Origin of the sequence: Corynebacterium sp. ACRPS (assembly GCF_022346005.1) — a bacterium.
GTDB lineage: Bacteria > Actinomycetota > Actinomycetes > Mycobacteriales > Mycobacteriaceae > Corynebacterium.
The window spans coordinates 114,500-166,095 of sequence record NZ_JAKRMY010000003.1 but is presented as its reverse complement, the minus strand read 5'-3'; the positions used below and the strand labels follow the sequence as shown (position 1 = coordinate 166,095).

General features: G+C 61.4%; 46 protein-coding genes (1 of these 46 cut by a window edge). 22 read left to right on the top strand and 24 right to left on the bottom strand.

The window, feature by feature from the left end; all coding sequences use genetic code 11:
• The 3 genes from MHX65_RS03030 to purT form a co-directional block, all read left to right on the top strand.
• The coding region (locus MHX65_RS03030; protein ID WP_239268540.1) for a VaFE repeat-containing surface-anchored protein at nucleotides 1–1,025 on the top strand (1,025 nt) is incomplete at its 5' end.
• Between the two features lie 136 nt (nucleotides 1,026–1,161).
• On the top strand, nucleotides 1,162–1,899 hold the full coding sequence (locus MHX65_RS03025; protein ID WP_239268538.1) for a class F sortase: 738 nt from the start codon (nucleotides 1,162–1,164) through the stop codon (nucleotides 1,897–1,899).
• A 165-nt stretch (nucleotides 1,900–2,064) separates the two neighbouring features.
• Complete coding sequence (purT, locus tag MHX65_RS03020) at nucleotides 2,065–3,417, top strand: formate-dependent phosphoribosylglycinamide formyltransferase (protein WP_239268536.1); 1,353 nt, start codon at nucleotides 2,065–2,067, stop codon at nucleotides 3,415–3,417.
• Between the two features lie 77 nt (nucleotides 3,418–3,494).
• Here purT and MHX65_RS03015 read toward each other — a convergent pair whose 3' ends face one another.
• On the bottom strand, nucleotides 3,495–4,856 hold the full coding sequence (locus MHX65_RS03015) for an FAD-dependent oxidoreductase (protein ID WP_239268534.1): 1,362 nt from the start codon (nucleotides 4,854–4,856) through the stop codon (nucleotides 3,495–3,497).
• A 235-nt stretch (nucleotides 4,857–5,091) separates the two neighbouring features.
• Between MHX65_RS03015 and pta the strand changes: the two genes are divergently transcribed.
• Nucleotides 5,092–6,459, top strand: a complete 1,368-nt coding sequence (pta, locus tag MHX65_RS03010; RefSeq protein WP_239268532.1) for a phosphate acetyltransferase — start codon at nucleotides 5,092–5,094, stop codon at nucleotides 6,457–6,459.
• Nucleotides 6,460–7,683 (top strand): acetate kinase, encoded by a 1,224-nt coding sequence (locus MHX65_RS03005; protein WP_239268530.1) that lies wholly within the window; start codon nucleotides 6,460–6,462, stop codon nucleotides 7,681–7,683. It abuts the gene before it with no gap.
• A 16-nt stretch (nucleotides 7,684–7,699) separates the two neighbouring features.
• Here MHX65_RS03005 and MHX65_RS03000 read toward each other — a convergent pair whose 3' ends face one another.
• From MHX65_RS03000 to MHX65_RS02990, 3 genes are read right to left on the bottom strand one after another with little or no spacing between them, the layout of a single operon-like run.
• Nucleotides 7,700–10,618 (bottom strand): serine/threonine protein kinase, encoded by a 2,919-nt coding sequence (locus tag MHX65_RS03000; RefSeq protein WP_239268528.1) that lies wholly within the window; start codon nucleotides 10,616–10,618, stop codon nucleotides 7,700–7,702.
• Nucleotides 10,615–11,634, bottom strand: coding sequence for a glutamate ABC transporter substrate-binding protein (locus tag MHX65_RS02995; RefSeq protein WP_239268526.1), 1,020 nt, complete (start codon nucleotides 11,632–11,634; stop codon nucleotides 10,615–10,617). The genes MHX65_RS03000 and MHX65_RS02995 overlap by 4 nt, the downstream gene beginning before the upstream one ends.
• Nucleotides 11,634–13,079, bottom strand: a complete 1,446-nt coding sequence (locus tag MHX65_RS02990) for a hypothetical protein (protein ID WP_239268523.1) — start codon at nucleotides 13,077–13,079, stop codon at nucleotides 11,634–11,636. Before MHX65_RS02990 ends, MHX65_RS02995 begins: the two co-directional genes overlap by 1 nt.
• Nucleotides 13,080–13,149: 70 nt before the next feature.
• Between MHX65_RS02990 and MHX65_RS02985 the strand changes: the two genes are divergently transcribed.
• The 4 genes from MHX65_RS02985 to MHX65_RS02970 all read left to right on the top strand — a co-directional run bounded on the left by MHX65_RS02985 (nucleotide 13,150) and on the right by MHX65_RS02970 (nucleotide 16,310).
• Nucleotides 13,150–13,644, top strand: a complete 495-nt coding sequence (locus MHX65_RS02985) for an NUDIX domain-containing protein (RefSeq protein WP_023024031.1) — start codon at nucleotides 13,150–13,152, stop codon at nucleotides 13,642–13,644.
• 30 nt (nucleotides 13,645–13,674) lie between these two features.
• On the top strand, nucleotides 13,675–14,685 hold the full coding sequence (locus MHX65_RS02980) for an ABC transporter ATP-binding protein (RefSeq protein ID WP_239268520.1): 1,011 nt from the start codon (nucleotides 13,675–13,677) through the stop codon (nucleotides 14,683–14,685).
• Between the two features lie 6 nt (nucleotides 14,686–14,691).
• Nucleotides 14,692–15,468 carry an ABC transporter permease gene (locus MHX65_RS02975; RefSeq protein WP_239268518.1) on the top strand — a complete coding sequence of 259 codons (777 nt, stop codon included), beginning with the start codon at nucleotides 14,692–14,694 and terminating at the stop codon, nucleotides 15,466–15,468.
• A 314-nt stretch (nucleotides 15,469–15,782) separates the two neighbouring features.
• The gene (locus tag MHX65_RS02970; RefSeq protein WP_239268516.1) at nucleotides 15,783–16,310 is read left to right on the top strand and encodes a CAP domain-containing protein; all 528 of its coding nucleotides are present in this window, start codon (nucleotides 15,783–15,785) and stop codon (nucleotides 16,308–16,310) included.
• 343 nt (nucleotides 16,311–16,653) lie between these two features.
• Here MHX65_RS02970 and MHX65_RS02965 read toward each other — a convergent pair whose 3' ends face one another.
• The 4 genes from MHX65_RS02965 to MHX65_RS02950 all read right to left on the bottom strand — a co-directional run bounded on the left by MHX65_RS02965 (nucleotide 16,654) and on the right by MHX65_RS02950 (nucleotide 20,628).
• Entirely contained in the window at nucleotides 16,654–18,117 is a 1,464-nt protein-coding gene (locus tag MHX65_RS02965; RefSeq protein WP_239268513.1) for a phospholipase D-like domain-containing protein, read from the bottom strand.
• The gene (locus tag MHX65_RS02960) at nucleotides 18,118–18,927 is read right to left on the bottom strand and encodes an exodeoxyribonuclease III (RefSeq protein ID WP_239268511.1); all 810 of its coding nucleotides are present in this window, start codon (nucleotides 18,925–18,927) and stop codon (nucleotides 18,118–18,120) included.
• A gap of 73 nt (nucleotides 18,928–19,000) precedes the next feature.
• On the bottom strand, nucleotides 19,001–20,002 hold the full coding sequence (locus tag MHX65_RS02955) for an N-acetylglutamate synthase, CG3035 family (protein WP_239268509.1): 1,002 nt from the start codon (nucleotides 20,000–20,002) through the stop codon (nucleotides 19,001–19,003).
• Between the two features lie 2 nt (nucleotides 20,003–20,004).
• Nucleotides 20,005–20,628 carry a peptide deformylase gene (locus MHX65_RS02950; RefSeq protein WP_239268507.1) on the bottom strand — a complete coding sequence of 208 codons (624 nt, stop codon included), beginning with the start codon at nucleotides 20,626–20,628 and terminating at the stop codon, nucleotides 20,005–20,007.
• Between MHX65_RS02950 and MHX65_RS02945 the strand changes: the two genes are divergently transcribed.
• Genes MHX65_RS02945 through MHX65_RS02935 form a run of 3 tightly spaced genes read left to right on the top strand, consistent with a single transcriptional unit; the run spans nucleotide 20,627 to nucleotide 23,042 of the window.
• Nucleotides 20,627–20,902 (top strand): DUF3263 domain-containing protein, encoded by a 276-nt coding sequence (locus MHX65_RS02945; protein WP_239268504.1) that lies wholly within the window; start codon nucleotides 20,627–20,629, stop codon nucleotides 20,900–20,902. The two genes, MHX65_RS02950 and MHX65_RS02945, sit on opposite strands and share 2 nt — an antisense overlap.
• A 23-nt stretch (nucleotides 20,903–20,925) precedes the next feature.
• Entirely contained in the window at nucleotides 20,926–21,858 is a 933-nt protein-coding gene (locus tag MHX65_RS02940; protein WP_239268502.1) for a LytR C-terminal domain-containing protein, read from the top strand.
• 44 nt (nucleotides 21,859–21,902) lie between these two features.
• Nucleotides 21,903–23,042, top strand: coding sequence for a glutamate--cysteine ligase (locus MHX65_RS02935; protein ID WP_239268499.1), 1,140 nt, complete (start codon nucleotides 21,903–21,905; stop codon nucleotides 23,040–23,042).
• Nucleotides 23,043–23,168: 126 nt separating this feature from the next.
• On the opposite strand, the gene MHX65_RS02930 is transcribed toward MHX65_RS02935, so the two are convergent.
• From MHX65_RS02930 to MHX65_RS02890, 9 genes are all read right to left on the bottom strand, one after another.
• Entirely contained in the window at nucleotides 23,169–24,659 is a 1,491-nt protein-coding gene (locus MHX65_RS02930) for a glycosyltransferase 87 family protein (RefSeq protein ID WP_239268496.1), read from the bottom strand.
• A gap of 15 nt (nucleotides 24,660–24,674) precedes the next feature.
• Nucleotides 24,675–25,055 (bottom strand): monovalent cation/H(+) antiporter subunit G, encoded by a 381-nt coding sequence (locus tag MHX65_RS02925; RefSeq protein ID WP_005279458.1) that lies wholly within the window; start codon nucleotides 25,053–25,055, stop codon nucleotides 24,675–24,677.
• Nucleotides 25,052–25,327, bottom strand: a complete 276-nt coding sequence (locus tag MHX65_RS02920) for a monovalent cation/H+ antiporter complex subunit F (protein ID WP_239268494.1) — start codon at nucleotides 25,325–25,327, stop codon at nucleotides 25,052–25,054. Before MHX65_RS02920 ends, MHX65_RS02925 begins: the two co-directional genes overlap by 4 nt.
• On the bottom strand, nucleotides 25,327–25,854 hold the full coding sequence (locus tag MHX65_RS02915) for a Na+/H+ antiporter subunit E (protein WP_239268492.1): 528 nt from the start codon (nucleotides 25,852–25,854) through the stop codon (nucleotides 25,327–25,329). The genes MHX65_RS02920 and MHX65_RS02915 overlap by 1 nt, the downstream gene beginning before the upstream one ends.
• On the bottom strand, nucleotides 25,847–27,682 hold the full coding sequence (locus tag MHX65_RS02910; RefSeq protein ID WP_239268490.1) for a Na+/H+ antiporter subunit D: 1,836 nt from the start codon (nucleotides 27,680–27,682) through the stop codon (nucleotides 25,847–25,849). The genes MHX65_RS02915 and MHX65_RS02910 overlap by 8 nt, the downstream gene beginning before the upstream one ends.
• Nucleotides 27,675–28,175, bottom strand: coding sequence for a Na(+)/H(+) antiporter subunit C (locus MHX65_RS02905; protein WP_023024001.1), 501 nt, complete (start codon nucleotides 28,173–28,175; stop codon nucleotides 27,675–27,677). Before MHX65_RS02905 ends, MHX65_RS02910 begins: the two co-directional genes overlap by 8 nt.
• On the bottom strand, nucleotides 28,176–31,184 hold the full coding sequence (locus MHX65_RS02900) for a Na+/H+ antiporter subunit A (protein WP_239268487.1): 3,009 nt from the start codon (nucleotides 31,182–31,184) through the stop codon (nucleotides 28,176–28,178).
• Between the two features lie 244 nt (nucleotides 31,185–31,428).
• The gene (locus MHX65_RS02895; RefSeq protein ID WP_239268485.1) at nucleotides 31,429–32,796 is read right to left on the bottom strand and encodes a dipeptidase; all 1,368 of its coding nucleotides are present in this window, start codon (nucleotides 32,794–32,796) and stop codon (nucleotides 31,429–31,431) included.
• Nucleotides 32,797–33,027: 231 nt separating this feature from the next.
• Nucleotides 33,028–33,171, bottom strand: a complete 144-nt coding sequence (locus tag MHX65_RS02890) for a hypothetical protein (RefSeq protein ID WP_156904629.1) — start codon at nucleotides 33,169–33,171, stop codon at nucleotides 33,028–33,030.
• A gap of 1 nt (nucleotide 33,172) precedes the next feature.
• Between MHX65_RS02890 and groL the strand changes: the two genes are divergently transcribed.
• From groL to MHX65_RS02865, 6 genes are all read left to right on the top strand, one after another.
• The gene (gene groL, locus MHX65_RS02885; protein WP_239268483.1) at nucleotides 33,173–34,816 is read left to right on the top strand and encodes a chaperonin GroEL; all 1,644 of its coding nucleotides are present in this window, start codon (nucleotides 33,173–33,175) and stop codon (nucleotides 34,814–34,816) included.
• A gap of 631 nt (nucleotides 34,817–35,447) precedes the next feature.
• Nucleotides 35,448–35,627, top strand: a complete 180-nt coding sequence (locus tag MHX65_RS02880) for a hypothetical protein (RefSeq protein WP_023023993.1) — start codon at nucleotides 35,448–35,450, stop codon at nucleotides 35,625–35,627.
• Between the two features lie 45 nt (nucleotides 35,628–35,672).
• On the top strand, nucleotides 35,673–35,804 hold the full coding sequence (locus MHX65_RS11530; protein ID WP_023023991.1) for a hypothetical protein: 132 nt from the start codon (nucleotides 35,673–35,675) through the stop codon (nucleotides 35,802–35,804).
• Nucleotides 35,805–35,954: 150 nt separating this feature from the next.
• Complete coding sequence (gene ppk2 / locus MHX65_RS02875; protein ID WP_023023989.1) at nucleotides 35,955–36,854, top strand: polyphosphate kinase 2; 900 nt, start codon at nucleotides 35,955–35,957, stop codon at nucleotides 36,852–36,854.
• A 264-nt stretch (nucleotides 36,855–37,118) separates the two neighbouring features.
• Complete coding sequence (locus MHX65_RS02870) at nucleotides 37,119–38,267, top strand: alpha/beta hydrolase (RefSeq protein WP_239268481.1); 1,149 nt, start codon at nucleotides 37,119–37,121, stop codon at nucleotides 38,265–38,267.
• 247 nt (nucleotides 38,268–38,514) lie between these two features.
• On the top strand, nucleotides 38,515–40,035 hold the full coding sequence (locus MHX65_RS02865) for a metallophosphoesterase (RefSeq protein ID WP_239268478.1): 1,521 nt from the start codon (nucleotides 38,515–38,517) through the stop codon (nucleotides 40,033–40,035).
• A 1-nt stretch (nucleotide 40,036) separates the two neighbouring features.
• Here the strand turns inward: MHX65_RS02865 and MHX65_RS02860 are convergent, their stop codons facing one another.
• Genes MHX65_RS02860 through MHX65_RS02840 form a run of 5 tightly spaced genes read right to left on the bottom strand, consistent with a single transcriptional unit; the run spans nucleotide 40,037 to nucleotide 46,254 of the window.
• Entirely contained in the window at nucleotides 40,037–43,960 is a 3,924-nt protein-coding gene (locus MHX65_RS02860; protein ID WP_239268476.1) for a Pls/PosA family non-ribosomal peptide synthetase, read from the bottom strand.
• A 2-nt stretch (nucleotides 43,961–43,962) separates the two neighbouring features.
• Nucleotides 43,963–44,421: a MarR family winged helix-turn-helix transcriptional regulator gene (locus MHX65_RS02855; protein ID WP_239268474.1), complete on the bottom strand. Its 459-nt coding sequence runs from the start codon at nucleotides 44,419–44,421 to the stop codon at nucleotides 43,963–43,965.
• Between the two features lie 37 nt (nucleotides 44,422–44,458).
• Nucleotides 44,459–44,755, bottom strand: coding sequence for a rhodanese-like domain-containing protein (locus tag MHX65_RS02850; RefSeq protein WP_239268472.1), 297 nt, complete (start codon nucleotides 44,753–44,755; stop codon nucleotides 44,459–44,461).
• A 24-nt stretch (nucleotides 44,756–44,779) separates the two neighbouring features.
• Nucleotides 44,780–45,448: a response regulator transcription factor gene (locus MHX65_RS02845; protein ID WP_239268469.1), complete on the bottom strand. Its 669-nt coding sequence runs from the start codon at nucleotides 45,446–45,448 to the stop codon at nucleotides 44,780–44,782.
• Nucleotides 45,445–46,254, bottom strand: a complete 810-nt coding sequence (locus MHX65_RS02840; protein WP_239268467.1) for a sensor histidine kinase — start codon at nucleotides 46,252–46,254, stop codon at nucleotides 45,445–45,447. The genes MHX65_RS02845 and MHX65_RS02840 overlap by 4 nt, the downstream gene beginning before the upstream one ends.
• Between MHX65_RS02840 and MHX65_RS02835 the strand changes: the two genes are divergently transcribed.
• Nucleotides 46,253–46,939 carry an ABC transporter ATP-binding protein gene (locus MHX65_RS02835; RefSeq protein WP_239268465.1) on the top strand — a complete coding sequence of 229 codons (687 nt, stop codon included), beginning with the start codon at nucleotides 46,253–46,255 and terminating at the stop codon, nucleotides 46,937–46,939. The two genes, MHX65_RS02840 and MHX65_RS02835, sit on opposite strands and share 2 nt — an antisense overlap.
• A complete protein-coding gene (locus tag MHX65_RS02830; protein WP_239268463.1) occupies nucleotides 46,936–48,336 on the top strand; it encodes an FtsX-like permease family protein in 1,401 nt (466 codons plus the stop codon). The genes MHX65_RS02835 and MHX65_RS02830 overlap by 4 nt, the downstream gene beginning before the upstream one ends.
• Nucleotides 48,337–48,407: 71 nt before the next feature.
• On the opposite strand, the gene MHX65_RS02825 is transcribed toward MHX65_RS02830, so the two are convergent.
• On the bottom strand, nucleotides 48,408–49,121 hold the full coding sequence (locus MHX65_RS02825) for a DUF559 domain-containing protein (protein WP_239268460.1): 714 nt from the start codon (nucleotides 49,119–49,121) through the stop codon (nucleotides 48,408–48,410).
• Between the two features lie 412 nt (nucleotides 49,122–49,533).
• A complete protein-coding gene (locus MHX65_RS02820; protein WP_239268458.1) occupies nucleotides 49,534–50,007 on the bottom strand; it encodes an inorganic diphosphatase in 474 nt (157 codons plus the stop codon).
• A gap of 82 nt (nucleotides 50,008–50,089) precedes the next feature.
• Between MHX65_RS02820 and dacB the strand changes: the two genes are divergently transcribed.
• Both dacB and MHX65_RS02810 read left to right on the top strand, forming a co-directional pair.
• Nucleotides 50,090–51,376 (top strand): D-alanyl-D-alanine carboxypeptidase/D-alanyl-D-alanine endopeptidase, encoded by a 1,287-nt coding sequence (gene dacB / locus MHX65_RS02815; RefSeq protein WP_239268456.1) that lies wholly within the window; start codon nucleotides 50,090–50,092, stop codon nucleotides 51,374–51,376.
• On the top strand, nucleotides 51,377–51,596 hold the beginning of the coding sequence (locus MHX65_RS02810) for a tRNA lysidine(34) synthetase (protein WP_239268453.1). Its footprint extends 863 nt past the window's final position; only the first 220 of its 1,083 coding nucleotides appear in the window; it begins with the start codon at nucleotides 51,377–51,379; its stop codon lies beyond the right edge, outside the window.

The window sequence follows — 51,596 nt, the reverse complement described above, 5'->3', positions numbered from 1 at the left end:
CTGCGGTGACGGAGCCGGTTGAGGCTGCGGTTGCCTTTGAGGAGTTGACTTCTACTGAGGTTGACGCTGAGGGTGAGGACACTCCGGATGCTGAGAAGCCGAATAAGGTTGCTGAGCACAAGGACATCAATGATGAGGATCAGACGGTAATCTCTGAGGATTCTAAGAAGGTTCTGAAGCCGGAGATTTCGACGAATGCTGATTTTGCTCAGGGTTCGCATGAGGTTGTTGCTGGTGCTGAGATTGTTGATGAGGTCAGCTATGAGGGCTTGGTTCCTGGTAAGGAATACACGCTGCAGGCTGAGTTGATTAGCAAGGCCGATAAAGAGACTGTTTTGGGTAAGGGTGAGACGACCTTTACTCCGGAGAAGTCTGCTGGCAAGGTTGATGTGAAGATCACTGTTGATAGTGATGTGACGGAGCCGGTTGAGGCTGCGGTTGCCTTTGAGGAGTTGACTTCTACTGAGGTTGACGCTGAGGGTGAGGACACTCCGGATGCTGAGAAGCCGAATAAGGTTGCTGAGCACAAGGACATCAATGATGAGGATCAGACGGTAACCTCTGATGACTCCGATGTCCCAGGCAAGCCGTCCAAGGTCAAGATTCCTAAGTGGGCCATCCTGATTCCGGGCATTGGCTTGGGAATCGGCTTGGGCAAGATTATCTTCGGCCACCACGATCACGACCACGGCCACCATGATCACGACAAGCCGAAGGATCGTCCTGAGAAGGACACCGAGGGCCACGGTGAGCACCCAAGCACCGAGGTGAAGGGCCAGGATACGCCGGATAAGGTTGACCAGAACTCCAGCGAAGAGCCTCGCCCCACCGAGGTGAAGGGTCAGGATACGCCGGATAAGGTTGACCAGGGTACCGACAAGGACGATCGTCCGGTCGAGGTTATGGGCCAGGAGCCTGGAAAGACTGGTAAACCGCTACCGTCCGACGCAGGACGTACGAAGATCAAGTCCGTACCGTCCGGTGCGACCGAGCTTGACCCAGGTATGCAGGACTACATTAAGTAGTGTGAGCGTACTGGTCAGGTAACAGGCGATAGCGCCTGGGCACAACATGTCCCCCTTCAGGGTGTCACCGCACACGCTGGAGGGGGGCAACCCATCTGATAAACCATCGAGAAGACCACAATGAGGAGATTGGGCAATGTCTGAGGAGACAGGCCGCGAGGAACCCGTAAGCCGGGGTAAGAAGATCGGCTTTATCGTGCTGGTAGTGGCCGTAATTCTGATGTTGATCCAGCTGGCTCTCTACCTCACCACCGGTGGGGAAGATGATGAGGCTAGTGAGGGGGCATCGGAAAGCGTCTCGGCCGTTGACCCCCCGGACGATAAGGGCGATGCCTACGTCGATGATTCCGGTGCGCAGGAGCACGAATTCGAGCCGGCCCCGGGCCAATTCGAAGGCTTCGAAGGCATGTCCGTGGGCATCGACGGCGAGTACGCCGCCGTGGACCCAGTGCAGGTAACTGACCAGGGCGTGTTGCTGCCGCCACACGATGTCTCCCGCTTGGGCTGGTATTCCGCCTCGGCCGTGCCTGGCGATGCCGGCAATGTTGGCTCCAGCGTGATCACCGGCCACGTGAATTACCAGGGCCAGGGCACCGGCTATGCGGAGAAATTCACCCGGCTGCAGGAAAACCAGGAATTCACCGTGGTCATCGATGGTGAGGAGCGCACCTTCCGTGTGACGGAAAAGCCGTACCGCCTGCCCAAGGGCGGGGATTTCCCGGACGTGGTTAATGACACGGACGGTACCAACCGCCTGGTCCTTATCACCTGCGGCGGCAAGTTCGTCGGCGGTGCGCTGGGGTATGAGGACAACATTATTACCGTGGCAGAGCCAGTCGATGCCCCGGTTCCACCAGAGGCACCCCAGGCCTAGTAGCACGCTCTAGAGTCCAACGAGCGCCCGGTTCGAGGATGAAAATCCTTGGCCGGGCGCTTGCGTTTATGCACTTCACGCATGTGCGCCCGGGGTGCGCCGGGCATCTATGAAATAATTTGGGGAAGTATCTGCTGCTCGGAGCGGAATCAAAGGAGCAAAGTCATGGATATTCCAGGCAAAATCGCCGGTCATATCGGCACGCCGCTGACGGGCAATGCCACGAAGGTATTGCTGCTCGGCGCGGGCGAGTTGGGAAAGCAGCTGGCTATTTCCTTCCAGTCCCTGGGCCTTGAGGTCCACGCGGTGGATAAGTACCAGGGGGCGCCGGCGCATCAAGTGGCGCACTATAGCTATATCGCGGATATTACTGACTCCGCGCAGGTATCAGAATTGGTGCAGCAGATTCAGCCGCACTACGTGGTGCCGGAGGTGGAAATCGTTGCGGTGGAGGCCCTGGAGCAGGTTGAGCAGTCCACCGATGCCGTCGTCGTGCCCACGGCGCGTGCCTGCGCCCTTACCCAAGACCGCGAACGGGTGCGCGCGGTGGCAGAAGATATTGGGCTGCCGACCTCGGCCTACCGCTTTGCCTCTTCGGTGGAGGAGCTGGAGGAAGCGGCGACGGAGCTGGGGTTTCCGTGCATTGTGAAGCCGGACGTGTCCACCTCGGGCAAGGGCCACATGCTGGCACGGGACGTAGAAGACGTGCGCGAGGCGTGGGAGACGGTGCGCCGCGTTTCTTCGGATTCGCAGCGCGTGGTGGCGGAGCGCTTCGTGGACTTTGACCTTGAGGTCACGCTGCTGGCCATCCGGTCCATCGATCCGGCCACGGGCAAGCTGGCCACGTGGTTTAGCGAGCCCATTGGTCACCGCCACGAGAAGGGCGATCTGATTGAGGAGTGGCAGCCTACCGGCATGAGCGAGATTGCGCTGGAGAACGCGCGATCGGTTGCGGCGCGCATCTCCAATGAGCTAGGCGGGCGCGGCGTGTACGGCGTGGAGCTTTTCGTCGCCGGCGATGATGTTTACTTTTCTTCGGTCTCCCCGCGGCCTTCGGATACGGCGATGCTTACCGCCTATACGCAGCGCTTTTCCCAGTTTGATCTGCACGCCCGCGCCATTTTGGGCTATCCCATCGACGCCACGTTGATAACCCCGGGCGCCAGCATGTTCTTGCACGCGCAGGAGCCGCTTGCCGATGTCGCCTTTACCGGCATTGCCTCCGCCCTCCACTACGCCGAGACGGACGTGAAGCTCTTTGGCAAGCCCGATGCCTATAAGGGCCGGCGCATGGGGCTTGTGACCACGACGGCGGAAACGGTAGAAGAGGCCCGCGATCGCGCCGCACTGGCGGCGCATAAGGTGAGCGTGACCTCGACTCCTGGCCTGCTCGCGCAGGGCGGTGCGCGCGGCATCGACCCGCAAGCGGACAATGTGCCCGATATCGAGGTTGTTGAATACGAGGGTGGGGTCGAGCTCGACCCCAAGCTGACCTCAGGGGTGGACGATACCGACTAGCGCAGCGCTGGTTAGCGCTGCGGGGCACTGCCGACCGTGCCAGTCGGTGCCTAGTCAGGCCCGCAGTGCAGCGCTGGTTAGCGCTGTGGGCCGGCGTGCTTGACCATCTCGTCCCACTCGACGATCTTGATGCGCTCGCGGCCGTGCGGCTCGCCGGCGGCCTGCTCGGCGGAGTTGAGGCGGTGCCAGCCGTCCCAGGTGGTGACGGCGATATCGCGGCTGCTGAGCAGATCGAGGATATCCTGCGGATCGCGCTTGGTGGCGGACTCGAGCTCGCCTGCCTTGTAATCCTCTAGCAGCATGCCGGTGGTGTCCTTGGCGTCGGATTTAGTATTGCCAATCAAGCCCACCGGGCCGCGCTTGATCCAGCCGGTGGTGTAGAGGCCGGGAAGCTTTTCGCCGTCCACATCGGTCAGGACGTGGCCGCCGTCGTTGGGCATGGTGGCCGTGTCGTCATTGAAAGGAATGCCCTCGACGGACTGCGGGTGGTAGCCCACAGCGCGGTAGACCGATTGCACGGGCCACTCGGTGAACTTGCCGGTGCCGCTTACGGAACCATCGCCATTGAGCTCGGTGCGCTCGGTTTTGATGGCGGTGACGTGGCCGGCATCGCCAAGCACTTCTACTGGGGATTCAAAGAAGTGGATGTAGAGCTTGTGCGGGGCATCGCCAGGCTCGCGCATGGCGTAGGACTCTAGGGTCTGGCAGACCAAGTCGGTGGACTTGGCGGCGCGGCGGGCCTCCTCGGAAGCCTCGTCGTAGATGATGTCTTCTGGGTCCACGATGACCTCGATGGTGGGGGACTCATCGAGCTCCTTGAGCTCCTTCGGCGTGTACTTAGCCTGCGCCGGGCCGCGGCGACCAAAGACGTGGACCTCCTTGGCGCGGTTTTCCTTCAGGGAAGCGTAGACATTATCCGGGATCTCCGTCACCAGCAGCTCGTCTGCGGTCTTGGCCAAGATGCGGGATACGTCGAGCGAAACGTTGCCCACGCCCACGACGGCGACGGACTCCGCGGATAGGTCCCAATCGCGCTCGAAGTTGGGGTTGCCGTCATAAAAGCCCACGAATTCGCCGGCGCCGTAGTTGCCCTCGAGGTCCTCGCCGGGGATGCCCATTTCCTTATCGGCGGTGGCGCCGGTGGCGAAGATGATGGCGTCGTAGTACTCGCGCATCTCTTCGACGGTGATGTCCTTGCCCACTTCGATATTGCCCAGGAAGCGGATGTCTTCCTTCTCCATGATGTTGTGCAGCGACTGCACGATGCCCTTAATGCGTGGGTGATCCGGGGCGACGCCGTAGCGAATCAAGCCAAAGGGCGCAGGCATCTTTTCAAAGAGATCGATCTGCACGTCCACATCGGACTTTACGAGGAGGTCAGAGGCGTAAATGCCGGCCGGTCCGGAGCCGACCACGGCGACACGCATGGGGCTAGTCATCTGTTTAGGGTGTCCTTTCTTTAGGTTTTTCTCACATTCTACGCGGTGGCAGTGCGATAAATGCCACACTGCTCTGAGTTATCTACCCCCAGTTTAGGAGGTTGCGGAAGGGCGGGGGAGGGGGTGATTCACGTACAGTGGAGTCGTCACCACGTGCTAGTAACTGTGATGTACGGCATAATGTTACGGCGCGTGTTCCAAGTGTTCCCGTGACGGCAAAGGAAAGGTAATCCGCATGTCTGCATCCCAGTCCACAGTGTTAAGCTCCATCGGCCGCGGCTTCGACGGCCTCGATATTCCCGCCTTGGCGGATAGCCTTGGCGCTGAACTGCTCCGCTTAGAAGATTTCGACCCCACCGTGGCGGATGTATTGGCCAACGCGCCCACCGCCACTGCCGATGCCCTCCTGGTCCAAGGCACCGGCGAAATCTCCTTCGATGCGGAGGTCGCCGCCGCGCTGGGCCTGCCGCTGGTTATCATCTCCGGCGCCCCAGAGCGCGCGGCGGAGCTGGCACAGCGCAAGGCAGAATCCCTCGGCGCCACCGTGGCAGGCGTCTTCACCGACCTGGAGGCCGTGCCAGGTGCGTTAAGCGCGGCAGAGGAGACCGCGCCCGTCATGTCCGCAGACCTCTTCCAGAAGCAGCTCATTGACCAAGCCAAGACGACTGGATCTCACATCGTCTTGCCGGAGGGCGATGATGACCGCATCCTTGAAGCCGCCGATGCCCTGCTCCGCGATGAGGTCGCCCGGCTGACCATCCTGGGCAAGGAATCCGATATTAAGGCCCGCGCCAAGGATCTGGGGCTGGATATTTCGGGAGCCGATATCATCGACCACCTGGAATCGCCGCTTGCGGAGGAATTCGCCGCCGATTTCGCGGAACTGCGCAAGAAGAAGGGCCTGACTCTGGAACAGGCCCGCGAGGCCATGCAGGACATCTCCTACTTTGGCACCATGATGGTGCACAAGGGGCTTGCTGATGGCATGGTGTCCGGCGCCGCCCACACCACCGCGCACACTATTAAGCCGTCCTTCCAGATCATCAAGACCAAGCCGAATGCCTCGGTGGTCTCTTCCATCTTCCTGATGATCATGCGCGGGCGCCTGTGGGCCTTCGGCGACTGTGCCGTAAACCCGAACCCCACCGCGGAACAGCTGGGCGAAATCGCCGTGGTGTCCGCGCAGACCGCGTCCCAGTTTGGTATCGACCCGCGCGTAGCCATGCTGTCCTACTCCACCGGCGCTTCCGGCACCGGCCCGGATGTCGAGCGCGCGATCGCGGCCGTCGAGGCCGCCAAGAAGCTGGACTCTTCGGTGAAAGTGGATGGCCCGCTGCAGTTCGACGCCGCCTGCGATCCCGGCGTTGCCGCAAAGAAGATGCCGGATTCCGATGTCGCGGGTAAGGCCAATGTCTTCGTCTTCCCCGATCTGGATGCCGGCAATATCGGCTATAAGACCGCGCAGCGCACCGGCGGCGCCTTGGCCGTGGGCCCCATCCTGCAGGGACTGAACAAGCCGGTCAACGATCTATCCCGCGGCGCTACCGTTCCGGACATCATCAATACCGTTGCCATTACCGCTATCCAGGCTGGAGAGAAATAAATGTCATACGTACTGGTCCTCAACTCGGGTTCCTCATCCATCAAGTTTCAGCTAGTGGACCCAACCGCTAGTGCCACGGATGATCCACTCGTATCTGGCCTGGTGGAACAGGTTGGTGAGCCAAGCGGCGCCATTACCCTCAAGGTCGGTGGGGAAAAGTTCACCGAAAAATTAGAAGTTCCCGATCACTCCTTTGGCCTGCAGCGCGCCTTTGAATTGATGGATGATCATCAGGTGGGCACAAAGGATGTCGATATCATCGCCGTGGGACACCGCGTGGTGCACGGCGGCCGTCTCTTTTCGCAGCCGCAGCTCATCGAGGATCAAATTGAATCGATGATCGAGGACCTCATCCCGTTGGCCCCGCTGCACAACCCGGCCAACCTGGACGGCATCCGCGTGGCGCGCAAGATCTTGCCGGATATTCCGCACGTGGCGGTCTTCGATACCGCGTTCTTTAATACCTTGCCGCCGGCAGCAGCGCTCTATGCCATCAATAGTGAGGTCGCCTCCAAATACGATATCCGCCGCTACGGCTTCCACGGCACCTCCCACGAGTTCGTCTCCCAGCAGGTGCCGAAGATTTTGGACCGCGATCCGGAGCACACCCACCAGATCACGCTGCACCTGGGCAATGGTGCCTCCGCGGCCGCCATCCGCAATGGACGTGCCATCGATACCTCGATGGGCCTGACCCCGCTGGCCGGCCTCGCCATGGGTACGCGTACCGGCGATATCGATCCAGGCATCATCTTCCACCTGGTGCGCCAGGCGGGCATGAGCATCGACGAGATCGATAAGCTGCTCAATAAGCAATCCGGTGTCAAGGGCATTGCGGGCGTCAATGACTTCCGTACGCTGCGCGAGCACATCGATAACGGCGATGAAGACGCATGGCTGGCGTATAACATCTACATCCACCAGCTGCGCCGCTTCATCGGCTCCTACATGATTGCTCTGGGCCGCGTGGACGCCATTACCTTCACCGCCGGCGTGGGTGAAAACGACACCGAGGTGCGCCAGGACGCGCTGTACAACCTGGATATGTACGGCATCGACTTTGATAAGGAGCGCAACCTCGTCCGCTCCGATGAGCCGCGGGTCATCTCCACCGACGATTCCCCGGTCAAGGTCCTAGTGGTTCCCACCAATGAGGAGCTGGCTATTGCGCAGAAGTCTGCAGACGTTGCCGCCAAGGCGCGCGAGGAAGGCCTATTTAAGTAGGCCATGTAAGTAGGCCCTAGAAGGTGGTGATGGGCCGGACCTGGTTGGCCAAGTCCACCAGCGCGTAGCGGTGGCGGCTAAACGGGGCCTGGCGGGCAAGGGCCCGCAGGGTCTCGGCCAGGCCGGTGCGCAGGCCGCGCTGGGTAAAGGCGTACTCAAAGAGATCATTCGGCGAGGACGCCCGCGCGAGATCGGCGTTGCGCAGGAAGTTCAGGCCCGCGGAGATGACGGCGATCTTGATTTGGAGAAAGCGCGGCTCGTTGGTGGGGACTTCTTCGAGGCGTCGGGCAGCGCGACGAATGCGCGATTCCGATAGATCGTGCACGATGAGCTGCAGCACGGTGGTCAGCAGCGCCATGCGGAAGTGGCGCGAGGCATTGGGGACCTTATCCAAGGTGGCTACGGATAGCTCCACTTGGCCCTCCGCGCGCAATTGGCGTGCGAGCCCAAAGGCGGAGGACACCGTCGTGGGGTTGGTGGCCCAGACGATGCCGTATAGGCGCATGGAATTAAAGCGTAGCGCGCCCGGGTCTTGGGTGACGTGGGACCAGATTTCCGGCTGGCCCTCAAAGGCAGAAGAGGGGAGATCCGCCAAGGTGGTGTAGAGGTTGGAGCAGGCGCGGGCAACGGTGGCATCAATAAGCGATGTTTCACTGTAATCAATCTGCTGCAGGATGAGCTCATTGATGGCCGCGATGGCGAGCTTCGGGGCGGCCTCGCCGGGCAATAAATCGAGGACGGTGGCGAAGTACTCCTGGGCATCGACGTAATCATCGTGCAAGAGCTCCGTAATGCCGGCATACCACTGGTAACGCCAGTCGCGGCCGAGGCGGTCCTCGATGGAGCCTAGCCACTGGCGGGCCTCGTCGGTATAGCCCAAGTCGATCATGGAACGCACCACGCCGAGGGGAATCTCGGCGGAATGTTCGTATTCAGGGGTGCGCATGGCCTGGCGCAGGGTCTCGAGGGCTTCCTGCGGCTCGGCGTAGGATGTACCTTGCAGCAGGCTGGCGCCGACGTCATCGCGGTCTACCAGGGGCGTCGGCAAGGCGGAGACCACCTCGGGGGCGGTGATTTGGATGGTGCGGTCGATGCCATCGATAAGCTGATCCGTGCGAAAGACCAGGTGTTTGGTGCCAAAGGTGGTACGTTGCGGCGAGAAGAGCGAGTGCTGGGAGGGGTACTGGCGGCCGTCGCGGATGGCGAGCACCTCGCGCAGCACGCCGTAGAGCTGGGTGCGCAGCTCCTTGATGGAGCTAAACCGGCGCTGCGGGTCGCGGTGGGTCGCGCGCAGCAGCAGGCGGTAGAGGGAGAGGAAGCGGCGCAGCTCCGGCTCCTTGGAGGGGTTGGGGATGCCGGGAAGGAAGACGCCGTCCTCGCTGGGCAGCTTGAGGCACAGCGCCGCCAGGGTGCGGCCGATGGTATAGATATCGCTGGCGATGGACGGCCCCTTGGAGGCAACCTCCGGGGCCTGAAAGCCTTGGGTGCCGTAGATAAACCCGAAGGCTCCGATGCCGGAGACCGCGCCCAAGTCAATGAGCTTGACCTGGTCCTCGGTGACGATGATGTTATCGGGCTTCAGGTCGTTATAGACCACGCCGCGCGAGTGCAGGTACTCCAGCGCCGGCAGGATTTCCAGGATATAGCCAATGGCAATGTCAACGGGAAGCAGCTCGTTGGGCTGCTTGTTCCGCCTGCTTCTTAGCGATGGCCCGCCCACGTACTCCATGACGATGAATCCACCCGGCACGCGGTCATCGTCGATGAAGTTAAAAATCTTGACGATGCCCGGGTGGGTAATGTCTGCCAGAAACTCGCGCTCGGCTTCGGCAGCGGCCGTCTCATCGGCTGACTTTTGGGCCTGCATGCCCTTGAGCACGACCACGCGCCCGGAGACGTAATGGTCATTGGCCAGGTAAATCCAGCCCATGCCGCCGTGGGCGATGACGCCGAGGATTTCGTATTGCTCCGCGACCATATCGCCCGGTTCTAGCTGCGGCGGCGGGACCTTCTTGCCCTTGATCTTCTCTGAGGGATCGATGAGGGCAGCGGTGGGATTGGCCGGGGTGATAAACGGCAGGCGCACCATGCCATCAGCAACCGGCCGCTCGGTGCGCTGCGTGCCGCGGCGCTCGCGGAAGGTATCGATCGCCTGCCGGCGCGAACGCTCCGAGGATTTTTCCTGGGCCGTTTTTTCATCGCGTTCGCTCTCGCGCTGGGCGCGGATATTCTCTAGGTCCGCGAGCAGGCTGGAGAGGTGATCCGGGTCGATGGATCCATCGTCGTCTTCATCGTCATCGGCGAAGGGATCGAAGGCCACCGCCGAGGTTCCCGGATCCTCCCGGTGCTCGATGGGCTCGCTGGCGAACGGGTCATACGCCACGGCCGCCGTGCCCACTCCGCCGGTTTCGCTGGCATCGTCGCTCTCATCGGCGTCGTTGCCATTTCGTACGCCCTGAGCCGCGGTGCCCTGGCCCTCTGCGCCCGGGCCAGTCGTGCGCTGGCCAGCAGCGTTTTGGCCAGCCGTGCTGCCGCCCGCTGTGCGCCTACCCGTGGCCTCCGTATCCGGGAAGGCAGCCGCGGGAGCCGTGCCGGAAACCTGCGCCGCGGCGGTATCAACATCAGCTTCGCTAGCGCCTTTATTGCTAGTGCCAGCGTTATGAGTGGTGGCCGCCGTATCGGCGCCGACGTTGCTGTTTGCAGAGTTGGGGCGAGCAGCGGCGGTATCCGGACCAGCGGGGTCGGCGGCGTCACCTGTGTTGGCTGCGTCAGGGGAGTCGGCAGCGCCGAGGTTGCGGTCTTGGTCAGGGTCTTGGCCGTGGTCAGCGTCGCGGTAGGAAGCCTTGGTAGGCTTTCGGAATTGGCGCTGGGTATCGAGGTTTTCGGGCTCTAGGTATTCGAGCTCGTCTTCGCTGAAATTCGGGTTATGCTTCATGACTTATCTTCCTCGATGTATGTACCCGACGGCAGGGTGGGCTCGTCCAGGTAAGCACCTAGCCACCTGTCAAAGATGTCGGACCACGTCCCGTCGCGGCGGATGCGCTCCAAGGTGGAATTGACCTGGCGCAGCAGCGGGCGGGAGTCATGATCCTTGCTAGGGCGGCGCGCGGCAACGCCGTAGTTCTCGGTCTTTAGGGGCTCGCCCACGATGGAGGTATAGGAATCCTGCGCGGCCATGCCGGAAAGCAGGGCATCATCAACCACCACGCCATCGGCCTGGTTGAGCTGCAGCGCCATGAGGCAATCGCCCCAGGAGCGAGTGATGAGGATATCGGACTTGGGGGCGCGCTCGCGGATGGTATCCAGCGCGGTGGATCCGCGCACCCCGCACAGTCTTTTGTCTTCCGCATCATCGATGGAATTCATCCCGGAGCTGGTGAGCACCAGCATGCGGGTCTGCGTGGTCATATAGGGGATGGAAAAGGCCACTTCCTTCTCGCGTTCGGGGCTAATGGTCATGGTGCGCACGATGATATCGACGGTGCCATTATCCAGCGCGGCGGTGCGGTCAGAGGATTCAACGAAGCGGAAATCCACCTTATTGGGATCGCCGAAGATATCGCGGGCAATCTCGTGAGCGATATCGACCTCGAAGCCGCGGACATCGCCGGAGGCGGCATCGCGGTAGCTCAGCAGGTTATTGGAGCGGTCCACGCCCACGATAAGGCGCCCGCGCTTGACGATGTCCGGCACCCGCTCCTTCGCCGTTTTGCCATCCGGCCGGTAGGTGCCTCTGAGTTCGGTATCGTCTTCCTTCTTGGGCGCGGTGCTACCGGCTTCTTCTATGGTGGAGCCCTCCGGCAGCGGCGGGCCGGGGCTGGCATCGAGCGCCTGCTGTTCGGGCGATTCCAGCGGCGGGGCGGAGCGAATATCGCAGCCGGCCAGCGCGAGGACACTGCAGGTGGCAACGATGGCGGTCAGCGGTGCGGTAAGCCGTGCTCGGTAGCGCATTAGAGGTACTCCTGCAGTCGGGGACGAATGCCCAGCCACACCGCGAAGATGGCGCACAGGGTGAGCAGGAAGACGGCGGAGGAGACCGCGGTCATGGCGGTCAGCCCGCGCTCTAGGTAGGTGCGCATGGCGATGCGCGCCTGGCCAATGAGCTCCGAAAGCTCGCTATCGAGCTCGTTGAAGGACTGCGCGGCGGTGGTCTCGCCATTCTCGGGATCGGTGATGGTGGCCTGGTAGACCGCCTCATCGTAGTCGCCCTCGCTCAGCGCCTCCATGAGCTTTTCGTGCGAGTCTTGCCACTTTTCGGTGGCGGCGCGGGCGCTGTGGATGAGCTCGGGATCGTTGACCTCGACGTCATCATCATGCAGCGCGCTTTCATAGTCCCCCAGCGCCTTTTCAATGGAATCTACCGAGCCGGAAAAGCGCTCGAGCGTATCTTCCTCAGACGAGCGCAGCACCAGCGCGAGGGTTTCTGAGGTGCGCGCCTGCTGCGCCTCAATGCGCGAGGCCGTTAGCGAATCCCACGGGCGCGAGGCGGTTTCAAAGCCCTGATGGCCGGTGGACCAGGTGGCCAAGTTAGACAGGGCCACCCAAAAAATGGCCAAGAAGAGCAGCACCGTTGCGGTTAAAAAGCCGCGGTTAAACCGGCGGCGCGTCTGGCGCCACAGCCACCATTGCGCGACGATGAGGAAGAAGACCGCGGCCAAAAGGCCAGAGAGCGGCACCCACTGAGGCGAGGTGAGCTTTTGCTGTTGCTGGTTGACCTTTGCGGTGGTCAGCTGGAAGAGCTCGGAGGCCGCCGGCAGGATGTGCTCGCGCATGAGCGAGGAGGCATTGGACATATAGGAGTTAGCCACGGCATTGCCGGCGCGGTGGTTCGAGCGCGCCTTTTCAATCATCGCGGTATAAATGGGCAGCTCGCGCTGGATGAAGGTGACGAGATCGCGCACGCGGGCATCGTCAGGCGTGGTGCCCAGCACGGATTCGGTCGCGGCGATGGAGGCGGCATCGATGGCATCGTTATAGCGCTCGCGATTGCCCTCTGATTCCACGCCGGCCTGCACGAACCCGGTGGTGGCGATGGTATCGGCCACCGATAGCGAGCTATAGAGGTGGTGGGCCGCATTGGACATCGGCTCGGTGGTATTAAGCAGCTCGTCGAGGTCGGAGTGGCGGGCGGCGGAAGACTGGGACATCGATAAGCCGGCGGCTCCTAATGCCACCGTGAGGATCAGGGTGACGGTAAAAAGCTTGCCCGGGGTGGTGGAAGCGAAGTAATAAAATCGCCGCAGCAGGCGCGCCGGGCCCGCAAACCATTCCATGGCCCGGTGGGTCAGCCCGCTTAGGGCCGGGCGAGAGGGCGCGGTAACCTCATCCAGCCAGTGATCGCTGGGGTGAGCGTCCTCATCGCGCTCTGACTCTACCCGCACTGCCTGCTCAGTCATTTACTTAGAATAACGCCCGCAGTGTGCTGGGCGCCACCATTTACCCGCGTGTGTGGCTAGGATAGGAAATATGCATAACCCTCACAGTGGAGACGGCTGGGCGGCGGGCCCCAGTGGCATTCGCGTATGGGGAAAATTCGGTGCCGCCGGCCTCTTCCTCGTTGCCGGGCGCGAGGTGCTGCTGCAACACCGCGCTGCGTGGACCAATAATGGCAATACCTGGGGGATTCCCGGCGGCGCGCGGGACCTACAAGAAAGCCCCACTCAGGCCGCGCTGAGGGAAACGCACGAGGAATGCGCCATCGCGCCTGCCGATGTCGAGGTGCTCGACACCCAAGTAACGGCCGGGCCCTATCCTCCGGCGGGGGATTTGCCGGGGGAGTGGACCTATACCACCGTGTTAGCGCGCACCCGCAGCGGCCTGCGCCTGCCCACCACCGCTAACGAGGAATCTCACGAGCTGCGCTGGGTGGGGCTGGATGAAGTGGAAAACCTGCCGCTTATCGCGCCATTTCGCCACGCCTTTCCCGCCCTGCGGCAGCGGGTGGAAAAACTGTACCGGTAAAGTATTCAAAATTATGGCACTGTAGTGCTCATGATTGAAGTACAGGGACTGACTAAGGATTACGGGTCTGTCCGCGCCGTTGAGGATCTCACCTTTCAGGTAAAGCCCGGTGTGGTCACCGGCTTCTTGGGGCCCAATGGTGCCGGCAAATCCACTACCATGCGGATGATCGTGGGCTTGGACGAGCCCACGGCGGGTGAGATTCGCGTTAACGGCAAGCACTACCGCGACTTGGAGCACCCGCTGCGTGAGGTGGGCGCGCTTTTGGATGCGAAGGCGGTACACCCCAACCGCACGGCCGCGAATCACTTGAAGTGGATGGCGGCGTCCAATGGTATTCCCGCCTCCCGCGTGGATGAGGTGCTAGGGCTGGTGGGGCTTTCCGATGTCGCCGGTAAGAAAGCCGGCGGCTTTTCCCTCGGTATGGGCCAGCGCTTGGGCCTTGCTGGTGCTCTATTGGGTGATCCCGGAATCCTCATCCTGGATGAGCCGGTCAATGGCCTGGATCCAGAGGGCATCCGCTGGGTGCGTCAGCTCGTGCGCGCGCTGGCTGCAGAAGGCCGCACCATTTTGATTTCTTCCCACCTCTTGTCCGAGATGGCCCAGACCGCAGACCACCTCGTGGTCATTGGCAAGGGGAAGATGGTTGCGGATAAGCCCACCCACGAGTTCGTCCGCGGCCACTCGCAGTCCTTGGTGTATGTGCGCTCGAACCACCTCCCGGAATTCGGTGAGGCCCTAAAGAAGGAGGGCGTTTCCTTTACCGAATCCAAGGATGAGGAGGGCCGCCCGCGGCTAGAGGTCATCAACCAGACCACCGAGTTCGTAGGCGAGCTGGCCTATTCTACCGGGGTGCCGCTGCACGAGCTCACCCTGAAAAGCGCTTCGCTGGAGGATGCCTTCATGGATCTCACTGGCGATGCCGTGCAGTATCACGCAGGCACGCCTGGCGTGTCGGGTGCGCAGGTAGGTCAGTCAGGCCAATCCGGCCAGCCAGGCCAATCCGGTGGGTTCGCCCGCCCCAACGAGCAGGAGGTTTAATCCGCCATGTTGAATATCTTGAAATCCGAGTGGATTAAGCTGCGCACCACCCGCTCCTTCTGGTGGACCACCGCGCTATTCCTTCTATTTTCGTGGGGGTGGGCCGGTGTCACCGCTGCGTTTACTGAGCCGCTCGATCCGGAAGCCGTTGATATGGGCTTTCAGCCTATTGGAGCCGAGTTCACCGTCGTATTCCTGGTATCCCTGGGCCTGCCGGTGCTGATGATTCAGGCCATCATGCTGGTGACCACGGAATACCGCTTCGGCACCCAAGCCATTACCTTCATGGCCTCCCCGCGGCGTTGGAGCGTGGCCGTGGCCAAGCTGGTCTTATATGCGGTCATCGCGGCCGTACTGACCTTCATCGGTGTGGTGGGCGCGTACCTGCTTACGGAACTGCTTGCCGATAGCTCCATTTCCGCCACCTTTGACCCCTGGAACGATGAAGTCGGCCGCGAGCAGCTGTGGAAGTACCCACTGGCCGCGGTCCTCGTGGTGGCCTTTGCCCAAGGCATCGGCATGCTCATTCGCCAGACTGCGGGCTCTGTGGCGCTAGGCCTTATTTTGTACTTGGGCGTGGATCAAATCGTCAGCATGATGCCCGTGGTAGGCGATAAGATCGGTAGCTTTATGCCCTTTACCGCTTTCCAGAACTGGCTATTCAATGTCCCAGTGGATAACGCACTGTGGACGGAATCCGCAGGCAGCGGCATCGTATTCTTCATCTGGGCCGCAGTGCTGTGGGCCCTTGGCGTGCTGGTGCTGCACAAGCGCGATGCTTAGGCGAGGGTAGGTCTATTGTTTGAGACATGACTGGTAACCGGCTGATTGTGATCAGCCGGTTATTTTTATTGGTGGTTAATGGCTGCCTCAGCAAACAGCCTTTCCAGATGGGAGAATATTTGAGAGCCCTATGGATGCGCGCATATCGTAAGTTAAACTCTAAACGCCTTTAAATATAATTATATTTTATCGGAAATGCAGTTTAAATATTATTTATGTACTGACAATATTTTTCTTTTGCGTTAGGGTTGGGGGTGAAGAAAAAGAAATTGTGTAGAGTAATGTAGTCAAGTTTATCCGAGGGAGTGGTAAGTGTGTCCAATGAAATGCTTCCAGATTCTGTTGAAAAGTTTGTAGCCCCGACTATCGCGGGTGCCGCATTAGTGGGAGGTGGGGTAGCCGCAACTACCCCTCCAGCTAAGGCACAAGGACCTATCGGTAACGCTGCTGAAGTAGTTAGCCACATGAAGCCCGATGGGGCCCGTGCGCACTCTATTGTTAACGAAGTCAATGCAGCAAGGGCGGATCATGGTTTAAATCCCGTGACAGAAAACCCTGCGTTAAACAATATCGCTCAAGACTGGGCCGACCATTTGGTGGGAACAGGGGATTTGCAGCATCGGCCAAATCACTGGGAAACCTATCCGGATAGTATTCCTGCCGGTGGCGAAAACGTCCTTCAAGCATGGGACGATTTCGCAGATGCGAAGCTGGTAAATATGTGGCTGAATTCACCCAGCCACAGGAAGATTTTGCTGGACCCAGAAGCGAAAACGGTTGGCACGGGCATTGCCGTTGGCGCGAACGGTGAGCTTTTTGCCGTACAGAATTTTGGGCGTTAAAGAAGCGCCTTTTAATAATCCTCTTCGGAATAGCCGCGATATGATCACTCTTGTATTCCCTAAGCTTTTGATACGCTCTCGCGCATAAGCAATATCAAAGTCAGAATCAGGGTTTATAGTAAAAGCAATAGACAAGAGAGAAATCTGCGGAGGATTCGGCGTATCTTTCGCAATTAGTTCCAATAATTAACGCCGATCCGGAGTCAATTAAGTGGACTACACACTCATCTCTGCGGTGATACCGTGCGCGGTTCAACGCGGGAAGTTCTACTCTGGTTCTGCAAAAGAAAGCTTGTGTTTAGGTAGCCTATGAGCGGGCTATTGGGGCATCGGCAAGCAATGCTTATTGTAGGGCCGAAGTTAGCCGCATGACGTTATCGACGTAGCGGCGGACAAAACCGCGCTGGTTCCACTCCTCGAGGGTGAGCTCGTGGCACACCGCGCGGTAATTGGCGGCGAGCTGGTTGAACTGGGCGAGGAGATCGCCTTTGGCCACGAGCATGGTGGTCTCATAGTTGAGGCCGAAGGAGCGCGGATCCATATTGGACGAGCCGAACATGCACAGCGGATTGAACTCCTGGTCATCTGGATCCGTGATGATGAACTTGGAGTGCAAAACGTAGGGGTAGGGGAATTGGTAGATATGCACCCCGGCCTCAAGCAGCGCCTGGTAATACGAGGACTGGGCATGGTTGACCATGAATTGGTCTGCGGTATCGGAGACATAAAGCTCCACATCCACCCCGCGGTAGCAGGCGGTGGTCACGGCCTCTAAGAGGGATTCATCCGGCACGAAATACGGCGAGCACAGCACGAGGCGCTGCTTGGCGTGGTGCACCAGGGAGTTAAACATGCGCAGGTTCGGCTCGGTGGTATAGCCGGGGCCGGAGGGAATCATCTGCAGGTAGTTGGCATCGACGGTTTGGGCATCGTCATAGGGTAGCTCATCTAGCGGGAGATTCTCGCCGGATTCGGTGTACCAATCCACCGCGAAGACCGCGTTCATGGCGGTGACAATGGGGCCGGATAACTCCACCATGTAATCGATCCAAAAGCGGTCAGTGGTTTTATATTGGCGCTTGATCAAGTTGATGGAACCGATAAAACCTACCTCGCCATCGATAATGACGAGCTTTCGGTGGTTGCGCAGATCCGGGCGGCGGAAGCGGCCCTTGTGCAGCTGGATGGGCAGCATGAGGCGCCAATCCACGCCGATTTCTGTGAGCCTATTTCCCAGCGAGGAATAGCCCTTGTACTTAAAACTGCCGATCTGATCCAACAAAAGGCGGACCTTGACGCCGCGGGCGGTGGCGCGGGCAAGGGCCTGGAAAAATACATCCGTGGTCTCGTCCCAGGATTGGATATAGACCTCGATGGAGACGTACTTTTCGGCGCGGTCCACGGCGGCGGCGATGGCGCGAATGCATTCATCGTAATCCGCATGCAGGCCCAGGTTGTGGCCAATGAGCGCCGGAAAACCGGTCAGCTCGCGGTTGAGCTTGATGACGGATTCCACCTCCGCCGACAGGATGCCCTTCGGGTGATCCGGGGTGCGGGCGGAAATATCCTCGAGGCGCTCATTAGCCTCTTGCTGGATGCGGTGGCGGCGCCGGTTGATATACGGCGAGCCCATGAGCAAAAACAGCGGCAGGCCGATGACAGGCAGCACCAGAATGGCCAGCAACCACGCGGTGGAATTGGAGGGCCGACGGCCTTCTGGCACGAAGCCGACGGCGATGATCTTGATGGAATAATCAATGATGAGGAAGAACAGCTGCCAGAAGCTGAGATCGAGCGACCAGGTCATTTAACGCACGGAATCGAAATCGGGCAGATCGAAATCTGCATGAAGCGGGCAGTGATCGGAGGTCTTTTCGCCAGCGCGTTCTTCCATGTCTACGCGCGCGCCGGTGACGTGCTTGGCCAGCGGCGCCGAGGTGAGCTGGAAATCGATGCGCATGCCCTCGTTCTTGTGAAAGCGCATCCCCTTGTAATCAAAGTAGGTATAGCGCTGATCCTCGGTAAAACGGCGCGTGACCTCTTCGAGGCCGACCTCCTCGAGCATCTGGAAGGCGGCGCGCTCGGGCTCGGTGACATGCGTTTTGCCGCGGAAGGCCTCGATATCCCAGACGTCTTCATCGCGCGGGGCGATATTGAAATCGCCGGTTAATAGCAGCTTGGATTGGGCGCGGCCGGCGGCGTGGCGGGCGAGCTGGTAGAGAAAATCCAGCTTGTAGTCATAGTGACGGTCCGTGATCTCGCGGCCGTTGGGGATATACAGCGACCAGATTTCTACCCCGCGGATGCGCGCACCAAGCGCCCGGGCCTCGCGGTCCTGGGGCTTTTCTGGGTCCTTGGCAAAGCCGGGCTGGTGGGGGAATCCGGTAAAGACTTCTTCCGGTTCCTCCTTGGAAATGATGGCCACGCCATTCCACTGGTTCAGGCCATGGCAGGTGACGTGGTAGCCGGCGTCCTCGAAGGCCTCGCGGGGGAATTTATCGTCCTTGACCTTCGTCTCTTGTAAGCACAGCACGTCGATGTCGTGCGTGTGGAGAAGGTCCAGCGCCCGCTGGGCGCGGGTGCGAACGGAGTTGATATTCCACGTGGTGATGCGCATGGATAATACAGTACCGCGCGGGTATTGGCGCGGACTAGTCCAGGCAGTGGCCGGCGGGCTAGCTTAGCGGGGGCTAGTCGCGCAGCCGGGCGTAGATTTGGCGGTGCTGCTCGATGAACCCCAGCTTTTCGTACAGGCGAATGCCGGCGGTATTAGAAGCCAGGACATCGAGGTAGGCGTGCTTCGCGCCCTGCTCGCGCCCCCAGCGCAGCATGTGCTGGCCCAAAAGCGCTCCTAAGCCCTGGCGGCGGTGCGCGGGCGCTACCTCCACGGCGGAGTATCCCAGCCAGGCGGTGCCGTCGCCGGATTCGGTGATGGTGCCGCGGGTGATGGCGACGGTCTCGCCGTCAATAACGAGCCGCCCAAAGCCCATCGTGCCCTCGATGCGGGCGCGCAGGTACTCCAGGGCCTCGGCGGGCAGCGCCTGGCCGCGGAAGTGGTACATCTGCAGCCATGCGTCATCGGGCTGGGCATCGATGCGAAACTCCGCGCCGCTGGGGTGGGACCCCGGGGCCTCGGCGGAAAGGTCTGCGAGATCGCGCAGGACCATGACGAGGATTTCGGGTTCGGTGTGCCAGGTGGCATCGGCAAGCAGGCGCTCTGCAGGCTTGCCAATGCGCTCCGGGATAAGCAGGCGCACCGGGAGATCGTGGCGGCGGTAGAACTCCGTGATTTCCTCGACGGGCACCGGATTGAAGCCCGCGGAAGGCCCGAGCGGGACGGCGGAATTGGACCGGCCCGTCACACCATCGCCGGCGCGCATGAGCCAGGAACCGTCCGCGGTCCACGTGTGCTCCTTGCCGGGAAAGGCCTGGGCGGTGGCGTATTCGACGGCGCGAATATCGGAATTGCGCACCATGCGCGGCGAAAGGCGCTTGATGATCTTCAGCTGCTCGGGCGCGATCTCCACTGCCTCGAGGTCAGAGGGATAGCCGCCGACCTGCTGTGGGCGGATGACCAGCGGCTTAAGGCTGAGGACGTGGCCAATGACATCGCTGTGCACATCGCCAAAATCGCGCCGGGCCACGACGCGATCGCCTACCTGCACGTCATCGGAACGAAAGATGCGGGACATGATTAATCGTCGTGCCCGAAGGGATCTTCGTCTTCACCCGGCATCCAGGTGTAGCCCGGCTCGGTCCAGCCATTGCGCTTAATGGCCTTCTTGGCCTGGCGCTTGTAGCGGCCGATGAGGGTATCGGTATAGACGTAGCCATCGAGGTGGCCAGTTTCGTGCTGCAGGCAGCGGGCAAAAAAGCCGTAGCCCTCTACAGTGATGTCGTTGCCGTGCTCGTCCTTGCCGGTTACGCGCGCCCAATCGGCGCGGCCGGTGGGAAAGCCCTCGCCCGGCACGGACAGGCAGCCTTCGTCGTCGGAGCCGTCATCGGCAGGCATGGTTTCTGGAATCTCGGAGGTCTCCAGCACCGGGTTGATAACACAGCCCTTGCGCATGCCGGCCTTATCGGCGGGCAGCTCGGTGCCGTCTGGGCCTTCGGTATCGGGGCAGTGGTACACGAAGAGCCGCTTGCCGATGCCCACCTGGTTCGCAGCCAGGCCCACGCCGTGGGCGACCTCCATGGTCTCGTACATGTCCGCGATGAGCTGTTGCATCTCAGGGCTGGAAATCTCGGATTCTTCCACCGGCGTGGTGGGCTGATGAAGCACGGGGTCGCCGTGGATAACGATGGGGCGAATAGTCATGCTTTACAGTTTAGGCATGAACCCCTTGTCTGACCTAGACGCCGCCATCTTAGATTTTGAGGAAACCGCTCCGCGCAGCATTGGCCGCAAGGAAGAGGCCATTCGTGCGCAGCTGGATATCTCGCCGGTGCGCTATCACCAACGCCTCAACCTGCTTCTTGATGTCCCCGCTGCCGCCGAATCCCATCCCCTCTTGGTGGCCCGGCTAAAACGCCTGCGGGAGGAGCGCGAAAACACGCGGCGCGCCGCGCGGGGAAATACCCCACCGCGTTAGAACTAGCTACTAATGTTACTGAAGTGACTAAAGGGAATCCGGATAATCTATACGACCAGCAATTCGACGACGCCGCAGACGGTGCCGCCGCGGAGGATGCCGCCGCGACCGATTATGGCGATGCTTATTATGACGACGCCTACGAGGGCGCTTATGACGATGAGATAGGCGGCGAAAATGCTGCTGCCGCTGGCGCTGCAGGTGCCGGAGCGGGAGCCGCTGCGGCTGGAACTGGCGGTGGGGGAGGCGCCCACGCCAAGAAGGGCGGTTTACCGCTGCGCGGGCTCGCCATGGTGCTTATCGCCGTGGCCGTGATGCTCGGCCTGTGGGGCCTTTATGCCATGACTTCGGAGGATGATGACTCGACCGTCGCTTCCGATTCCGAGCAGTCGAAGTCAGACGGCTCCGCAAATGGCGGCCAAGAGGGCAATGGCGCGGGCGGTCCTGCCGCGGATGGCGCGCGCGGCGATGGCTCCCGCGACGGGGCTAATAACCAGCCGCCTCGCGAAGGCGAGGGCGATAACGCGCACCCGAACGGCGGTGCCGAGGGCGAGGCTAACCGCGATGCCGACGCGCGCGATCCGCACGAGGAAGGCCGCGCCGGGGATGAAGCCCGTGCCGGTGGTAACGATGCGCCGTCCGCTGCGCGCGACCGCAATGACATTAAGGTCAGCGTGCTCAATAACTCCGGTGAATCCGATAAGGCCAAGAACGAAGCCGATGTGTTGAAGGACGGCGGCTTCAAGGTGGGCTATGTGGGCAACCTGCCAGGCGACGTCCTGACCGTGCCCAAGACCACCGTCTTCTACCCAGAAGGCGATACCTCCGCGGAGTCCTTGGCTAAGGAAGTTGCCGCGCGCTACCAGGCGGAAATCAAGCCCATGAATAAGGACCTGCCCAAGGAAGCTACCGATGACGGCGCCGTTGTGGTCGCCCTCGCCGTCCCCCAGGCCTAAATAAAATTCATGGAATATTACCTGCCACCCGTTAAGCTGGACCAGTGAAGATTCCGGCAGAAGTATTCGCCCGTTCCCCCGAGCCCACGCTCGGGGTGGAATGGGAAGTCGCGCTCGTGGACCGCGACTCGCGCGATCTTGTCCCGCGCGGGGCTGAGCTTATTGATCTCGCCGCTGCCGCCCACCCAGATATTCACGTGGAAAAGGAATTCCTCCAGAATACGGTGGAACTAGTCACGGGCATTTGCACCACGGTGCCAGAAGCCATCGCGGAGCTAGAAACCTCGTTGGCTGCCGTGGAAGAAGCAGCTGCCAAGCTCGGCATCGATGTGTGGGCCTCTGGCGGGCACCCGTTTACGGATTTCCGGGAAAACCCGCTGTCAGATAAACCCAGCTATCAAGAGATCATCGCCCGCACCCAGTATTGGGGAAAGCAGATGCTGCTGTGGGGCACCCACGTCCATGTTGGCATCAGTCACGAGGATCGCGTCTGGCCCATCATCAATGCGCTGATGACGAAGTACCCCCACCTTTTGGCTATCTCTGCGTGCTCGCCCGGGTGGGAAGGCCTCGATACGGGCTACGCCTCCAACCGCACGATGCTCTATCAACAGCTGCCTACCGCTGGCATGCCGTATCAATTCTTCACGTGGGACGAGTGGCAGTCCTATATGCGGGATCAGGCCATCTCCGGGGTTATCAATCACACCGGCTCGATGCACTTTGATATCCGCCCAGCCTCGAAGTGGGGCACCGTGGAGGTCCGCGTATCCGACGCCACCTCGAACCTGCGGGAGCTATCCGCCGTCGTCGCTCTCACGCACTGCTTGGTCGTGTACTATGACCGCATGATTGATGCGGGCGAGGAACTACCCGTCTTGCAGCCGTGGCACGTGGCGGAAAATAAGTGGCGCGGTGCGCGCTACGGCATGGATGCCCTCGTTATTACCTCGCGCGATACGGACGAGGCTTGGGTCAAAGATGAATTGGCCCAGATGATAGAAGAACTCACGCCCTTAGCCCGCGAGTTGGGCTGCGCGGAAGAGCTGGCCTTGGTGCACGAAATCATCGATGGCGGCGCCGGATACGAACGCCAACGCCGCCTTTTTCAAGAAACCGGCAGCTGGCGCGATGTCGTCGAAGAAACCTGCCGCGAGCTCCACACCTTCCGGCCGGTGCGCTAATTAGCTAACCGATCACCGACTAGGCGTGTGCTCAGTGATCGCACGCCTAGAGCCACACCGGAAGTAGCTGGGCGCGGCCGGCGCAGGGTGCGCAGATTGCTGCCGCGCCCCGCTGCTGCGTACCGCTTAGTCGTTATCTAGGGCGTGGCGGCCGCCGGGGGACGGGGGAACCGGAATATCGGTATAGCCCTCGGTGGAGGGAAACTCGCGGGTCTCAGGGTTAAATACTGGGAACTCTGCGGTTTCGTCGGTAGTGGCAGAACCCCGTGCGGTAGCGCCAGACGCGTGAGCTCCGGCTGTCTGAGTGCGTTGCGGCTGGGCGTGCTGGGGCTGCTGGGCGCGGTGCTGTTGGGCGTGCTGCGGCTGAGCAGCACGCTGTGCCGCGTGCCGGCCGCCGCGGGCGTCTTCCTCGCTGGGCTGGGTGCCGGGGATAAATCCCCAGAGGGCATAAAAGGCGATGTAGAGGATGCCGGAGGCGGTGAAAAGGAGCATGGCCCAGGGCTGGAAGTCCAACTGGTTCAAAGAGCGGTTGGAGCCTTCGAGCCAGAAGGCTGCGGAGACAAAGGGCAGCAGTACGACGCACATGGCCGCGAAGGAAATGAGTGCTGCTACTTGCGCACCGATGACGCCGTGCAGGCGCTTGCCCAGTGCCTGGTTGACGGAGATGAGGACAACGATGGCCAGCGGGAAGACCCAGACCCAGTGGTGGTACCAGGAAAAGGGAGAGACCAAGCACGCGCAAATGCCGGCAAGGGACATGGCGGCGGAGTTATTCTTGTGCTTCATCGCGGTGCGCAGGGCCAGGCAGGTCAGGACGAAGACCACCGCGACGGCGGCAAGCCACATCCAGCCGCCGTCGATGCCCCACGCGCGGACCATGAGCGAGCGGATTGACTGCGCGCCCGGGTTGGTGTGTTCACCCACGCGGGAGGAATTGAAGATGGCATCGGTCCAGAACACCCCGGCATCCGGAATGGTGACGAAACCAATCGCAACGGTCACCGCGAAGGTAAGGACGGAGATGACCGCCTGCCACCAGCGCTTCTGGAATAGGAGTACCAAGCCCATAAAGGCCGGGGTGAGCTTCAAGCCTGCGGCGAGGCCGATGCCAATTCCGGGCAGGGCCCTCTTTTTTGGAATGACGTCGAGGGCGACCAAGAACATCAAAAAGACGTTGATCTGGCCGTAGAACAAGGTGCCGTACATCGGCTCTACAGCCGGGGCGCACAGCACCAGTAGGATGGCAACAACCCAGGTCAAGGGCGAAAGTTTAAGGCCGCGCTCGTGGAAGACCATGAGGATGACGGCCAATAACGCAAGGATGGTGCCGCCTTGCCAGAGGATGATAAGGGGGTCATCGGCAAGCGAGGAAATCCACTTGAATAGCGTGCCGGCAAAGGGAGGGTAGGTAAAAGGCAGGTTGCCAATGTAGGCGTTGTCGTAGAGGTTGGCGCCATCGGCAACCTCGCCGCCGGCGAGCCAGTAAATCTTCAGATCCAACGGCACGCGCCAGATGAAGGCATTGGGGCCGTCGTATTGGCTATAGCGGGAGATGCTGAAAATAAAGAAGGCAACCAATAGAGCGGCCAGAGTAGGCAGTCCGTAGAGCTTTTTCACGGTTAAAGGTGCCTCCTATTTGCGGCGCAGCGAACGGCCGGCGGGGCGGTCATTGCGCGACATCGATTCCTCGGAACCATACAGGCCTTCACGGCGTGCAATGCGTGAGGTGCGCTGCGCGGTTACAGGGCTGGTAAACATCGCAAACAGTACCAGCAAAATAAGCATACCCAAATCACCACGCTCGGCCATGCTGAAAGATTCCGCGCCAGTAATGCGGATGAACGCACCCATGATGGTGAGGATGAGCCCGGTGGTCTGCGGCTTGCTCACGGCATGCACGCGGGACATCGTGTCCTTAAAGCGGGCTAGGCCAATGGCGGCGGCGAGGATGAGCAGGCTGCCGCTGATGACGAGGATGAGCGAGAGGATATCGGCGATTAGAGACCAACTCATTGGTTATCCCTCTTCCTAAACCTGGTAACAGACACGGTGGAGATGAAACCGAGCAGCGCGATGACCAGCATGGCCGAGACCACGGAGGTATCAAGTGACCAGCACATGTAGGTCGCCAGCGCGCATTGGAACATGGCGGTAAAACCGTCCATGCCCACCAGCCGGTCGAGGGAGTTGGGCCCGGTGATAATGCGCCAGACGGTGATTAATACGGAGATCCACAGCAGGAATGCGGGAACCAGCAGGATGGCGTGATAGATCTGCGGATCCATTATGGGTGGCTCCTTTCAAAGATCTCGATCATGGAAGATTCTAGGCGGGATACGGCATCGATTTCGCGCTGGATCTGCGCCTCATCCCGGGCATCCAGGATGTGGATGGTGATCATGCGATTGGCGATGTCAATGTCTGTCACCGTTCCTCCCGGCTGCAGGTTGTACAGTGTCACCGCGAGGGAGAGGATGAACTCATTTTCCAGGCGCATCGGCAATTCCAGGATGGCGGTTTTAGGCAGCGGCTGCGGCCGGGAGGCCAGCCAGCCCACCTTGAGGGAGGCATAAAACAGCTCCCAGAACCAGCGCAGCATGTAGCGGAAGAATTTGCCCCACGCGACCTCGACGCCGGCAATGGGCATCGCCGGCAGTGGCAGGGCAAAGACGATGACCAGGGCGACGAGGAGGCCGCCGACGACATTGCCCACCGTGATTTCGCCCATGAGCATGCACCACATGACCGTGATCCAGACGGTAAACCACGGCCGGAAGCGGTAGCGCAGACCGGCAAAGCGGCTCTTAGTCATCGCGGGCCTCCTTCTTTAGTGGGGTAGGGCTTTCTGATGCCCCCGTCTTCGCCGGTGCCTTCGAGCTTGGCGTCTCCGAGCTCGCAGTCTCCTTGGCGGCGGATTCCGGATCGTGGGCCGGGCCGGGGTCCGGCAGCAGGTGGCTGCGCTCCTTGTAGGAGTCCGCGCCGCCTTCGTAGCGCTCCTTTTGGTCAAGGTGCCGGGTGGGGTTATCGGCGTTTTCGCCCAATACGGCGTATTGATAAATGGAGGTATCCTGCGCGGATTCGGCCGCGCGGGAGGTGACACCGGAAATCGGGCCGGCCAGGAAGGTGATCGAGGTCGAGGCAATGACCAGCAGTGCGGTGGCACCCACCATGCCGAACGGCACGCGGCCGACATCCTGGCGGGAGGAGAACTCGACCTCATCGGTGATATCGGAAAGCGGGGCGGGGCGGGCCAGGGCGACGTTGCCTTCGGGGGCATCGGCGCGATCGCGTTGGAAGCCCTTGGCCCACACCAGCATCATGACGTACAGGGTCAGCAGCGAGGTCACTAGCGCGCCGCCGATAAGCACCCACGCCAGCCAGGAGCCTTCGTTGGCGCCCGCCTGAATGAGGATGATCTTGCCCAGGAAGCCAGAGAATGGCGGCACGCCGCCCAGGTTGATGGCCGGGATGAAATACAGCACGGCGATAAGCGGGGCGGAATACATCAGCGAACCCAGGCGCCGCAGCGAGGAGGTACCGGCCTGGCGCTCGATGAGGCCGACGACCAAGAAGAGCGCGGTCTGCACCAAAATGTGGTGGATGGCGTAGAAAATGGCGCCGGATAGCCCCTGGGCGGTACCCAAGGAGACGCCGAAGATCATATAGCCGATGTGGCTGACCAGGGTAAAGGACAGTAGACGCTTAATATCGGTCTGCGCGATGGCGCCCAAGATGCCCACCAGCATGGTGGCCAGCGCCACCCACATCAGCACGGTATCGAGCCCACCATTGGTAAAAATGGACGTGCGCGCGCGGATGATCGCATATACACCGACCTTGGTGAGCAGACCGGCGAATACGGCCGTGACCAGCGAAGGCGCGGTGGGGTAGGAGTCCGGCAGCCAGGCGGCCAGCGGCACCACCGCGGCCTTGATGCCAAAGGCCACGAGCAAGGTGGCGAAGATGGCGGTGCGGGTGCCCTCCGGGATGTCCTGCATGCGCTGGCCAATCTGCGCCATGTTCATGGTGCCGACGGAGGCATAGACATACGCTAGCGCCAGCAAGAAGATCATGGATGAGGCCATCGAGACCATCACATAACCCACGCCGGCGCGCACGCGGCCTGCCGATGCCCCCAAGGTCAACAGCACGTACGAGGCGACGAGGAAGACCTCGAAGCCGACGTAGAGGTTAAAGAGGTCGCCGGCCAAGAACGAGATATTCACGCCCATGGTCAGCAACATGTAGGTGGGCAAAAAGACCGCGACCGGTTCGTCCTTGGTGCCATCGCGCACACCCTGGGAAATGGCGTACCAGATGACGGAGAACAGCACCACAGACGAGGTAAAGAGGATCATCGTGGAGAGTCGATCCGCCACCAAGGTAATGCCCACCGGCGCATCCCAGCCGCCTATTTGCAGGGTCTGTATGCCATGGAAATCCACTATTATGATCAGGCTCGCGTTCACCGCAGCCGTAATCAGCAGGGAGAAAAAGGCGATCTGGCGCTGCACATTAGGCATGCGGGCAAACAGCAGCGAGAGAGCCGCGGCCACGGCCGGGATGATGACGGGCAGCGGAATGAGGGCACCGACGTACGGGTACATCGCCTCGGCCGCCTGGTGGAATGGCTCAGTCATCTTCGGCTCCCTTCACCGGCTCCTCGAAGGATTCGGGGCCGAAATTATCGCCTTCCTTAGTAGCGCGCCCGGTGGCGGGGTCATTGGAGGCATCATGATCCGCGCTCGCTGCGGCGTTGCCAGGCTTGGAGGCCTTGGCGGCAATCGCGGTATCTTCGGCGTCATCTTCAATGACGTCGGCGGTGCGGTAGCGGTACTGGCGGTAGGCCAAGGTGAGAATAAAGGCCGTCAGCGCCATGGAAATGACGATGGCGGTAAGGATCATCGCTTGGGTAAGAGGATCCGCAATATCGCTGCCATAAGGCTGGGCCTCGCGGCCATCGATGGGCGGCGAGCCCGCCGGGCCACCGGCCTGCAGCATAAAGAGGTTGGCGCCATTGCCCAGCAAAAGCAGCCCGAGCATCATCTTGGTCATGGCGCGGTCGAGCAAGAGGTAGATGCCCGCAGAAACCATTACTCCGGCGGCGAGCAGGAGGAAGAGGTTGGCTTGCATTTATTTCTCCTTTCCTGCGTTGTCCTCGGAACCTGTGCCGGAGGAGCTCGTTGCGGCTGGTATCTTTTCTTTTTTCTTCTCTTGTTTTTGCGCCCGTTGGGCCTTTTGCTTGGTGCTGCGCTCCCGGTTCTTCCGCGCCAGCGAGCGGGCGCGGTCGCGGGCGCGTTGCTTACGCATCTCTTCTTCCTCATCCAGCTTGGCGCCGAGCGAGCTGAGCACGTAGAGCGTGAGCCCCACGACGATGAGGTAGACGCCCAAGTCAAAGACCAGCGCCGAAGGCAGCGAGACCGCGCCGATAAGAGGGATCTCGGGCGAGGTATATCCGCTGGTAAGCGGTGGGTGGCCAAAGAACATCGGCACCACCACCGCCAAGGCAGAGAGGGAGAGGCCAGCGCCCATGGTGCGCCCGGCATCGATGGGCAGGGCCTCATCGAGCTCCGCGCGGCCACCGGCCAGGTAGCGCAGGATGAGCGCGAGTGCGGCCACAAGGCCACCGGCGAAGCCGCCGCCTGGCGCGTTGTGCCCGGCAAAGAAGAAATAGAAGGACAGCGCCATCATGGAGGGGAAGAGCACGCGGGTGGAGACATCGATCATCAGCGAGCGGTTGAGCGCCTGCTCTGATTCCGAGCCCGCGGCCAGCCAGCGCCGGCCCGTGACCTGCAGGGTAGGCCGGCGGCTATCCCTAGAGAAGGATTGGGTGCGATAAATCAGGGAGGCCACGCCGAGCGCGGCGATGATAATCACCGTGATCTCGCCAAAGGTATCCCAGGCGCGCAGGTCCACCAGCAAGACGTTGACGGCATTGGCGCCGTGGCCAATCTCCTTGGCCAGCTCCGGCATGTACTGCGAGATGGGCTCGGCAGACCGCGCGTTGATGGCAAACATGGCCACAATGGTGACGGTCAGGCCGGTGCCAACGGAGAGCCAGGCGCGCAGGCGGCCCATCTTCGGGTCCTGCTTCCACTCGGTAGACGCCGGGATGCGGCGCAGCACCAGCATGAATAGAACCATGATGATGGTTTCTGTCAGCAGCTGGGTCAGCGCCAAGTCCGGGGCACCGTGGATGGCAAAGACGAAGGACAAGGAATAACCGGTAATGCCGACGATGATGACGGCAGACAAGCGGTTATCGGTCACCGTGGCCGCAATGGCGGCCACCATCATGATGATGGCGGCGACGACCTGCCAGGGGTTTTCTGCAACCACCATGCGGATATCCGTGAGATCACCGGTAATCAGCATGGTCAGCGGCAGCACCATCAGGGTGGCGAAGATGACAGTCAGGTTGAGCTGCAGCGAACCGCGCTGGGTCACGGCCGTGGTGCGCAGGGAGAGCTTGCGCAGGGTGGAGATGACCTTGTCGTAGACGGCGTCGGCATCGCCAAGCGCGGGGTACGCAAACTGCCATTGCTCCAGGACCTGGCGGCGCCAGTGCACGATGATTCCGGCCACGATGATGATGGCGGAGACGCCCAAGGTCACCGACCACCCGTGCCAGAGGGCCAGGCCGTGGTGCTCGCCTGCCCCAAAGGTGGAATCGAGGTGCTGATCGATGGCCGCCGAAAGCGCCTGCGGCGCGAGGCCAAGCGCGATGGTCAGCGCGGTGAGCACGGCCGGAGCAAGCCACAGGCCCACGTTGACCTTGTGCATCGTGGCCACGGCCGCAGAAACGCCGTCCTTATCGTCCGGGAGGTTCTTGGAGGCAAAGGCGCCCCACAAAAAGCGCAGGGCATAGGCCATGGTGAGGATGGAACCTGCCACATAGGCCACCAGGATCATATTGCGCGGCATGCCAATGAGCAGTCCTTCGTGCATGGTGGATTCCAGCACGGCCTCCTTGGACACAAAACCAAAGAGCGGGGGAACGCCTGCCATGGATAGGGCGGAGATTAGGGCGATGCCGTAGAGGAAGGGCTGCCTGCGGCCGAGGCCGGATAGCTTCGTAATATCGCGCGTGCCTGAGCAGTGATCGATGGCGCCGACCACCATGAACAGTGCGGCCTTAAAGAGCGAGTGGGCAAAGGTCAGCGCCAAGCCCGCCTGCATGGCCTCCCGGGAGCCAACCGCCACGATGGAGGTAATAAAGCCCAGCTGGGAGACCGTGCCATAGGCCAAAATCAGCTTGAGGTCCTTTTGTTTCAGCGCCATCCAGCCGCCGAGCAGCATGGTAAAGACGCCTAAGGAAATGACCACGAGGTGCCAGGTGGCAACCTCGTACATATCCGGTGCCAGGCGCGCGACCAGGTAGATTCCGGCCTTGACCATGGCCGCGGAGTGCAGATATGCCGAGACCGGCGTTGGCGCTGCCATCGCGCCCGGCAGCCAGAAGTGCGCCGGCACGATGGCGGACTTGGTCAGCGCGCCGACCAAGATGAGCACGATGGCGACGGTGACGTATGGGGTTTGGGGGAAGTGATCGTAGGCGTGGATTTCACTAAACGTCCACGCCCCGGTCTGTCGGCCGAGCAGGCAGATACCCATCAGCATGGACAGGCCACCCAAGACGGTGACCATCAGAGCCTGCTGCGCGGCGCGGCGCGAGGAGGCGCGCTCGGCATAGTAGCTGACCAACAGGTACGACAAGAGGGAGGTAATTTCCCAGAAGACGTACATAAGCAGCAGGCTATCGGAGGCCACCAGCCCAAACATGGCGGTGGCAAAGCCCACCATTTGGCCGGCGAACATGGCAAGGCGGCGGCGCGTGGAATCGAAATAACCCCAGCAGTACAGCAGGACCAACGCGCCCATGCCCAGGATAATGAGGCTAAACAGCCCGCCTAGGGCATCCATGCGCAGATCCACGGCGAGGTGCGCGGCCGGCATCCACTCGATGGTGTAATTCAGCGTGCCGCCGTCGCGGAAGGTACCCCGGGCAAAGTGCGCGAGGGTCCACACGAAACCGACACCGGGAACTATTGCCAATAAACCAAAGGCTGGGCGGCCCACATTCATAATGAGCAGCGGTGCAACCACGGTGGCAACGATGAGGGCACCCAGAAGTATTAGCACGTTGGAATCTGCGCTCCTTAGGTTGTGTCAAGTTCTCAGACCCTCGGTGCCGTGGGGCGTGGCGATATGCGCCGGGAGCATATACACACCAAAACAGTTCGCACTCGGCCGAGTACGAACTGTCCCACTTGTGCAAGTAGCGTGGCCGGAAACGGGGTCAACTCGTCAAAAGTTTACCGGTTTTTCCACAACTTCGAAAGATTACTTTTCGTGCACAGTATTATATGCCGCCGTTGCGCGCTTTTTAAGCGTAGCGCTGCAAGAAAAGAGCCTCCGCGGCGGCGACGTGCTCGATCTCGGTGGGATCGACGGACTCATTGGCGGAGTGGATGGTGCACTTGGGCTCCTCCACGCCGTAGAGGGCGATTTCCGCGTTGGGGTGTGCCTCCTGCAGCTCGGTGGTCAGCGGGATAGATCCGCCCATGCCTTGCGCTGCGGTGTCCTTGCCATAGGCCTCGGAGAGGCACTGGCCCAACAGTGCCACGGCGGGCTTTTCCGGGTCGGTGGAGAAACCGGCATTGGCCTCCACGACCTCAGCCTTGACGTGCGCGCCCCACGGGGCGTGGTTCTTCACGTGCTCGCAGACGGCCTCGCCAATGGCGCGGGCATCGGTGCCGGCCGGAACGCGCAGGTTCAGCTTGGCGGCCGCGGTAGCGGGCACGGCGTTGACGGCCTCAGCCACCGGGGTAGAGGTAAAGCCGGTCACGGAAATGGCCGGGCGGGACCACACCATGTCTGCCACTGGGGTAGCACCCTCTGGGTCCTTGGAGCCCATGATCTCGGTGCCCTCGAGCAGCTGCGCATCGCCACGGAAGGCCTCGGCCGGGTATTCCTGGCCCTGCCAGTGGGCGCTGGTATCCACGCCATCGATGGTGGTGCGGCCGTATTCATCCGTCAGCGAATCCAGCGTACGCATCAGCGCCTTCACCGCATCCGGGGCCGCGCCGCCGAATTGGCCGGAGTGCACCGGCGCGGCCAGGGTATTGACCTCGACCTCAATCTGCGCGCCGCCGCGCAGGGAGGTGGTCAAGGTGGGCTGGCCCACCGCGGCATTGCCGGCATCTGCAATCAGGATGGCATCGGCAGCGAAAAGTTCCGGGCGGTCCTTGATGAGCTGGGACAGGCCCTCGCCGCCGCGCTCCTCGGAGCCTTCGATGAGGTACTTCAGGTTCACCTTGGTGCCGCCATTGGCCTCCAGTGCGCGCAGGGCCGCCAGGTGCATGGCTACATTGCCCTTGCAGTCTGCCGCGCCGCGGCCGTACCAGCGGGTGGTGCCCTCGGCATCGGCGCGCTCGGTCAGGGTGAAGGGATCGGATTCCCAGGCTGCGCGGTCTCCTGCGGGCACGACATCGTAGTGCGAGTACAACAGGACGGTCTTGGCGCCTTCTTCACCCTTGCGCTCGCCCAGAATGGCGGTGGAACCATCCGCGGTGGTGATGGTTTCTACCGTTGCCCCGGCTTCTTCCAGCGCGGCCTTCACCCACTGGCTCGCGCCCTGGGCCTGGTCCTCCAAGCCTGACTCATTGTGCACGGAGTTGAATCCAACGAGCTCGCTGAGCTGGCGGAAGATGGTGCCACGGTCGCTGCGTATGCTGTCAATTATATCTGTCATGCAATCCACGGTACCTTGAGCGCTTACACCGCAAGACAGATCCGCACGACATTTCCTTTGCATTCCTGCCCCGCGCTTGCCGATGCCCCCACCTGCCCCACCGCGCCACCTTCTGCCTCAGCCGTCCTTCCGAGGGGGAAATGTCACAGCGCGGTGTGCGGCGGGCAAAAGATCGCTATAGGCAAGCGCGTTGTTTCTTGCAGTAGGGGTAGGAGAGTGCCAGAATGGGCGTTAGCACTCGGACAGGATGAGTGCTAGATAAATCTCCATCGTTGTGGTTGAGGTTGGTCCACACTCACCAGCCATGCCGTCGCGGGCGTCCGCAGCGAGAAAGACGTGAGTGTCGTCCTCAATAAATCCAAGGAGCACAAACACTATGGCAAAGATTATCGCTTTTGATGAAGAGGCCCGCCGCAGCCTTGAGCGCGGCCTGAATACTCTGGCTGACGCAGTCAAGGTCACCCTCGGACCCAAGGGCCGCAACGTCGTCCTAGAAAAGTCCTGGGGCGCACCGACCATTACTAATGACGGCGTTTCCATCGCTCGCGAAATCGAGCTCGAGGATGCTTACGAAAAGATCGGCGCCGAGCTGGTCAAGGAAGTTGCCAAGAAGACCGATGACGTCGCCGGCGACGGCACCACCACCGCAACCGTTCTGGCACAGGCACTCGTTCGCGAAGGCCTGCGCAACGTAGCCGCTGGTTCCAACCCAATGGGCATCAAGCGCGGCATCGAGACCGCAACCAAGAAGGTTGTGGACTCCCTGCTGTCTTCCGCCAAGGAAGTAGAAACCCAGGAGCAGATCGCTACCACCGCTGGCATTTCCGCCGCGGACCCGGCAATCGGTGAAAAGATTGCCGAGGCTATGTACACCGTGGGTAACGGTTCCGTAAATAAGGACTCCGTTATTACCGTGGAAGAGTCCAATACCTTTGGCGTGGACCTCGAGGTTACTGAGGGTATGCGCTTTGATAAGGGCTACATCTCCGGCTACTTCGCTACCGATATGGAGCGCCAGGAGGCGGTCCTGGAGGATCCGTACATCCTGCTGGTCTCCTCCAAAATCTCCAACATCAAGGACCTCGTTCCGCTGCTGGAAAAGGTCATGCAGTCCGGCAAGCCGCTGCTGATCATTGCTGAGGACGTTGAAGGCGAAGCCCTGTCCACCCTCGTGGTCAACAAGATCCGCGGCACCTTCAAGTCCGTTGCCGTGAAGGCCCCGGGCTTCGGTGACCGCCGCAAGGCCACCCTGCAGGACATGGCCATCCTGACCGGCGGCCAGGTCATCTCCGAAGAGGTTGGCCTTTCCCTAGAGACCGCCGAGCTGGAGTACTTGGGCCAGGCACGCAAGGTCGTTGTCACCAAGGATGAGACCACCATCGTCCAGGGTGCTGGCACCCAGGAGCAGATCGATGGCCGCATCAAGCAGATCCGCGCTGAGATCGAGAGCTCCGATTCCGTTTATGACCGCGAGAAGCTGCAGGAGCGCCTGGCTAAGCTTTCCGGCGGCGTGGCCGTGCTCAAGGTCGGTGCCGCTACCGAGGTTGAGCTCAAGGAGCGCAAGCACCGCATCGAGGATGCCGTGCGCAACGCCAAGGCAGCCGTGGAAGAAGGCATCGTTGCCGGCGGTGGCGTTGCCCTGCTGCAGGCCGCTACCGTTCTTGACTCCATCGAGGCCGAAGGCGACGAGGCAACCGGTGTAAAGATCGTCCGCGAGGCACTGTCTGCACCGCTGAAGCAGATCGCTCACAACGCCGGCCTGGAGCCTGGCGTCGTCGCAGATAAGGTCTCCGGCCTGCCCGCCGGCGAGGGCCTCAACGCCGCTACCGGCGAGTACGTCAACCTCATGGAATCCGGCATCAACGACCCGGTTAAGGTCACCCGCTCTGCACTGCAGAACGCCGCCTCCATTGCGGCACTGTTCCTGACCACCGAGGCTGTTGTGGCTGATAAGCCAGAGCCTGCCGACTCCAACAACGCTATGCCTGACGCTGACGCTATGGGTGGCATGGGCTTCTAAGCGCCCTCCACCACGCCTGGCGCATACTGAGCTCCCGCTCTTATATGCGCTTGAGTCTGGCGAAAGCTGCGCCCCTCACTGTGTGCTGAACGCACGCGGCGAGGGGCGCAGCGGTGTTTTATGCCCCTTCCGTGAGGCGGTGAGGCGGGGGTCCCTTTGAGGGGACAGGGGATACGAACGGATCCGTTTGTATAGCTTGGGATCTACTTTTCGTTACATCGGCAGCCTTCTCACTCGCCTTTAGTTACCGGAACTAACCCCGTATTAGGGTAAAAAGTGGGCAAAAACCGCGGTAATGAAAACTACTTCCATATAAATCTCCGGTACTGCATTGATAGGAAAATTCATCACCAATCTTTACGGTGTTAATTTTTTCTTAACCTTGCGGCGAGGCGGCGGCGCGGTAGTCCCAGTTCAGCGGCATACAGTTGTAATTACGGTAAACGATTGAAGTAAAAATCCAGTGTAAAATTTTTATGAAAACTTAAGGCGCTGAGAAGGTTTCTAGAAATCTGGGGTTGCTTCGCTGAAGCCCTATGGCAAAATACTCCTCGTAGCGCCCACCGAGGGTGCCTGCACATTGCACAGCTCTTTCGGGGTACAAGCTTCGGACCTATTCGAGGAGAAAAACATGAACGTGGATCTCGCCACCATCCAGATGCACCTAGACAACTTCGTAAACACCCAGGAAGGCTGGTACAAGGTACTGTCCGGCGTTACCGAGATTCTTTCCTTTGGTAACTTGAAGAACGCAGCTGAGACTGCTACTGAGGCAGCTTTGCCGGACGCAATCACCGAACTGTCTTCCTAGTAATCTAAACCGGATTACTTTCCATCCCATTTTAAGGAGACCATAATGGAAATCATCACTTTTTCCTCCAAGGCAAACGGCGTAGCTAACACCATCGTAGAAGCTGGCCACGACATTGTTAGCCCGTTCATCGACATTGCTAACGGTGCATCCCAGCTGATCGGCATGTTCGTCTAAGAGCATCCTCGGGTGAGCCTTAAGGCTTACTAAACAAGGAAGACCTACCGGTTTCGGTAGGTCTTTTTTCGTTTTTCTTTCCTTTATTTTTGGGGTGCACCTGCGAAAAGTTAGCGCGCTAGATGTCTACATTCGGGTTACACTTGGTGCATGGCTGATATTAAAGACGACGACCTTCCTGAGATTGACCTTGCAAAAACCGACGGCTTCGTCGTTGACGGAACGGATGAGGATGATCCGTCGCTGATCATGCCGGATGGCTCTCCGGTGCAGACGTGGCGCGAGAATTACCCTTATGAAGAGCGTATGACTCGCAATGAATACGAGTCCATTAAGCGCGCACTTCAAATTGAGCTATTGAAGTGGCAGAACTGGACCAAGGAAACTGGCCAGCGCCACATCATTTTATTTGAGGGTCGCGATGCTGCCGGTAAGGGCGGAACCATCAAGCGTTTCAACGAGCACTTGAACCCGCGTGGTGCGCGCACCGTCGCGTTGGAAAAGCCATCCCCACGTGAGTCTACCTCTTGGTATTTCCAGCGCTATATCGAGCACTTCCCGGCTGCCGGCGAAATCGTCTTCTTTGACCGCTCGTGGTACAACCGCTCCGGCGTTGAGCGGGTGATGGGCTTTTGTACCGAGTCGCAGCACGCGGAGTTCCTGCGCGAGGTGCCCATGCTAGAAAACATGATCCTGGGATCGGGCATTTCGCTGACCAAGCTGTGGTTCTCTGTTACCCGGAAGGAACAGCGCACGCGCTTTGCTATCCGCCAGATTGATCCGGTGCGCCAGTGGAAGCTTTCGCCGATGGACCTGGCTTCTCTGGATAAGTGGGACGACTACACGCGTGCGAAGGAAGAGCAGTTCCGTTATACGGATACTGAGGAATCGCCGTGGATTACCATCAAGTCCAATGACAAGAAGCGCGCCCGCGTCAACGCGATGCGGTATGTCTTGTCCAAGTTTGAATACACCAATAAAGATTACGACGTGGTGGGTGAGCCGGACGGGAACATCGTCAAGCGCGGCCGCGACCAGATTGGTGATTAGTAGCGTTAATCCCTAGCGCCGTTGAGCGGGAAGATCGAGAGATCGGTCTTCCCGCTTTGCTATGTCTAAGGCCTCTGAGGTGGCTCAACCGCCTTTATAGCGGCAGCCTGAGGGCGCCTGATTATTCTCACAGCTATTTCTTAAAAAGTTGGCAGCCATAAATAAAAAATACTTGAATTACGTTCCCGGGGAAACTACTATCAAGGTGACCTAAAAGTCATCCTATCAATATGCGTGACACAAACCACTAAAAGGAGTACGTACATGATGAGGAAGAAACTGTGCGTTCTGGCTACCGCAACCGCTGTATCCATGGCGCCCATCGCAGTATCGGGGACGCTCACCGCTACCGCCTTTGCGGAAGGCGGCCAGCCAGTAGCAGAAGCAACGGCAGATAAGACCGACGTTCTCGGTCGCTCCACCGTTTCTGATAAGCAGATCGCCGATGAAGACGGCTACTTCGATAGCCACGACGGCGAGGGCGTGAAGATTTACTACCGCAAGCAGCTGGTAGAAAACCCACGCGGCAACGTCGTGTTGGCACATGGTGTTTCTGAGCACTCTGGCCGCTATGACTACGTGGCCAAGCGTCTGCTGGACGCTGGCTACAACGTCTACCGCCTGGACCACCGTGGACACGGTAAGTCTGCCTCCGGCAGCACGCCACTGGGGCACATCGATAACTTCCAGTACATCCTCAATGACTTCGACCGCGTCGTCGACATGGCTAAGGGTGAGCACCCCGATGTAAAGACCTTCCTTCTGGGCCACTCCATGGGCTCGTTGACCGTCCAGGCATACGGCATTCGTGAGCCTGGCAAGGTCGATGGCATCATCACCAATGGCGGTGGTGCACCGTTGAACCTGTCCGGTAAGAAGGCAACGGGCGAGACCATCACGCCGGACGAGATCTCTGAGGTGCAAAAGCAGCTCGACCCCACCCTGTTCGAGCGCCTGCCGTTGGCGGATATCACCAGCTTCAACGCCAACTACGCGCAGAACCTGATCCCGCACCGCACCTACATTGGTGCGCAGTCGCCGGAGTTCACGAAGAAGATCATGCTGTCCAACCCCTTCACGGAAGGCATTTCCACCAGCCAGGCCGTGAAGGACGAGTACGCGTCTAGCCCGCTCATCGCGCAAAAGACCAGCGCCGGTACCGCGCTGCAGCTGGGTGCTATCGCTACCTACGATGCTGTGAACGCGGACCTGTTTACCGCGCCGACGCTTATCATGCACGGCACCAAGGACGGCATCGTTCCGCCGTACTTCTCCCAGGACTGGTACAACTCCATTTCCTCTGATGACGTGGAATACATCAACTGGGAGGGCCAGAAGCACGAGGTCTTCAACGAGCCAGCCGCTGACCAGGCCCTCGACACCGTGGTGGACTGGCTGGACCGCCACGTGTAGCACAGTTCTTGTGACGCGTTTCTAGCTGAAACTCTTGGCATATCCACAGTGATTGCCAAGAGTTTACGCATATGTAACCCCTTCGTTGCCCGGGTTGGATACAAAAATAGTTATGAAACGTCAATTCTGTGCTTTCTCGTCTATCCTGGCCCTTTCTACAATTGCATGCGCACCGTATGCGGTGGCGCAGTCGCCGCTGAACGCGCTGTCCTCTGGCTCTTCACTCTCCTCACAAGGCCCCTTAGGCATGTCTTCGCGGTCACCTCATATGAAGGATGAGGCCGCAGAAGATGACAGTGGCGAGGAAGGGGAACACCTAGCATCGCCATCGCGAGTGTTATGGCAGGAAAGTTTTGACGAGATTGACACCCCAGCGTGGTTTACACACCGCGCACCGGATGGATGGAAGACGAATGTCGCGGGCGTTGATTCGGGCGAGGCTCGGTGGAAGGGCTGGACTTTTGGGGATATGCGCCACTGGACTTGGGCCTCAGGAACCGATATGCGCCACTATTTCACCCAAGCGCACGATAAGTTTGCCATTATCGATAATAAACAGCAGCGCTTGGCAGAGGGCGATTCGATGAATGCGGAGTTGACCAGCCCGGAGATTGCAGTTGCTGGTCAAGACCGCGTAAATGTGGAATTTGATCACCACTACCGCCAAGGCAAGGACAGGCAAAACGCCACGGTGCAGGTCTCCTTCGATGGCGGAAAGCCGCAGGAGATAGCGCTATTTGATAAGGATGTCTTTTCCAAGCACGAATCCATCGGGGTAGACGTACCTGCAGGAACCAAGAAGATGCAGGTGAGCTTTAAGTACAACCACGGCAACGATGATTGGTGGTGGGCGGTAGATAACGTAGGAGTTGTTAAACCGCTAGGCCAGGAGATCGGATCACCGCAAGCTGTTGTGGACGTACTCAGCGATATTCAGGGTGACCCGGAGGATTATAAAGATGCGGTGCGCCAACTCAACGGCATGGAGGATAAGGCTGGGGCGCTGGTCCTTAATGGCGATCTAGTAGACGATGGCTCGCAGGAACAGTGGGATACCTTCCTAGCCGCTCATGAGGAAGAACCTCATGATTCTGGGAAGGAATTGTGGACCATCGGTAATCATGAAATGTATGGCAAGGAAGGCTCCAAGGCATACATGGACCGCTTCCTTAAACACTCCGGGCAGGACAAGCCGTGGAAAGAAGAAATTGTTGATGGGGTACCGATGATTTCCATCAATACTGAGTTCTACTCCGATCTCCTGCGCCACGGCAAGGAGCCGTTCCAGCGTATTAGCAATGAACAGCTCAACTGGTTAGATGAGCGCCTAGCCTACTGGGACGCCAAAGGGATACCGGCACTGGTCTTTAGCCACCCGCTGCTTCCGCAAACGGTGTCCATGTCTCACTCGGCGTGGTACCAGAATGACTTTGAAGATCTTGAGGCGTTGTCCAATGTGGTCAATAAGTACAACAACATCGTCTGGTTTAGCAGCCATAGCCACTCTTCGCTGCGCCAGAATAACTGGTGGGGTACCCGCCGCTACGATGGTACCGGTGAGCCCGGCCGCACTGGTTTCCCAGTAGTTAATACCGGCGCCATCCTCAACGAGTACATGCCGGATGGCGATAATGACGAAAAAACCGTTAAAGAAAAGGAAGAAGCCTCTACCGGACTTCGGGTCAAGGTTTTTGCTGACCGCGTCCGAGTAGAGGCTTGGGATTTTAAGGCTGGCGAATTGATTAAGTATCAGGATTTCGCGCGGTAGCCTAACCCCACGGCTCAATGGGGTTACCCTGCCAGGTGGCGTTGGCGGGGACGCGGTCACCGCGCATGACCAGCGAACCGGGGCCGACGGTGCTGGATTCACCAATGAGCGAGGCGGGCAGCGCCACCGAATGAGAGGCGAGCGTGGAGCCGGCCTCGATGGTGACGGTATCCAGGCTCATCACGCGGTCCTGGAATAGGTGGGTCTGCACCACGGTACCGGGCCCCACGGAGGCGCCAGCGCCGACGTGGCACAGATCGGTTTCGGGGAACCAGTAGGAATCGATCCAGGAGCCCTTGCCGATGTCCACTCCCAGCCCCCGCAGGCCCAAGTTGATCTCTCCTGTGCCGTAGGTGTGCTGGAAGAACCACGGGGCGGCGACGACCTCCACGAAGGTGTCCTGTAGCTCGTTGAGCCAGACGAACACGCTCCACAACGGGTGGTCGGCTGCGCTGTGCGTGCCCACGCAGATCCACTTCACGGCGATGGTCACCGCCATAGCGATAGCGCCCATCGCCATGAGCACGAGGCCGGAAAGGGCCCAGGTGGTGAGGAAGCCGACATCGGCAAGCAGGTAATACAGCGTCCCCAGGGTCGCGGCGAGCAGCATGGCCGAGAACATCGGCGCGAGCAGGCGCATGGTTTCCACGACGCCGCGGGCGGCCTTGAGTTTGAAGCCCGGGTTATAGGTCAGGGCCTCGGCAGACTCGGCGGGGGCATCGATCTGCGCGGTAACGCGGCGCATGCGCTCTGGCGGGGAACCCCACCAGTTGGCGCCGGACTTCGTCTTCTTCGGCGTGGAGGACAGCACCGCGACCAGGGAGTTCTTGGAAAGTTTGCGCCCGGGTGCCGTAATACCGGAGTTACCCACGAAGGAGCGCTTGCCCACCTTGGCCTCCCCGGAGTGAATCCAGCCGCCGCCGAGCTCGTAGCCACCGATCATGGTGTCATCGGCAAGGAAGGCGCCGTCTTTGACGTCCGTGAGCGCGGGGATCATCACGGCGGTGGAAATCTCCACGTCCTTGCCAATGCGCGCGCCCAAAGCGCGCAGCCACCGCGGGGTCAGCTGCGAGGCATAGAGCGGGAAGAGCTGCGTGCGGGCCTCATCCATGAGGCGCTCGATGGCCCACAGGCGCCAGCCGGCGGCAGAGCGCACCGGGTTCACGCCGGGCGAGATGCCGATGGACAATATGCGCACGCCCAGCCAGGTCTGCAGCATGTAGGTGGCAAAGGCCGCAAGCGCCGCGAGGGGAGCGAAGAGCACCGCGCCGACGAAGCGGTTCCCGTCCGTGGAATGCACCAGCGCCAAATCCACGATGGCGCCGATAAGCACCGCGATGAGCGGCTGCGCGGCCAGGAACAGCGAGGTCGCACCGTAAATGGCCACCCACCAGGGGCGGCGCTTCGGCGGCTTGGAGGGGAAGCGGTGCTTGGAGCGGCCCACCTTCTTCGCAGGAGAGCCGGACCAACGCTGGCCGTCCTTGATCTTCTTGCGGCCGGTGACGGTGGAACCCGCCTCCACGTGGGCGTACTTGCCCACCACGGTGCCGGGCAGCAGGGTGGAGCGCGCGCCCACGCGGGCGCCCTCCTTGATGTCGATGGCGCCGACGTGGAGTACGTCGCCGTCGAGCCAGTAGCCGGTGAGATCGACCTCCGGTTCCACCGCGGCGTGCTTGCCCAGGGTAAGCAGGCCCGTTACCGGTGGCAGCGAGTGCAGATCCACGCCGCGCTTCATCTTCACGCCCAAGGCGCGGGCGTAGTTATTGACCCAGGTGGCGCCCGCAATGGAGCGCGAGCCAGAGGCATCGGCCCACCGTTCCGCGGCCCAGATGCGCAGGTGGGTCGAACCACCGCGCGGGTAATCGCCGGGCTTAATCCCGGCGGTAATGAGGCGCGCGCCAAAGCCACCGATGGGTATGCGGCCCAGCGGCGTGGCAAAGATGAGCACCAGGGCGATAACAAGCCACCAGGGGAAAGACTGCGCCCAGTCCACGCCCAGAGCGGAGGCCACCGTTGAGCCCAGCATGAGCCAGGCCAGCCAGGTGGTCGCCGCCAGCGTCATGGCGGGGATCTGCAGCAGCGTTTGCGCCACGCGGGTCTTCGCGCCGACCGGGGTGACCTCGCGCAGCGGTTTCTGTTGCTCCGCCTTAGGGCGCGGTTCGGCGCCGGCGATGAGCTCCGCCAGCGAACCTAGTCGCGGGTGGTCATAGAGATCGCGCACGGCCACGGTGGGGTAGCGATCGCGGATGTGTCCCACCAGCGTCGCCGCGGCCAGGGAGGTACCGCCGAGGTCGAAGAAATCGGCGTTCTCATCCTCCACGGATACGCCGAGGGTCTCGACCCAGAGCTCGGCTAGCCACTTCTCGGTCTCCGTCAGCGTGGTCGATTCCACGCCGACGCCGGGCAGCGGCCACGGCAGCGCCTTCTTATCCACCTTGCCGGAGGTGCGCACCGGCAACTCATCCATCACGCAGATGCGCGGGACCAGGGCCGCGGGCATGGTCTCCGCCAGCCGTTCGTGGGCCACGCCGTGGTTAAAACCGCGCGCCTCATCTTCCAGCGAGACGTATCCCACCAGCACGGATTCACCGCCCGGGGTCTTTTGCACGGCCACGGCGGAGTTATAGACGTTATCCAGCGCGGCGACGTTCGCATCGACCTCACCCAGCTCGATGCGGCGCCCGCCAATCTTTACCTGGTCATCCACGCGGCCCACAAAGTACAGGCCGTCTTCTTCCAGGCGCACGTGGTCGCCGGTGCGGTAGGCGCGCTGCCAGCCCATGGATTCCAGCGGCGCGTACTTCTCCGCATCCTTCTGCGGATCCAGGTAGCTGGCCAGGCCCACGCCGCCGATGACCAATTCGCCGGTTTCGCCCAGGCCAACGGGTTGCCCCTGCTTATCGATGACCACCAGGTCCCACCCATTCAGCGGCAAACCGATCGAAACCGCGCGCCCTGGAATCATCCTTTGCGCGCAGGCGACGACGGTGGCCTCCGTGGGGCCGTAGGTATTCCACATCTCGCGGTCCTCGGTGGCCAGGCGGTCCACCAATTCCTGGGAGCAGGCCTCGCCGCCGACGATGAGCAGGCGGATATTATCCAGTGCTTCCGCCGGCCACAGGCCCGCCAGGGTGGGAACCGTGGAGACGACGGTGATATCGCGGCGAATCAGCCACGGTCCGAGGTCCATGCCGGACCGCACCAAGGAACGCGGTGCCGGAACCAGACAGCCGCCGTGGCCCCAGGCCAGCCACATCTCCTCACAGGATGCGTCGAAGGCAACCGAAAGCCCGGCTAGCACGCGGTCTTCCGGGCCGAGCGGGCCATGGGGGTGATCGACGAGGAAGAGGCTGGCCTCCGCGTCCACAAAGGCGGCCGCCGAGCGGTGGCTTACGGCCACGCCCTTCGGCTTGCCCGTGGAACCGGAGGTAAAGATGATCCACGCGGTGTCTTCGGGCCGCGGGGCTTCGACGCCTTCGGCAGCGTGGCGCGGTTTTTCGCGCAGGAAGCGGAAGCCGTCATCGCTGAACATGCCATCGATATCGGCCTCGCCAAAGACCATCTCCGCGCGCTCATCCGGATCGTCCGCGTCCACCGGCACGTAGGCCGCGCCGGCGGCCAGAGTGGACAGGATAGCGAGGTAGAGATCCCGCTTGCCAGACGTCATCCGGATGCCGATGCGATCGCCGCGGCGCACGCCATTGACGTGCAGCTCTGTGGCCCACAGCTGGACCTCGTGGACGAGTTCGGCGTAGGTGATGATCTCGCCATCGTCAAGCGCGGCGGCTTCTGGATGAATCTCAGCGGTGGTCGTGATGATGTCCCACAGCGTGCGCGGGCGTGGGGCCAGATCGCGCAGGAGGTACTGCTGCGGGACGCTGGGAAGTTCTGTATTAGACCTACTACATTCTTCGGGTTCGTCCATGCTTATGCCTCGTCCTCGTCCGCAGCGATGATGGCCTTGGCCAGCTTGCGCAGGTGCTTGAGCTGCTTATTGGTGGATACGTCGAGCGCGTCATCCTCGGCGTTAGCGACGAGCTCCGCCAAGTCCTTGTGGGTCTTGGTGCCCTTCTTGGTGCACGCCACGATTTGGCGGCGGCGATCTTTGGGATCGCGCTCGCGCTTGGCCCAGCCGCGCTCCTCGAGGGCATCAATAAGCCGCACCATATCGGAGGCATCGATGGCCAAGGTGTCAGACAGGTAGGACTGGGAGGCGGCATCCGCCTCGACGAGGCAGGTAAGCACCCAGAACTCGCGGATGGTCGTCTGCTTGGTCTGCAGAGCCACCTCGACGCCATCGCGGGTGCGACGGCGCAGGCGCTCTAGCTGAAAGGACGGGGATTCGAGCAGGGAGGTTGGTATGCCAGAATTATTAGTGGAAGCCATACCATCATTATAATCTCAAAAGATGGGTAAAGGCCAATTAATCGCGAACGACGGGTAGGTCATCCGCCTCCCACTTATCGGTGCCGCCCTCGACATTAATAACGTCCCAGCCCAAGGAGTTCTCCAAATACTGGCAGACCTGCGCGCTGCGCCCGCCTAGGTGGCAAATCACATAAATATCGCGGTCCGGATCGATTTCCTGGATGCGACCCGTTATCTCGCTCATGGGAATATGGGTGGCGCCCTCCGCATGCACGGTGGCCCATTCGTCGTTTTCGCGCACATCGATAAGCTGCGCGCCTGCTGGAACTTCGGTTGGCTGTACGTTTTGCATACCCCGCAGTCTACGTGCCGCGCGCTAGCCGCCGTAGGTGGCCGCGGAGAGATACTGCAAGATCGCCTTCACGCGGCGGTTATCCTCGCTGGGATCCAGGCGCAGCTTGGTAAAGATATTGGAGACGTGCTTGGCCACGGCAGCATTGGAAAGCACCAGCTCGGCGGCCATGTCTTTATTGGACTTCCCGCGCGACATCAGCTCTAGGACCTCGCGCTCGCGGGGGCTGAGCTCACCCAACCCGCTGCGCCCAGAGCGCATGAGTGCCTGCGCCACCGTCGGATCGATGACCGTGCCGCCCTGGGCCACCACCTCCAGGCTGGCCAGGAAATCGCGCACCTCAGAGACGCGATCCTTAAGCAGGTACCCGGTGCCCGCATCCGGGGAATCAAAGAGTGCCACCGCATACGCCGGCGCCACGTACTGCGATAGCACCATCACCGGCAGGCCCGGATAGGCGCGGCGCAGTGCCACCGCCGCCTTCAGCCCATCATCGCCCATCTCCGGCGGCATGCGCACATCCGTTATCACCACATCCGGCAACTGGGCACTCAGCTTGCCGATGACCCCCTCCAGCTCCACCGCCGTTCCCGCCCTGCCCACGACCTCGTGGCCGCGGCGCTCCAACAGCCCGGCAAGGCCCTCGCGTAGGATCGCGGAGTCATCCGCAATCACAATCCTCAATCCACTCATGCTGATACTCCCGTCTGCCCGCGCTCCAAAAGGAGCGGAATCGTGCACTTTACCCGCGTCGGGCCTCCCTCCGGCGAGGACAGCGACAGCTCCCCGCCAAAGGCCGCCAGCCGCTCGGCCATGCCGGCCAGCCCGCGCCCGGGAACCATGCGCGCCCCGCCCGGGCCCTCATCCATGACCGAGATATGCAGGGCGGCATCCGAGGTGATGAGCACCGAGACCGGCGCGCCCGGCGCGTGCTTCGCGGCATTGGTCAGCGCCTCGGTACCGAAGAAATAAGCGCAGGCCAGCACGCTGGCGGAAAGCCTCGGCAACGGGTGTGGGGCGTAGACGCTGACGTGGGGGCCGTGGGCGGAGGCGGCATCGGCAAGCGCGGCCACCAAACCGTGATCCTGGAGGACCTGCGGGTGAATGCCGTGCACCGTCGCGCGCAGCGAACGCAGGCCGCGATCCACGTCCCGCTTCGCGGCGGTGAGCAATTCGGCCTCGGAGCCGGTCGCATCCAGCAGGGCCTCACCGAGCTTCATGCTTGCCGCCACCAAATATTGCTGCGCGCCATCGTGCAGATCCCGCTCGATGCGGGCGCGCTCCACCTCGTAGGCATCCGCAATCGCGCGGCGCGAGGCCGTCAGCTCCGCGATGACCCGCGCCTGCCGCTCCTCATTGCTGGTGGCCTGCTTCTTGCTGAAAAACACGCCCCCAAGCCTAATCGCGCGCGCCCCAGGCAGGGGTAAAGCTAGCACTACCCGGAAAGTATCCTTAGCGCTGTAGGAATAGCGCGCCCGGCACGGTGAAATGAACAGCATGACACAAACACTTTCCCTCCACGACATCACGAAGGACTTCGGCGGCGGCCCCGTGCTGGCCGGCATCACCCTGGACATCACCCCAGGCGAGCTCGTCGCCATCATGGGGCCCTCCGGCTCCGGCAAATCCACCCTGCTGCACTGCATGTCCGGCGTACTCACGCCCACCGACGGCAGCGTCCGCTTCGGCGACGAAGTCATCTCCACGCTTTCCGATGCCGCCCGCTCCCGCACCCGCCTCCGCCACTTCGGCTTCGTCTTCCAAGACGGCCAGCTTTTGCCGGAGCTGACCAACCTGGACAATGTGGCACTGCCCGCGATGCTCAACGGTCTAGGCCGACGTGCGGCCCGCGCAAAGGCGCTGTCGCTGCTCGACCAACTGGGGCTCGGCGATCTCGCGGACCGCCGGCCCGCCCAAGTCTCCGGCGGCCAGGCCCAGCGCGTGACCATCGCCCGCGCCCTCGTGGCCAACCCCGGCGTCATCTTTGCCGATGAACCCACCGGCGCCCTCGACCAAGCCACCGGCCACGAGGTCATGCAGATGCTGACCACCACCGTGCGCCAATCCGGCGCCAGCCTCGTCATGGTCACCCACGACCCCAAGGTGGCGGACTGGATGCAGCGCCGCGTGGAAATCCGCGACGGCATCATTCACGATGACCGCCGCCTGGGGGTGCAGCCATGAATACCGCGACCCTAGTCCTTGGCCTCCAGCGCGAATCCGTCCGCGCCCGCTCCGGTGCGGGCATTGTCAGCGTGCTGGCCATCGTGAGCCTGACGCTGGGTTCTGCCATCGCCTTTCTCGTCGCCGGCGGCACCTGGATGTTCTGGCAGCGCGCCCACCACCCAGAATCCGCCGTGCCCGCCCTGCGCGCCGCTGCCGGAGACACCCCGGAAGATTACTTCCTGCCCTGGTTCGTCCTCGCGCTCATGGCTTGCGCTTTCATCGTTCCCGCCCTGTTTAACCTGACCGCGCAGGCCGCCGTCCTCGGCGCCTCCGGCAGGGAACAGCGCCTGTCCACCCTCCGCCTTCTGGGCCTAAGCTCCCACCAAGTTGAGCGCATGGCCGCCGTCGAGACCGGCATCCAAGCCCTCATCGGCATTGTGCTCGGCTGGCTCGTCAGCGTGCTCATCGCCCCGGTCTTCACGCACGTGAAATTCCAGGACCGCCCCGTCGCCTTTGAGGAAATCATCCTGCCCTGGTGGGGATACCTCGCGGTGGCCGCAGTCCTCTTCCTCCTCGCCCTCGCCGCGGCCCTTGCCGGCATGCGGCGCGTGCGCGTCAGCCCCCTCGGCGTGGCCAAGCGCCAGATGCCCGCCGCTTTCAGATGGTGGCGCCTCATCGCCTTCCTCCTCATCGTCACCGTCGGCGGTGCCCTGCTCAAAGGCAAATCCGACGCACCCGAAATCTCCGTGGCCGTCGTGCTCTTCGCGGTGGTCATGAGCATCAACCTGGTCGCGCCCTACCTCCTGCAAATCGGCGCCCGCCTTTTGGCTTTGCTCCCCGGCACCGCACACCTCGTGGCCTGCCAGCGCGTCAACGCCAACGCCCGCCGCGCCTGGCGACAAAGCGCGGCCATCGGCTTCTTCGGCTTCCTCGCCGGCTTCCTCTTGGGCGCGCCCATGGGCACCGACGCCCTGACTACCGCTCTGAAGGAAGAACAAGAAACGGGCATCATGTTCCGGGACGTGTCCACCGGCGTCATCCTGACCTTGCTCTTCGGCTTCGCTTTGACCAGCATGTCCATTTTCTTGGGCCAAGTATCGTCCGCCTTCGAGGACAAGGAACTCATCCGCTCCCTCGACCTGATGGGCGTGCCGCGCCGCTTCCAATTCAGCACGAACGCCCGTGCTGTGATGGGCCCCATAGTTGCGCTCAGTCTCTTTGGCTTCCTCTTCGGCGGCAGCATCGCGGCGCTGATGTTCTTTAGCGCTCTCGAGGGCGAAGATATTGACCTCGCCGGGCGGTTCCTTATGTCCTTCGGTTTCCTCGCCCTGGGTTGGGCGGTAACCTTCCTCGCCATCGCGCTCGTCGAGCCCCTGCGCAGCCAGGTTCTCCGCAGCGGCCGCCGCAGGGAGTAGCCGGTTACCGGCGGCTGCGGTGAACCCTAGCCCAGACTCTGGCTCGGCTGGGCCTGGGCCCGGCCTTGGCCCTAGCCCCGCACGCCTTCATGCCGCCACAAGCGGTGCCATTGCCACGGCGGCCGCGCAAAGGGCCGCTTATTCTTGGCCGTAGCCATTACCTGCTGCACCACGAAATCCGGGTAGTGGTCAATCGTCGTCGCGGTGAAGTGGAGGGGCTTCCAGCCGCGATGGACGGCATCGTTAAGCTTGTGCCGGTCCAACTCAAACTGGCGGCGATTTTCTCCCCGGTGGTAGGCGTAGCCATCGACCTCGATGGCGATCTTATACTCCCTAATCACCAGATCCCAGTGGTAGGCGCCTATTTTTATATTGTTCTGGACCGCGAAATGCGGCGCGAGGGCGCGGGTTAACTGGCGCTCCGGCACGCTATCCGTGCCGATGATCGCCCTGTCCAAGGCGCGCTTTACCGGCCTCGGAAACCGCTGGTAGTCCAGCTTATTCAGCTCCAGCCGGCTAACCCCGTCCTTGCCGGAGTAGAAGTCCTCGAGGAAGGCGACCGCATCATCCTCCGGCATCGCCTCGACCGCCTGCAGTGGATTGCACACGGTGACGCCGTCCCAGGTCAACGCGCCCTTCGGCCGGGCGCGGCGGGAGGTGAAATACTTACTCGACGGCAGCGATGAGCTGCGCAGGAACTCCAGCGGAAAGCGCAGCGGCTTCTCGACGTGCTTGAGCGCGGCCGAGTAGCCGTCCAGCGCGCAATTCGGCCACTCCTTGCTCATGATGCGCGCGAGTTGGTTCGGCGTAGGCTCCTCTGACAGGCAGAAGCCGTTAGCGATCCGGACGGCGCCGTGGCGTACCGCTTGCTGAGCGGCACTTTTCCCCCGAAAAATTTCCATTCGTATCCCTCGATCCCCCGAAGCGAAGGTTGTGTGGCGCGTGTGGGCGCTTATTCAGCACGGTTGGGTGCTTGGTTGGAGCCTGGTTGGTGGGTTTTGGTGCCTGGTTGGTGCTCGTTTGATGCGTTTTAACAAATAGTGGCCCCAAACCTCACGGTTTCCATGGCCTATTTGCAAAACGCATCAGGTGGCCGCCAAAAACGCATCAGCTGGGCCCCAAAACAGGCTTCATGGCCCTAAAACGCCAAGCTCGGCCCCGCAAACGCGCGGGCCGAGCCCTAAGAGCCCCCGCAGCCTACTTCAGGCGAGCCTTGGCCTCTTCCAGAATCTTCTCGGCCTCGGCCTTGTCTCCCCAGCCGGAGCCGGAAACTTCCTTGTTGGGCTCGAGGTCCTTGTAGTGGACGAAGAAGTGCTCGATTTCGTCCTTGATGTGCTGTTCCACATCATCGATGTCCTGGTAGCGCTCCCAGCGTGGGTCATCGATGACGGCAAGCAGCTTGTCGTCGCCGCCGGCCTCATCGGTCATCTTGAACACGCCGACGATGCGGGCTTCAACGATGACACCGGGGAAAACGGGCTCGGGGAGGATGACGAGGGCGTCGAGGGGGTCGCTGTCTTCGCCAAGCGTGTGGTTGATGAAGCCGTAGTCGGCGGGGTAGGCCATTGGGGTGAACAGGTAGCGGTCCAGGTAGACCTTGCCGGACTCGTGGTCCACCTCGTACTTATTGCGGGAGCCCTTTGGGATTTCAATGGTTACTTCAACGCTCACAGCGATGTCCTCCATGTGGGATTGGGTGTTAATTACCGTCAATAGTCTAGCGCGTCGCCCATCCGCGCTAGGGTTGGTGGCGATGAAAGCTAAGAAGGTTTGGTGGTCAGTAACCGCGCTGGTGGTCACGGCGGCGGTCGGGGGCACGGCTGCGCTGGGGGTTACCATCCAGCGCGAGTACGGCGATCTTTCGCATGGCGAGGCCGAAACGGTCCAGGCCCCGGAGAATCCCCTGCAGCCGGCTAAGGCGCAGGACGTGGATTTTGCGGCGCTCAGCGCGAAGCTCGATGAGCTGGGCAAGAACGAGGATTTGGCCACCTTTGGCGGGCAGGTCATCGATAGTGAGACCGGCTCGGTGGTCTGGGAGCGCGATGCGGATAAGGCGCTGACCCCGGCTTCCTCGACGAAGGTGTTGACCACCGCCGCGGCAACGCTGGCACTGGATGAGTCCAAGCGGATTACTACCAAGGTCTACCGCGGCAAGGATCCGAACAACGTGGTTATCAAGGCAGCTGGCGATGTCTGGATGACCAACGAGCAGCTCGATGACCTCGCGGACCAGATTGAAAAGACCGGCACCCAGGTGGCGGGCGTGTACATCGATACCTCCGCGTGGGCGGGCGAGCCGCAGGCGCCGGGCTGGGATCCGGAGAACGTGGATGAGGGCTTCGTCGCGCCCATGGAGCCGGCCATGCTGTACGGTGGTCGCATCGGCGCTACGGAGGGCGATGTCCCGCGCAGCCACACCCCGGCCCTCGACGTCGCGGGAGAGCTGGCCAAGCGCTTGGGCACGGATAAATTCGCCGCGGGCACGATGGCTGACGGTGCGGAGGAGCTGGCCAGCGTCGAGTCGGCGCCCCTGAGCGAGCGCGCGCTGGAGATGGTGCGGCATTCCGATAACGTCATGGCGGAGGCCATTGCCCGCGAGCTTGCCGATGCCCGCGGCAAACAGCCCAGCTTCCAGGTCGACACCCAAGCCACGCTGGATGTGCTGCGCGAGCACGGGTTCGACGTCAGCGGCGTGGATATCAAGGACAACTCGGGCCTTTCGGTAGATAACCGGTTGAGAGCGAGGGTGTTGGCGGAGATTGTCAACGGCGCGGTCGAGGAACCGCAGTTGCGCCCCTTGGCGGCGTATTTGCCGGTCGCAGGTGGCGACGGCACGCTGCACGAGCGCTACGGGGAGTCTGCGGCGCGGGGGTTTGTCCGCGCGAAGACCGGCACCTTGACGGGTGTTTCCGCGCTGGCGGGCACCGCGCAAGGCCAATCCGGGCGCGTATATTCCTTTGCCTTCTTGGTCAATGATGGCGAGATTATGGCGGCGCGCGCTGCCCAAGATGACCTCGCCGCGGCGCTGCACGAGTTTTAAATGAGCCCACAGCCTGGAGTAACGCTATTTTGGCCGCGGGTCTCGCCGCATTTTTTGGCCTGCCGGCGCGCGGTCCGCGCGGCGAAGATGGATCACACCGTGGCGGTAGGGCTATCCGGCGGCGCCGATTCTCTGGCGCTGTGCGCGGCGATGATAGCTGAGGGTCATGACGTGATCGCGCTGTGCGTCGACCACGGCTTACAAGACGGTTCGCGTGAGC

Excerpts from the sequence above, each read along its gene's own strand:
- MHX65_RS02855 (WP_239268474.1), bottom strand. The coding sequence starts at position 44,421 with ATGGCTTCCACTAATAATTCTGGCATACCAACCTCCCTGCTCGAATCC.
- dacB (WP_239268456.1), top strand. The coding sequence starts at position 50,090 with ATGAAAGCTAAGAAGGTTTGGTGGTCAGTAACCGCGCTGGTGGTCACG.
- MHX65_RS02850 (WP_239268472.1), bottom strand. The coding sequence starts at position 44,755 with ATGCAAAACGTACAGCCAACCGAAGTTCCAGCAGGCGCGCAGCTTATC.
- MHX65_RS02945 (WP_239268504.1), top strand. The coding sequence starts at position 20,627 with ATGCTTTACAGTTTAGGCATGAACCCCTTGTCTGACCTAGACGCCGCC.
- MHX65_RS02990 (WP_239268523.1), bottom strand. The coding sequence starts at position 13,079 with ATGACTGAGCAGGCAGTGCGGGTAGAGTCAGAGCGCGATGAGGACGCT.
- MHX65_RS02995 (WP_239268526.1), bottom strand. The coding sequence starts at position 11,634 with ATGCGCTACCGAGCACGGCTTACCGCACCGCTGACCGCCATCGTTGCC.
- purT (WP_239268536.1), top strand. The coding sequence starts at position 2,065 with ATGGATATTCCAGGCAAAATCGCCGGTCATATCGGCACGCCGCTGACG.
- MHX65_RS02830 (WP_239268463.1), top strand. The coding sequence starts at position 46,936 with ATGAATACCGCGACCCTAGTCCTTGGCCTCCAGCGCGAATCCGTCCGC.
- MHX65_RS02965 (WP_239268513.1), bottom strand. The coding sequence starts at position 18,117 with ATGACCTGGTCGCTCGATCTCAGCTTCTGGCAGCTGTTCTTCCTCATC.
- MHX65_RS02860 (WP_239268476.1), bottom strand. The coding sequence starts at position 43,960 with ATGGACGAACCCGAAGAATGTAGTAGGTCTAATACAGAACTTCCCAGC.
- pta (WP_239268532.1), top strand. The coding sequence starts at position 5,092 with ATGTCTGCATCCCAGTCCACAGTGTTAAGCTCCATCGGCCGCGGCTTC.
- MHX65_RS02985 (WP_023024031.1), top strand. The coding sequence starts at position 13,150 with ATGCATAACCCTCACAGTGGAGACGGCTGGGCGGCGGGCCCCAGTGGC.
- MHX65_RS02955 (WP_239268509.1), bottom strand. The coding sequence starts at position 20,002 with ATGTCCCGCATCTTTCGTTCCGATGACGTGCAGGTAGGCGATCGCGTC.
- MHX65_RS02905 (WP_023024001.1), bottom strand. The coding sequence starts at position 28,175 with ATGCAAGCCAACCTCTTCCTCCTGCTCGCCGCCGGAGTAATGGTTTCT.
- MHX65_RS03000 (WP_239268528.1), bottom strand. The coding sequence starts at position 10,618 with ATGAAGCATAACCCGAATTTCAGCGAAGACGAGCTCGAATACCTAGAG.
- MHX65_RS02915 (WP_239268492.1), bottom strand. The coding sequence starts at position 25,854 with ATGACTAAGAGCCGCTTTGCCGGTCTGCGCTACCGCTTCCGGCCGTGG.
- MHX65_RS02975 (WP_239268518.1), top strand. The coding sequence starts at position 14,692 with ATGTTGAATATCTTGAAATCCGAGTGGATTAAGCTGCGCACCACCCGC.
- MHX65_RS02835 (WP_239268465.1), top strand. The coding sequence starts at position 46,253 with ATGACACAAACACTTTCCCTCCACGACATCACGAAGGACTTCGGCGGC.
- MHX65_RS11530 (WP_023023991.1), top strand. The coding sequence starts at position 35,673 with ATGGAAATCATCACTTTTTCCTCCAAGGCAAACGGCGTAGCTAACACC.
- MHX65_RS02865 (WP_239268478.1), top strand. The coding sequence starts at position 38,515 with ATGTCTTCGCGGTCACCTCATATGAAGGATGAGGCCGCAGAAGATGAC.
- MHX65_RS02840 (WP_239268467.1), bottom strand. The coding sequence starts at position 46,254 with ATGCTGTTCATTTCACCGTGCCGGGCGCGCTATTCCTACAGCGCTAAG.
- MHX65_RS02895 (WP_239268485.1), bottom strand. The coding sequence starts at position 32,796 with ATGACAGATATAATTGACAGCATACGCAGCGACCGTGGCACCATCTTC.
- MHX65_RS03015 (WP_239268534.1), bottom strand. The coding sequence starts at position 4,856 with ATGACTAGCCCCATGCGTGTCGCCGTGGTCGGCTCCGGACCGGCCGGC.
- MHX65_RS03005 (WP_239268530.1), top strand. The coding sequence starts at position 6,460 with ATGTCATACGTACTGGTCCTCAACTCGGGTTCCTCATCCATCAAGTTT.
- MHX65_RS02960 (WP_239268511.1), bottom strand. The coding sequence starts at position 18,927 with ATGCGCATCACCACGTGGAATATCAACTCCGTTCGCACCCGCGCCCAG.
- MHX65_RS02920 (WP_239268494.1), bottom strand. The coding sequence starts at position 25,327 with ATGGATCCGCAGATCTATCACGCCATCCTGCTGGTTCCCGCATTCCTG.
- MHX65_RS02825 (WP_239268460.1), bottom strand. The coding sequence starts at position 49,121 with ATGAGCAAGGAGTGGCCGAATTGCGCGCTGGACGGCTACTCGGCCGCG.
- MHX65_RS02950 (WP_239268507.1), bottom strand. The coding sequence starts at position 20,628 with ATGACTATTCGCCCCATCGTTATCCACGGCGACCCCGTGCTTCATCAG.
- MHX65_RS02845 (WP_239268469.1), bottom strand. The coding sequence starts at position 45,448 with ATGAGTGGATTGAGGATTGTGATTGCGGATGACTCCGCGATCCTACGC.
- MHX65_RS02910 (WP_239268490.1), bottom strand. The coding sequence starts at position 27,682 with ATGACTGAGCCATTCCACCAGGCGGCCGAGGCGATGTACCCGTACGTC.
- MHX65_RS02925 (WP_005279458.1), bottom strand. The coding sequence starts at position 25,055 with ATGAGTTGGTCTCTAATCGCCGATATCCTCTCGCTCATCCTCGTCATC.
- MHX65_RS02870 (WP_239268481.1), top strand. The coding sequence starts at position 37,119 with ATGATGAGGAAGAAACTGTGCGTTCTGGCTACCGCAACCGCTGTATCC.
- ppk2 (WP_023023989.1), top strand. The coding sequence starts at position 35,955 with ATGGCTGATATTAAAGACGACGACCTTCCTGAGATTGACCTTGCAAAA.
- MHX65_RS02880 (WP_023023993.1), top strand. The coding sequence starts at position 35,448 with ATGAACGTGGATCTCGCCACCATCCAGATGCACCTAGACAACTTCGTA.
- groL (WP_239268483.1), top strand. The coding sequence starts at position 33,173 with ATGGCAAAGATTATCGCTTTTGATGAAGAGGCCCGCCGCAGCCTTGAG.
- MHX65_RS02980 (WP_239268520.1), top strand. The coding sequence starts at position 13,675 with ATGATTGAAGTACAGGGACTGACTAAGGATTACGGGTCTGTCCGCGCC.
- MHX65_RS03025 (WP_239268538.1), top strand. The coding sequence starts at position 1,162 with ATGTCTGAGGAGACAGGCCGCGAGGAACCCGTAAGCCGGGGTAAGAAG.